Genomic DNA, 48,801 nt, shown 5'->3' on the forward strand with positions numbered 1-48,801 from the left:
AGATTCGCCTACCTGGGCCAGCTATGGACGTATTCAATTGCGATCTGTCGTTCGCGCACACCCAAGTCCGCCAAGATCGACAAGCTGAGTTTTACGCAGCGATTCGCAGCGACAATAGCCGGCTGGCATTCGAACGCTACTGCGCATCGATTGAACTGGGCAATGCAGGGTAATTCTGGTCGCTGCAAATAGACGGCCCTGGGCGGGTCTCATGCATCAAATGTGGAACGTGCCATCATGATGAGCAATTGGATACTCAAGAAGCTCGGTCTGCTCTCTGCGACGAATCCGCTTGAAAGCAATATCCGCTACTGCAACTACGCCCGCGCCCACGGTCGCACCGCTGCCGAGCAATTCACTTACGACAAGAACGCCTTACGTTACCGACCCATGGGCCCATTCATGGATTGGAAGTTCGACCGCTGCGTTGAGTTCCTCAAGGAATACGCGATCAGTGCGGAAGGAATCGAGGACGCAATTGACGGCGGGTCGGTGATGAACATCGAAGCCTATATCCACGGCAACGAACGCTTTGACGCCTGGCTGACGAAATGGGTAGATGAGAGAACTAAATGACGGAGGGCCGACCGGATAGGGCGCCAAACTGGTCCGGCTGCGATTTTCTGATTTCGTCTAAGATATTGTTTTAATTGCATAAATTAGTGGTGGTTGGGGAACCTGGATACGAACTATGACTAGCGAAGTCGGAGTTCGTGTCTGCCTCGATCAGAGGTCAGACACCGAATACCTCCCTCGTAGCACTAGATTCAACCAGACAGATCGTCGGTGTCGCGCACGAAGGAAATCGCTTGGCTTTGCCGCTATTCCAACATTCAAAGTGTCGCCCTGGTTCCATCGCCCATAACCGCCATCCGCCTTCGAGGATGCAGTGAGCAGCACCGGTCGACATGGGATGGCCGCGGCTCCAACCAATGCTCACCGACAAATCCCGCTGAGAGGACATGCCCAGCGGTATATCTATATCTAGTCGATTTGGGTATCGACTTGGCCTGGCCGGCCAAGTTTCTGTTTCCTCACGCAGTCCGACGGGAGAACGCTATAACGCAGAAAAAGGAGAACTCTGCATATGTTGACCCTCAACTGCGAACTAATCCACGCCCTCCCGCCATCCTCCCGTCGCGGCTTCGACCGCAAGGAGGCCGCCAGTTATGTCGGCGTCAGTCCTACCCATTTTGACAAGCTAATTCGCCAGGGCATCATGCCGCCTCCGAACGAATTTTTGGGCCGAAAAGTCTGGGACGTGAGGGCGCTCGATCGCGTTCTTGACGCCAAGTCGGGGGTAAATAGGCTTGCTCCCGGAATACACCCTCCGGCCGACGAGAGCGATGATCTCGACCGAGAGCTTGCCGAATTCGGGGCGAAGCATGGTTACGCTTGAACTTACGGGGCTGCACCGGGTCAAGGCCAATGGCCGGATCTACTGGTATGCCTGGCGAGGTGGCCCGCGGCTGGTCGGCGAGCCGGGCTCCATTGCATTCCTCGCCTCCTATAATGAGGCGATTGCTAATCGCCAAGCGCCGGACACCGGTCGCTTCCGATCGCTGGTCACGCTCTACAAGGCGAGCCCCGACTACAAGAAGCTGGCCGACTCGACGCGCCGCAATTGGGGGTCTTGGCTCGACCGCATCGCCGACCACTTCGGCGAGCTGCGCATCGCCCAGTTCGATCGACCCGAAAAGATCAGGCCGATCATCCGGCAATGGCGCGCCAAGTATGCCGAGACGGCCCGGACGGCCGACTACGGCATGCAGGTGCTGTCGCGCGTGCTCTCATACGCTGTCGACCCGCTGGGCAAAATCACCTCGAACCCCTGCGAGGGCATTAAACACCTCTATAGCAGCGACAGGTCTGAGATCATTTGGACAGACGACGACATCGCGCGCCTGAAGAAGTCCTGCTCGACCGAAGTCTCCTACGTCGTCGATTTGGCCGCTCACACTGGCCTTCGCGTCGGCGATCTGCTGCGGCTGTCATGGTCGCATGTGGGCGAGGACGCCATTGTCCTTACTACCGGCAAAAGTCGGCACCAGCGCGAAGCGATCATTCCTCTTTATGATGAGCTTCGCGCAGTCCTGGAGCTGATACCGCGCCGCTCTCCGGTCGTCCTCACCAACACCAAGAAGCGCCCGTGGACAGTCAACGGGCTGAGCAGCTCGTTCAGTGACATTAAGAAACTTGCATGGCCGAAAGGCCTGGATCTGCACTTCCACGATTTGCGCGGCACGGCCGCGACGAAGTTCTATCTCGCGAAACTTACAACACGTGAGATCGCCGAGATCATGGCGTGGGAGGAGGACACCGTCGAGCGCATCATTCGCCGCTATGTCGGCCGTGGTGCAGCTATCAAGGAGCGCATCCGCCGACTCAATGAGGCCAGACAGAGAACATAACCTGTAAAACAGGCTGTAAAACCGCCCATTTGTAGCAAGCAGAAAATCGGGCTTAAACCCTTGTGGAGCAAGGTGGAGCGGGTAGCGGGAATCGAACCCGCGCGTTCAGCTTGGGAAGCTGACAGGCTGCCATTACATCATACCCGCGCAGCCGCTCGAATATCACGCTCCCGTGCCGATCGGCAATCGCAAAGGTTGCCATTTTCCTTGAACACACGGCCGCGACTGCGTATGTCCCGCTGGCATTCAATCACGGGAGAATGATTTGTCCGGACTTACGCGCTTCCTCGGCGACAGCCCGCTGCGGGTATTCCTGAAACTCCTCGTCGTCTCCTTTCTCGTCGGCATCGTGATGAGCACGTTCGGCTGGTCGCCATTCGACATCCTGGAAAGCATCCGGGATTTCTTCCTGCGCATGTGGTACATGGGCTTCGCGACCATCGACCGGTTCCTGGGCTACCTCCTGCTCGGCGCCGCTATCGTCGTCCCGGCTTTCATCCTGCTCCGGCTGTTCAGCTATCGCCGCTGAATTCGGCGGCGACCTCGAACAATATGGCGTGGCGGGCCGCAAGTGCGGCGATATCGCGTGAATAGCCGCCGCCGATGACGCCGCAGACCGGAATTCCGCGTTCCCTGAAATGGCTGATCGCCATTCTGTCGCGGGCGCGCAGTCCCTCGTCTGATAGCGCAAGCCGCCCTAGACGGTCGTCGGCATGCGGATCGACGCCGGCATTGTAGAAGATGATGTCCCAGGCTGCCCGCCCGGAAAGCACCGGCAGGATATCGCCGAGCTTCTCCAGATAAGCGTCGTCGCTCGTGCCGTCCGGCAGGGCAATGTCCAGGTCGGAGGCGATCTTGAGGGCCGGGTAGTTGCGTTCGCCATGCATGGAAAAGGTGAAGGCGCGCGGTTCGTTTTTCAGGATGTCCGCCGTGCCGTCGCCCTGGTGCACGTCGAGATCGACGATCAGGATCTTCGCAGCCAGCCCCTCGGCGATCAGCACGAGGGCCGCGACCGCCACATCGTTGAAGGTGCAAAAGCCCGCGCCATGCGCATATCTGGCATGATGGCTTCCGCCGGCAGTGTTGCAAGCGATCCCGTTCGCTAGCGCCAAACGCGCCGCCAGTATCGTTCCGCCGGCCGCAAGTTGCGCGCGACGCGAGACACGCTCTCCGATCGGAAAACCGATCTCGCGTTCGATCTTCGGCGGAACGGCGCAGGCGATCACCTGGTCGACATAGACGGGATCATGCGCGAGCTTCAGCCAGCCGGGCTCGGCAGGAGCAGGCTGGTGCAGGTTCGACTGAGTGACAAGGCCGCGCGCTGCGAGTCGCTCCATGAGCGCGCTGTATTTGCCCATCGGAAACCTGTGGTCCGCAGCAAAACCGGCGTCATAGCCGGGGTGATGGACGATCGGGAGCGCGGCCACTTCTACGGTTGAGCCTTCGCCAGTTTCTTCGGCGCTATCGATTTCCAGGCGAATGACATGGCATGGCGAACGGTCTCCGCGTCGGCCCGATCGAGCATGATCTGCGTCCAGCCTTTCAGGCCCCACGAGCCCTTGATCGGCACAAAAATGCCGCGTCCGGTCTCTTTGAGAAGCTGCTGCTCGTCGGGCGAAAGCTTCAGCACGGCCCGGCCGTCGCTTTCGCGCAGCGTGGCAAAGATCTTCTTGCCGACACGGAAATCCCCAGTATCGAAATGGCTGTCTTCGACCGCTTGCGGAAAGCTCAGCGCCAGCGCTCGAAACTCGTCCGCCGTCATGCGGGTCCTCCGAACGTCCGCCAGGCCAGCACGATCCTCGACAGAGCGGTGTAGAACGTCAAGGCCGCGAAAGCGTAGGCCAGCGGCGGGAACCAGTCCGGGAACATGCAGAAGGCTACGAAGACCGCGATGGTTTCGCTGGCTTCGGCCAGGCCGGTGGTGAAGAAGAGCGATTTCGCACCGCGAGCATCGGTCGCCAGCTTCCGCCTCTCAGCCATGATCGCATAGGCGAGAAAACTCGACCCGTTGACGTAGAAGGAGAACACCAGCACCGAGCCCGCAATGGCATTGGCTGCCGGGTCGGCCAGCACGAAGCCGACGGGAATGGCGCCATAGAAGACGAAATCGAGCACGATATCGAGGTAGCCACCGAGATCGGTCCTGCCGTTGACCTTCGCGACCGCGCCGTCGAGCCCGTCGCCGAGGCGGCTGGCGAGCAGCAGGACGAGGCCGAGCCAGAACTGGCCGAACGCGATCGCCAGCGCGCCAGCCAAGCCGACAACGCAGGCCGCGACTGTGATGGCATTAGCCGAAACGCCGGCCCTCGCCATTTGCGCGCCAAGGCCGTCGAGCGGCGGATCGAGGCGCCTGCGCGCCCAACCATCGAGCATTCCCTTGCCTCCCGAGCCTGTCGCAACATCCGCAGTAAACGAAAAATCCAGTCAAGCGGAAATCACAATCCGGTTTGCGACGGCCAAATGAGGTTGACCTGCCGGCCTGGCCGGCAGATTCTTTCTCTTGAAGGAGTGCGTGGAATGTACAGTGCTGTCACGCGCGACATCGAGGTGAATGTTGAGCCGTTCTACCTCGAGGACCAATCCGATCCCTCGCAGAACCGCTATGTCTGGGCTTATCGGGTGACAATCGCCAACCACTCGGACGAGTTCGTGCAGCTCCTCTCGCGCTACTGGCGCATCACGGATGGCGCCGGCCGTGTCGAGGAGGTGCGTGGCCCCGGCGTGGTCGGCGAGCAGCCGGGGCTCAATCCCGGCGACAGCTACCAATACCAGTCCGGCTGCCCGCTTTCGACGCCATCCGGCATCATGGTCGGCCGCTACACGATGCGAAACCGCAGGGACGAAATGTTCGAGGTCGAGATTCCGGCGTTTTCACTGGACCTGCCGGGCAAGCGGCGGGTGAACTGACGGGCTGGTTGGGCGGCTATCCCTCCCCGCGATAAGGAAGGGATTCCCGGAGTTCAGGCTGACCTGGCTTCCGCCGAAAACTCGGCGGGCTTGAACTCGTAGGCCTTCGAGCAGAACTCGCAATTGACCCGAATGACGCCATCCTCGGTGCTTTCCTCGATCTCCTCGGCCGAAAACCCTTCGAGGATGCCGCGGATCTTGGTGCGCGAGCAGGAGCACTCATCCTCGACATGTGTTCCCTCGAAGACGCGCACGCCGTGCTCGTTGAACAGCCGGTAGAGCAGCCTTTCCGAGCCGACCGACGGGTCGAGAAGCTCGTTGTGCTCGACCGTCGCCATGAGCGCCACCAACTCGCGCCAGGAATTGTCGGCGACTTCGTGCGGCGGCTGGCCGGGATCGCCATCGCCGCCATGCAGGTCGGGCATGCGCAGGCGTTCCTGCGCCTTGGGCAGAAACTGCGCAAGCAGGCCGCCGGCACGCCAATGCTCGCGGCTGCCACCAGCGGCGGGCAGCACGAGTTTGCCGACCGAAAGCCGGATGTCGGTCGGGATCTGTTCGGACTGGCGGAAATAGGTCTTGGCCGCCTCCTCGAGTGTCTCACCGTCGAGCGCGACGATGCCCTGGTAGCGCTGCATGTCAGCGCCCTGGTCGATGGTGAGCGCAAGGACGCCGTTGCCAAGCAGCTTTTCAGGCGCGGCTTCGCCCGCCTCGACAGCAGCAGCCAAGCGGTCCGCATCGAAGCGCGCATAGGCGCGCAGCGATTTCGGCGTCGAGAAATCGGCCACCAGCATGTCGACCGGTCCGTCGGTGCGGGTCTGCAGGATGAACTTGCCCTCGAATTTCAGCGACGTGCCGAGCAGCACCGCCACCAGCGCCGCCTCCGCCAGGAGCCGGGCGACCGGCTCGGGATAGTCGTGGCGGGCGAGAATCTGGTCGAGCAGCGGCCCGAGCTGCACCATGCGCCCGCGTACGTCGAGCGCGCCGACCTCGAACGGCACGACATTGTCGTCGCCGGCAAAGCCGAATTCACCAAGCTTGCGTTCCCTGTCGACCAACTGACCAAATCCTTCAATGCTTCTGGCGAGCGAACGGTATCGCGCCGGAAAAGCCGCTTTCAAACGTTAAGTGAGGTGTGATGGCGCGCAAATAGGCGCTCAGCCGGCCCGATTCAAGCGCCCAGGCACCAGGCCAGCACCGCCTTCTGGGCGTGCAGCCGGTTTTCGGCCTCGTCGAACACCACCGAATTCGGCCCGTCGATCACCTCGTCGGTGACCTCCTCGCCGCGATGGGCGGGCAGGCAATGCATGAACAGCGCGTCGGGCTTGGCATGCTTCATCAGCGCCGCATTGACCTGATAAGGCATGAAGACGTTGTGGCCGCGAGCGCGGTGCTCCTGGCCCATCGAGACCCAGCAATCGGTGACGACGCAGTCGGCGCCGTCGACGGCCTCAGGTGCGGACGCGGCGAACGTCGCCGAGCCGCCATTCCGCCTCGCCCAGTCGACATATTTCTGCTCGGGCGCCGAGCCTTCCGGAACCGCGATATTGAGTTTGAAGCTGAAGCGGGCCGAGGCCTCGAGCAGCGAATGAAGCACGTTATTGCCGTCGCCGACCCAGGCGAAGGTCTTGCCCACGACGCTGCCGCGATGCTCCTCGAAGGTCATGATGTCGGCCATGAGCTGGCACGGGTGGGTTTCGTCGGTGAGGCCGTTTATCACCGGCACCTCGGCGTTTTGGGTCAGCTCCAGCAGGCGCTCGTGCGAGGTAGTGCGGATCATGATCGCGTCGACGTACCGCGACAGCACCTTGGCGGTATCGGCGATGGTCTCGGAGCGGCCGAGTTGCATTTCGGCCCCGGTCAGCATGATAGTCTCGCCGCCCAGTTGGCGCATGCCGACATCAAAGGAAACCCGCGTCCTCGTCGACGGTTTGTCGAAGATCATCGCCAGCACTTTGCCTTCCAGCGGGCGCGAGCGCTTGCCGGCCTTCAGCCGCGCCTTGCGGCGGGCTGCGTCGCCCAGCATGCCGCGCAATTCCGCTGCCGGAACGGCGGAAAGATCGGTGAAATGGCGAATAGCGCTGGTCATGTCGAAACTCCAGGCGGTCAGGTCGCGGTGGCTGCAGCAGCCGGCGCAAGGCTTTTCGCACCCGAGCGGATGCGAGCCAACGCCTCGCGGATCTCCGCGTCGGTGACGGTCAGCGGCGGCAGCAGGCGAAGGACATTGTCGCCAGCCGGGACCGAAAGCAGCTTCTGATCGCGCAAAGCGGTCGCGACCTTGGCGTTGGGCGCCTTGCACTTCAGGCCGAGCAACAGGCCCGTGCCCCGCGTGCCCTCGATGACCTCGGGAAATTCGTCCGCAATTGCCGCAAGCCCCTGCTTCATAAGCAGTCCCTTGCGGCTGATCTCTTCAAGAAAACCATCCTCCAGCACGACATCGAGTACGGCATTGCCGACCGCCATCGCCAGAGGATTGCCGCCGAATGTGGTGCCGTGCACGCCGGGCGTCATGCCGGCCGCCGCCTCGTCGGTCGCGAGGCACGCGCCCATCGGGAAGCCGCCGCCTATTCCCTTGGCGATCGCCATCAGGTCGGGCGTGACGCCGGCCCACTCATAGGCGAACAGCTTGCCGGTGCGGCCGACGCCGCACTGCACTTCGTCGAAGATCAGCAGCAGGCCGTGTTCGTCGCAGAGTTCGCGCAGGCGCTTCAGGGACTGCGCAGGGAAGTCGCGGATGCCGCCCTCGCCCTGCACCGGCTCGAGCAGGATGGCGGCGGTTTCGTGCGTGATGGCCCGTTCGGCAGCGTCAATATCGTCGAACGCCACCTGGTCGAAACCTTCGACCTTGGGCCCGTAGCCTTCGAGATATTTCTGCTGGCCGCCGGCAGCGATCGTCGCCAGCGTGCGCCCATGGAAGGCGCCCTCGAACGTGATCGTGCGGAAGCGCTCGGGGCGGCCGTTGACATAGTGATAGCGGCGCGCTGTCTTGATCGCGCATTCCAGCGCCTCGGCACCGGAATTGGTGAAGAACACCTTGTCGGCGAAGCTGTTGGCGACCAGCCTTCCGGCAAGCCGCGTCTGGCCCGGAATCTGGTAGAGATTTGACGTGTGCCACAATTTGCCGGCCTGCTCGGTAAGAGCGGCGACCAACTTCGGATGGCCGTGGCCGAGCGAGTTGACGGCGATACCGCCGGCGAAATCGAGATAGCGCTGGCCGTCCTCGGTGATCAGCCAGCTTCCCTCGCCCCGTTCGAACGCCAGGGGTGCACGGGCGAAAGTCTCGAAAAGCGCCGAACCGCTCATTATATGCGTCTCCGGTACCGGAAAAATCAAAAAAGCCGCCAAAGCGGCGGCCATGCCGGCATATTGGATTTTTCGGCCGTGAAGTCAACGGAAACGTCAGCTTGAGGCGCAAAGGCAAATGATCGGCTTTGCGTGGGCAAGTTGGGGAAAACCGAAAAATCCGATTCGTGTTGCATTCCGGACTCTTGTCACGGAGTCACCGGATAGAGTAGTTTGTAGTGAAGAAATAACTAGATTTCGTGCGGCGGCATAATCAACCGAATAGATGTGGTGTCGAACCCGGCAGTGCCGGGACGGGAATGGATTCTGACTCCCCGCACGCTGATCAGGAGCATGATCTCATGAATTGGACCGACGAGCGCGTTGAAACCCTCCGCAAACTGTGGGCCGAAGGCCTCAGCGCCAGCCAGATCGCGGCGCAGTTGGGCGGGGTGAGCCGCAACGCCGTGATCGGCAAGGTCCACCGCCTGAAACTGTCGAGCCGCGGCCGCGCGACGGCTGCCCCGGCGCGCCAGAAGAAGGCGCAGGGAGCCGGCGGCGGCAAGAGCGTGACCCGGTCCGCGACCGTAACGCGCACCGTCACCACTTCGATCGGCGCAACGGCGTTGCAGCAGCAGTTCGATGCCGAGCCGGTGGCGAGGCAGTATCTGCGCCCGGTGGAGAACGTGGTGGTGCCGATCTCGCGGCGGCTGCAGCTCGTCCAGCTCAACGAGCGAACCTGCAAATGGCCCAACGGCGATCCGCTGTCCGAGGATTTCCATTTCTGCGGAAACGACTCCGCCGAGTCCGGACCTTATTGCACTTATCACGCCAAGATCGCGTTCCAGCCTGCCTCCGAGCGGCGCAGGAGCAGATAGAAGCAGCCTGTCGACATTCGAAGCAGGCGGGCTACTCGCCCGCCGCCTTGGCTATCACCCGGTGGCTCTTGTCTTCTTTCGGCCGATCGGCCGGCATCTGCTCGCCGGTGACGATGTAGTAGATGGCTTCCGCAATGTTGGTGGCGTGGTCGCCGATGCGCTCGATGTTCTTGGCGCAGAAAAGAAGATGCGTGCAGGGTGTGATGTTGCGCGGATCCTCCATCATGTAGGTTAGGAGTTCGCGGAACAGCGACGTGTACATGGCGTCGATCTGGTCATCGCGGTCGCGCATGAAGGTGATGCGCTCGACCGAGCGCGACGCGTAGACGTCGAGCACTTCCTTGAGTTGCGTAAGCGCAAGTTCGGCAAGCGCCTGTAGACCGCGGAAAAGGCTGACCGGATGGCGGCCTTCGGCGACCGCAACGACGCGCTTGGCGACGTTCTTGCCCAAATCGCCGACGCGTTCCAGATCGGCGGAGATGCGGATCGCGCCGATGATCTCGCGCAGATCGCCGGCGACCGGCTGGCGCTTGGCGATGATCAGGATCGCCTTGTCGTCGATCTCGCGCTGGCCCTCGTCGAGTACGGCGTCGTCGCCGATGACCTTCTGCGCCAGAGCGATGTCCGAACTGACCAAGGCCGCGATCGACTGATCGACCATGCGTTCGGCATGGCCGCCCATGGCCGCGATCTTGCGGGTGAGGAATTTGAGCTCCTCGTCATAGGCGCTGACGATGTGATGCGACTGCATGGCCGTTACCCGCTTTCCGCCGGGCGTGAATCGCCGCCCTGAATCCCGATCGATACGCTAACCGGATGACGAAAAAAAGAAACCGCCAACTGCTGGCCAGGGCTGAGGTCCGGAGTGGTCAGCCGCCGTGCGCTTCCACGACCTTTCGGCACCCTTCGGACAGCTTCGCTTTGTTGTCGCGAAGACAGGCGTTCATCTGCGCCGGCTTGCCAACGCTGGCGGAGCACAGCTTCATCGCATCGGGGCGGCAGGCGGCTTTCTCTTCGCTGGTCAGGGCGGTTTGAGCCATTGCGGCCGAGCCGCTCACCGCGAAAAGCGTGAGGGCGAAAAGCACGGACTTGATCATGGATTTTCCTTTCGAACGTCAATCGACTCCTGGACCTTTGCCAAGGGTTGGCGCGAACCATCGGGGAGGAAGCGACCGCGGCCCATCCCATGTTCATGGCATGTCGGCTTATGCGGCGGACGACGTAGATCAAGGCGAGTGTCAATGATTCCCAATGGAATCACGTTCTATTTCTAAAAGGAGAACACGAATGACATTTCGGATTTGCCTGCCGCACATCGCCGTTGCGCTTATCACCCTCTCCGCGCCGGCGACGGTACTGCTCGGCGCAGGCTCGGCCGAAGCCGCGGTATACTGCAAGACCGTCGGCGTGCCGAAAGGCTGCGTGGTTCGCCCCACAGTTCCGGCCGCGCGCGTCGTTGTCACGCCCGCGCCGGTTGTTGTTGCGCCAGCGCCCGTCGTCGTTGCGCCGGTCGTGGTCGCGCCGCGAGTAGGGGTTGGCGTCGGAGCTCCGGGTGTCGGCGTCGCTCCCGGCCGGGTCGGGAACCGCGGCGGGCCCGTCAACCGCGTTGGCAGACGCTGAGCTGTCGGCTATCCGCTCGCCAGTTCGACATTCGGGAAACTGCGGGGCAGATCGAGGCGAACCCTCGTCCCACCAGGCCCCGAAGTTATTTCCAGCTGCGCGCCGCAACGCGCGGCGCGTTTGTGCATGTTGGCCAGGCCGCGCGCCGTATTGGGTGCATCAGTCGCCCGGTGGCCTTGATCGCACAGAACGAAGCCCTGTCCGTCGTCCTCTACGGTGATGCGACCACGCTGGTCCCCGGCTGTCTCGCCGATGGTCTCTATCCTGACCTTGATCCGCGTCGCTCCGGCATGCTTCACGGAATTGGTTACGCCCTCGTCGAGAAGCCGCAGGATTTGGATCACGTGCCAGGGCCTGAGTTCCGGATGAACCGGCATGCCTTCAGGCACAAGCACATGCCAGTCGAGGGCGAGGCCGTGGGGACGCAACTGTGCCGCGGTGCGCTCGCGCCAGGTGCCCAGCGCCAGCATCAGGTCGCCGTCGATATCGTCCATAGCATCGATCACCAGCCGCAAATCCTTAAGCGCCGCACGGGCCGCCTCGCCGATCCGGGCGCCTTCCCAGGCACCGCGTTCGCTGAGCGCGACGATGCTGACGAGTTGCCCCCCGAGGCCGTCATGCAGGTCGCGAGTCAGGCGATTGCGTTCGCTTGCGAGCGCCGCCGCCCGCGCCCGTTCCTCCTCCAGGGCAAGGCTTGCCCGCAACTTGTCCTCAGCCTCGCGAACTAACGTAACCATGCGGCCTGCAAAGCTGTCGACTTCGTTCAATGCAGTGGCGAAGCGCCACGTAAGGCCGATGCCGATCGCCACCAGCAGCGCTGAATAAGAAAGGCGCGAGACGAGGATCGGCCGCTCAATGACGATGCCAAAGACGGACAGCAGGTCATGAAAAAGAAAGGTCATCACGATCGTGACCGCGCATCCGAGAAGCATGGCGACCCCGTCGCCGCGTACCACCGCCGCCCGCGCCACAAGAATGCAGATGATGGACAGCGACAGGAAAACCGTTGGCGGGCCTAAAACCAGATAAGCCTGCCGCACCAGCGCAGCATTGCCCGCCAAACCCGCTGCGGCAATGACGAGTCCGGGAATAAAGGCGATCCAGAAATATCGCGGTCGTTCCAGACGTAGAAACGCAATGATGAAGATCAGTACGCAAGCGGCTTCTAGCGGCGCCGAAGCGATGAGCATAGCATTCAACCCGGCATAGTCCGATTGCCCCACCGGAGCGGAAACGAATGCCTGCAGGACGCCGATCGCCATGGCGGCGGCAAGAACCCCGTAGGTCGGCTCGTGGCGGCGTTTCAACCACATCACGCCGAGAAGAACGGCGAGGATGGCCTGCCATGCCGAAAACACGACCGGCAACGTCAGAAAAAGCAGCGCGCGACGTTCATAGGCAGGGCGAAGAGCTTCATCGGGACCAACGAAGACCCGGTCCAGAAATCCAGTGAGGGGCCCCCAGGCATGGAGCCGGACCGTCAGCATATTCGCGCCGCCTCGCAGCAGCAATTCGGGAATCACCGCAATTTCAGGCGAGTTGCGGTCTGCTCTGTTGGCCGCCGGATGCAGGCGGCTATCGAGGATGACAGTGCCGTTCACCGCCACTTCAACGCCGCTGATGAACCGGGGCAGCAGGATTGACCAAGCATGATCTGTCTCATTCGCCGGCCGATCAAACGACAGCGTGAAAACCGGCGGATTGCCGGAGGTCACGCGGGACGTCAGATGATAGGGCAGGCGAACGGGCCGCTGGGCTCCCTCTTCGCCCAGTATTGCTTCGCTTATCTGATAGCTGGCGGAGGGTTCCGGCAGCGGCTGGCGCAACATCAGGATGCACGCCACCACGATCAACGCCTGGGCCAGGAGATAGAAACCGAGCCGATTGCGCCATCCGAGCGCCGGGGACGAAATCATGCTCGCGGCTGCGCCGGTCACAGCCGGATCAGGCCTTGCTGAAGCGCCTCGAAAACCGCCTCGCCTCGCGTATTGACCTCCAGCTTGCGGTAAATGCTTTTGATGTGGCCCGGCACCGTCTGGCGCGACAGCCCCAGATGGCCAGCGATCTCGGCGTAGCTGAAACCCTTCGCGATGCCCCACAATATGTCGATTTCGCGCGGCGTCAGCTTTGCGGTGTTGAGCGGCGGCAGCGACGGGCGTTCCGCCGTTCCCTGCGTCCGACGGACGATGAAGCGGGCGATGGAAGCCGAGATAGGCGAGTGCCCGGCAACGAGTTCGCGCACCGTGGCAGCGATGTCTGTGGGAAAAGCGTCTTTGAGCAGATAACCGGTCGCGCCAGCCGTGATCGCCGATATGACGCTTTCTTCATCGCCAAGGATCGAGATCACCATGATCTCGGTATTCGGGCAATCACGGCGCGCCTGCCGGATCAGGTCCATCCCATGGCCGTCAGGCAATTGCAGGTCGGTCAGGAGCACCTGCGGGCGAATATCTTCGAGTGCGGCGCGGGCCTCCCTTAAAGTCGCGGCCGTCGTCACTTCGAATTCGCCGATATCGGCCAGCGCATCGCGCAGACGGCCGCGGGTCGGCGCGTCGTCCTCGACGAGCAGCACCGTGATTGTCCTATCAGGCTGTGCCCCGGCCGATTGCAGCGTCATGCAACGTTTTCTGAATTCTCGAATGCAAGCAGAACTATATACGCCGCGGCGAACCGCGACAGCCATAATCATGGGGGACGAATGCCTGTCCGGACTTCGTCAGCCGGCCGGCAGATGCACCGTAAAGGCCGCGCCCTCCCCCACCTTCGACTTGATCGACAGGCGGCCATTGTGGCGGGTTAGGATGTGCTTGACGATGGACAGGCCGAGACCGGTGCCTTTCTGCGCGCGGCTGGTCTCAACGTCGACCCGATAGAAACGTTCGGTGATGCGGGGGATGTGCTCTTCCGGGATGCCCGGCCCGAAGTCGTGAATGGTGACTGCTACTTCGCGCTGTGGTCCCGTCTCCATGTTCTCCATCGACACTGTGACGCGGCCGCCCGACTGGCCGTATTTGCAGGCGTTTTCGAGCAGGTTCTCGAACACCTGGAACAGTTCGTCGCGATCGCCCGGAACTTCGAAGGGGCCGTCGGGAATGTCGGTTTCGATCGCTACGCCCGATTCGCTGGCCAGCGGGCTCAGGGAATCGATCACGCCCTGGACGACGGCGCGGAGATCGACCCTGGTCCCCGGCTTGAGATAGGGCTTCATCTCCAGCCGCGACAGCGACAACAGATCGTCGATCAGCCGCGCCATGCGCGAGGTCTGGTTTTGCATGATCTGGAGAAAGTGGTCGCGCGCCGCGGCGTCCTTCCTCGCGGGGCCGCGCAGGGTTTCGACGAAACCGGCGATCGAGGCGAGCGGCGTGCGCAGCTCGTGGCTGGCGTTGGCGATGAAGTCGGCGCGCATGCGGTCGATGCGGCGGGCCTCGCTCTGGTCCTTGAACACCAGCACGTAAAGGCCTGTACCCCTGCCGATCGCCGACCCGGTGACGCGGTAGACGCGCTCGATCGGAACGCGCTCGACATAGTCGGCGACCTGCGGCGAGCCGTTTCCGGCAAGCGTCGCGGCGATCAGCTCCTGCATTTCGGGCGCGCGGAATTTCAATTGCAGGGAGATGCCCGGGCCGACGGCGGCGAAGGCGTCGAGCGCCGCGTCGTTGGCGTGGACGACGGTGCCCGCGCCGTCGAACAGGATCAGCGGGTCGGCCACCGCAGCCGCGAGGTTTTCGCCCGACAGCCTCTCAAGCGCCGAACGTTCGCCAACCGCCGCCGCTTCGGCGCGGCGCTGGCGGGCGGTGCGCCGCGGCGCGACGGCCGCCGCCACGAACAGCGCCGCGATGCAGACGACCACGAAGAATGTCGATTCCTCGGCGATCGAGTAGACGACAAGGACTGCCAGGACGCCGGCAGCCAGCATCCACCGGTTCTGGTTGAGCCGGCCCGCAACGAGACGGCCCCATCTCCGCCCCTGACGTTCCCTTTTCGCTTCGGCCATCCGCAATTCCCGAGCTGCCATCAGCCGTTTGACCGGCCAATGACCACCCAATAGCATGCGCCGCGCAACGAGGAAGGTGTGGCGATGAAAAATGGCAGTGCCCGCAAGATTGAACAGTCTCCATCCGTCGAACCGGCGGCTGCGCCGCTCCTGAAGCTCAAGGCCGGCGGCGAAGAACGGATGTTCGACATAGACAATCCGGAGCTTCCTGACTGGCTGAAAAAGCGGACCCTGACGTCCGGCGGCTATCCCTATGACGAGAAGATGCCGCGCGAGGACTATGACGAGACGCTGGAGCGCCTGCAGATCGAACTGGTGAAGCTGCAATCCTGGATGCAGGCCACCGGCAAGCGCGTGCTCATCCTGTTCGAAGGACGCGACGCAGCCGGCAAGGGCGGCGTGATCAAGGCGATCCGCGAATACATGAACCCGCGCACCGCCCGCGATGTCGCATTGCCGAAGCCAACCGAGACCGAACGGGGCCAGTGGTACTATCAGCGCTACGTTACGCAGTTTCCGACGGCGGGCGAACTCGTGACCTTCGACCGCTCCTGGTACAATCGCGCAGGCGTCGAACCAGTGATGGGGTTTTGCACGCCCGAGCAGCACGCGCATTTCCTGGAGGAGACGCCGCACTTCGAAGAGATGATCGTCAACGAGGGCATCCATTTCTTCAAGTTCTGGCTCGATCTCGGCCGCGAAATGCAGCTGAAGCGGTTTCATGACCGCCGCCACAGTCCGCTGACCTGCTGGAAATTCTCGCCGATGGATGTCGCCGGCATGACCAAATGGGACGCCTATGGCGAAATGCGCGATTTGATGCTGGAGCGGACCCACACGGCCCATGCGCCCTGGATCGTGGTGCGCTCGAACGACAAGAGACGCGCGCGCATCGCCGCCATCCGCAGGGTGCTGGCCAGCCTGCCCTACTCCGGCCGTGACCTCGAAACCGTCGGCAAGCCCGACCCGAAAATCATCGGCGAGGGACCGGATTTCCTGAAGAGTTAAGTCCCGAGAAAAATCCGCCACTATGTCGGGATCGAATGATCCCGTTCGTCCTAGACAAGACAGGAACAGAAACATGCTCTACGCGATCCTCTGCTACAACTCCGAAGATGTCGTCTGCTCCTGGACCAAGGAGGAGGACGACGCGGTGATGGCCAAGCTCGACGTGGTCCATCAGAAGCTATTGAAGGAGAAACGGCTCGGCCCCTCGCTGCGCCTGCTGCCGACCACTGCTGCGACCACCCTGGTCAAGAACCAGGATCTGGTGATCGACGGCCCCTATGCCGAGACCAAGGAGCAGCTGCTCGGCTTCTATGTTGTCGACGTCGAGGGACTTGAGGCAGGGCTGGAAGTCGCCCGCGACCTGGCGCGCGCCAATCCCGGCGGCGCTTATGAGCTCCGACCAATTTCCCTTTTCCTTCCAGGAAGCGGGGTGACGTGAGCGACATGGTCTGGATAAACGCGGCCCTGACGGCCGCGCGTCCTCAAGCGATCGGCGCGCTGCTGCGTTATTTTCGTGACCTCGACACCGCCGAGGAAGCGTTTCAGGATGCATGTCTGCGGGCACTGAAAACCTGGCCAAAGAATGGCCCGCCGCGCGATCCGACCGCCTGGCTGATCTTCGTCGGGCGCAATGCCGCGATCGATTCCGTCAGGAAGCGTAGCAAGCAGGAGCCGTTGCCCGCCGAGGAACTGGTCTCGGACCTGAACGACGCCGAGAGCGATCTGGCTGAGCGGCTCGACGGCTCGGACTACCGCGACGACGTGCTGCGCCTCTTGTTCATCTGCTGCCATCCCGAACTGCCGCAGACGCAGCAAATCGCGCTGGCGCTGCGCATCGTCTCGGGCCTTTCGGTCAAGCAGATCGCGCGCGCCTTCCTGGTTGGCGAAAGCGCGATGGAGCAACGCATCACCCGGGCCAAGGCCCGCATCGCTCAGGCCGATGTTCCCTTCGAGACACCCGGCGCGCCGGAGCGAGCCGAGCGGCTCGCGGCGGTGGCGGCCATGATCTACCTGGTGTTCAACGAGGGCTATTCGGCCAGCGGCGATTCCGCGCCGATGCGCGCGCCGCTCTGTGACGAAGCGATCCGGCTAGCCAGATTGCTGCTGCGCCTGTTCCAGACCGAGCCGGAGATCATGGGGCTGACAGCGCTCCTCCTGCTGCAGCATTCGCGCACCCCGGCGCGCTTCGACGCCGACGGCGCGGTCGTGCTGCTCGAAGACCAGGATCGCGGGCTGTGGAACCGCAAGCTGATCGCCGAGGGCCTGGCGCTGATCGACAAGGCGATACGCCATCGGCAGCGTGGCCCCTATCAGATTCAGGCGGCGATTGCCGCACTGCACGTGCGGGCCGCCCGCCCCGAGGACACCGACTGGGCGCAGATCGACCTCCTCTATGCCGCGCTCGAGGAATTGCAGCCGTCGCCGGTGGTGACGCTCAACCGGGCTGTCGCGGTCGCCAAGGTGCTCGGACCGGCCGCGGCGCTGGAGATGATCGAGCCGCTCGCGCCGAGGCTATCCGGCTACTTCCACTTCTTCGGCGTCAGGGGCGCGCTGCTCATGCAGCTCGGCCGCGCCGACGAGGCTCGCGAGGCCTTCGGCCAGGCGATCGCGAAGGCCAATACGGCGGCGGAGGCCGCCCATATCAGGATGCACCTCGACCGCCTGATGAAGGACAGCGACGCGGCCAAGACCACGCCCGTCAAATCAGTCGTCTGAATCGCCCAAAAAAATTCCGGCGCGTTGTCGGTTCGTCGCTCTCCTGTCCGTCCTTGGTACAGCCCGCCGCATACGCACGGGTCCACGAGACGAAAAGAGGAGAACGACATGGCGACGACAGCAGCGGCAACCGCAAACTCCGAAGCACAGGAAACCCCCGCCGTCCTGGGCGGCGTGGTGGCTTATCTCACCGTCGGAGGCGCCACCAAGGCCGCCGAGTTCTACGAACGCGCCTTCGGCGCGAAGGAGGTGGCGAGGCATCCGGTCGACGAGCAGGGCCGCACGATGCATCTCCATCTCTATATCAACGGCAGCTCGGTCATGCTCTGCGATGCCTACCCGGAATACGGCCATCCGCTGAAGGAGCCACAAGGCGTCACGATGCACCTGATGGTCGACGACATCGACGCCTGGTTCGACCGCGCGGTGAAGGCCGGCGCGGAAGTCATCCTGCCGGTGCAGGTGATGTTCTGGGGCGACCGCTACGGGCAGCTTCGCGATCCGTTCGGCGTCACCTGGGCGATGGTCGCGCCGGCTTAGGAATTTCTGGCCAGCCCGCTTGCGGGCCGGCCAGGCGCGCCGCAAGCGAATGCGCCTCGCCCCTCACTACGATCCTGGGGCGGGCGCTGCGATGGGGCGTCTTATCCCAATGGTGCGGACGCCGGAAGAGCTGGAAGAGGGCCCACCAGCTGCGAATGACAGCATCGCCCAGTAAACGGGCGTGAACAGATAGACCTTCCACAGCCCTTCTTTCTCCCGGCGGTCCAGTCCCATCGATCCGAGCGCCATGAACGACGCGTATCCGAGAGCGATGTTGACGGATTCGATCCAGAGCAGGCTGGACTGCCAGGTGCTCAGCGTGCCGCCGCCCACAATATGCATCGTCAGCCATGCCAGCGTGACCAGCAGGATGGGATGGGCGAGCGCTGACGCAACCATTCCGGCAAACAATATCTGCCCGGCCCAGAAGGACTTGGGATCGAGTTCGCCGGCCAGCCGCCGCGGATTGCGCATATGAACCAGCCAGGTCTGCATCCAACCCTTGATCTAGCGTTCGCCATCGTTTAAGATCATTCGAATTCCTTCACATAATCTAGCATTTTCCTACACTTAGCGTAAAGTATCGTTCGGGGTGGTTCGCCAGCAGCAACGAAAATTGTTGCTATAGTGTTGCTACGGGATAACCCTAGCTACAAATCGTGGCCAGGAAACTCATCATGAGGAAGCAGCTTACCGCCGTCGCAATCGCGGCCCTGAAACCCAAGGCTGCGCCCTACTACGTCAGTGACGCCAAGACTGATGGGTTGCGCATCCGCGTCGCGCCGTCGGGCGTGATGACCTGGAACGTCGCCTTCCGCATCAAGGGCGAGGGCAGCAAGAGCGTGTCGCTTGGCCGGTGCGATCCAGAAGGCCGCAACGGGATGAATCTTGCTTCCGCCCGCGAGCGCGCCGCCTCGATCGTGAAGGCAGCGCGTGACGGGCGCCATTTGCTGGCCGAGGAACAGGCCGAGCGGCAGGCGCGCAAAGACGCCTTCACGATCGAGGAGCTGATTTCCCTGTATGCCAAGCACACGAAATCCGCGCACCGGAAAGGTGGCCCGCTTCGCACCGCTGATGACATAGATCGCCGCCTGAGGCGGGCGCTGGCAACGAAACTTGACAGCCCAGCCGACAATCTCAGGCGGGCCGACATTTCCCGCATACTGGACGACGTTGCCGACACGTACCCTCGTGAGGCCGAGAAGCGCCGCCAGACCGTTGGCGCAATGTTCGCATGGGGCGTCAGCAAGGGCTATGTGAACGCGAACCCGGTCGCCGGAACATCGAGTTATGGGCTTGGCGACACAAGGAACCGCGTTCTTTCCGCCGACGAAATCCGCACTTTCTGGCAATGGCTCGACAATGGCGCGGACGGCATGCCGCCCGACGCCATTGCCGTACTCAGGCTACAGTTGCTCTTGGGAGCACGAGTTGGCGAGGTTGCCGGCATGGAGGCGAGTGAACTAGCGCACGACGGCGAGCGGTTGATTTGGCGGCTTCCGGCGAGCCGCAGTAAGAACAAGCGCGAGCGCGTCACGCCGCTGGCCGGGGTTGGGAAGGAAATCGCCGAGACGGCCTGGAGGGCGAGGCCGAAAGGTGCACTGTTCCGCACGCTCGATCGTAAGCGGGCGCTCCGCGCCGACGACATAGGCTTGGCGCTCAATCACCGCGACCGACCGATTGCGCACTTCACGACACATGACCTTCGCCGCACGGTAGTTTCCGGCATGGATGAACTGGGCATCGCGCTCGAGACAATCGCAGCCGTAATCGGCCATCAGCGCGGCACAAGGGACACGCGTACGCTGATCCGGCATTACAGCCGTCCGAACCTGGACCACCGCGTTGAAGCCGCCTTGATAGCCTGGCAGGCGCATTTGCAGGGCGCCATCAACGGAAGGTAGCAGGCCGGCTCCGTTGTCCGTCTCGCGGGGTGACTGACACCCTGCCCGACGGCTTCAGTCTGCAAGGCACTGCACCAGATGGTCGAATTCATCGCTAAGTTCCAGAACGAGGGGCGCGCGGCCCCTGGCCCCAAATTTGCTGTTCGACGGGCTTTTTCACTCCAAGTCGCCGCCTGATTCAACTCGGGGTACCGATCGCGTAAAAGAAAAAGATATGCGTCGTCGTACACAAAGGTTGAAAGAGAATCCGGTGTTTTGAGCAATTTTAGGTCTGGAGATTTGAGGATGAGGCTTGCCAGCATCAGAGCCAGGACATGACAGCTGCGCCCAACGAAAGAAGGGGCCCAAAGACGCGCGTTCAACGCGGTGGGTTTTAGCTGGAGAGCTAAAACCCATGCCACGTGCGCAGAGCGTGTTGCCTCCTTCGCTTCCGCCAGTAGGAATCAATCGGGAGCAGGCTGCGGCGTTCATCGGCGTAAGCCCAACGACTTTTGATGAAATGGTCCGGGACGGCCGGATGCCGCAGCCACGAATCCCAAGCAAGGGACGCATCATTTGGGACGTCGAGGAGGTTGTATTGGCGTTTCGAGAGCTCCCTCACCGGCAAGCAGAAAAAGCATCAACGCTTGACGAAGCTTTGCCACCAGACAATCCTTGGGATCGAAGACCTCGAAAATGACGGATGAGCCTGTGAAGGTCGATCTTAAGGGCGTCGTCAAGGACACTGATCGCCACGGCAATGATCGGTACTATTTTCGCGTACCCGGTCGGAGGAAGGTCCGGCTCCGTGAACCTATCGGCAGCGACGAGTTTCTCGAGGAGCTGCGCTGTGCGCGTGCGGGGGTCGCCTATGTTCGGCCCGGCACTCTTCCCAACGTCCGATCCGTCTCCAAGCCTTCGGAGCCAGCAAAAAAAGGAACGTTGCTATGGCTTTGCCAGGAGTACTACCGTCGTGGCGGCGCGGAGATCACTGAAGACACTATGGCGCGCCGACGAGCAATTCTGGAGCGCGTGTGCGAATTGCCTCATCCGCTCGAAGGTGACCGCGATCCACAGTATCCCACCAAAGGATCGCTGCCGTTCGCCGGTATGAAACGGTCTCATGTTAAGGAGATCAGGGACACCAGGCTCGACGCCCTTGGTGCCGCAAACAATATGGTAAAGGCCATCAGCGCAATGTTCGAATGGGCAAAGGAAGCCGAGTTGGTCGATTCCAACCCTGCTCGCGGCATCAAGCGGCTGAAGAGTGGGGACGGCTGGCATACTTGGGAGGTATCGGAAATCGTCCGGTACGAAAAACGTCATGTCCGCGGCACAACGGCCAGGCGTGCGCTGGCGATCTTTATGTTCACGGGCCTGCGGCTTTCTGATGTTGCTATTTTCGGCCGACAGCACATCACGCTGGTTCATAACGATGAAACCGGCGAATGGGAGAAATGGATCAGAATCAAGCCAGGAAAGACAAGTCGTAATAGTGAATCCGTTATGGTCGAGCTCCCGCTGCTTCCTGAGCTTGAGGAGGAACTAAATGCGACACCGGTCGACCAAATGATCTTCTTGGTCAACGAATATGGCAGCCCGTTCTCAGGGAACGGTCTCGGGAACAAAATGCGCCAATGGTGCGATGAGGCTGGATTGCCGCACTGCAGCGCACACGGGCTGAGAAAGGCCGGTGCGACCATTGCAGCTGAGAACGGCGCGACGCATGAACAGCTCAAGGCGATTTATGGCTGGACGACATATCAGCAGCCAGATCTTTACATCCGTAAAGCGCGCCGCCGGAAGGTGGCCAAGGCTGCTCGCCACCTACTCGTCATTGACCGAAACGAGAACAAAATTGTCCCACTTTCCGAGGGGGTTGATTTGAGTGGGACAAATTCGGCCAGAAAATCGTTAAAAATCAAAGAACCGAGGTAGGTGGTGGTGGGCCCGGAGGGACTCGAACCCCCAACCAAGCGGTTATGAGCCGCCGGCTCTGACCATTGAGCTACAGGCCCGCCGAGGGCTGAATTAGTCAGTTTTGCCTGCGCGCACAAGGCTTTCGCGAAAATGCGCTCTCTGCCGCCGCAATCCACCCATAATCCCGGCAATAATCGGCGCCGTCCAGGCAACATATCTCATACGGAGTTTTTGATGACGAAACGATTTTTACCGCTGGCGCTGGCCGCCGCGATCGCGCTTCCGGCTGCTGCGGCCAGGGCCGACACCCAGCCGCCGCCGCGTATAATGGTGACGGGGGAAGGCGAAAGCGCGATCGCGCCCGATCTGGCGCTGCTGTCGCTCAGCGTCATGCGCGAGGCCAAGACAGCGCGCGCGGCGCTCGACGCCAACAACGACGCCATGGCTGCGGTCATCGCCGCGATGAAGGCGGCGGGCGTCGAGGAACGCGATCTCCAGACCGCCGGCATCCAGATCGCGCCGCGCTACAATTACAACAACAAGCCGGACGGCAGCCAGGAGGCAGAACTCGTCGCCTACCAGGTCACCAACACACTATCGGTGCGCGTGCGCGACCTGTCCAAAACCGGCGAAATCCTCGACAAATCGGTGTCGCTCGGCGTCAATCAGGGTGGCGGCATATCGTTCACCAACGACGATCCGGAAAAGGCGCTGACCGAGGCGCGCAAGCTTGCGGTTGCCGACGCCATGCAGAAGGCCAGGACGCTCAGCGAAGCCGCCGGCGTGAAACTTGGGCGCATCATCGAGATCTCAGATCAGGCTGTCATACAGCCGCCGATACCCTATATGGCCAAGGCCGAAATGCGCGACGCAGCCGTTCCTATCCAGGCCGGCGAAAACGCCTACCTGGTCCAGGTCAACGTCATCTTCGAGCTGAAATAAGCGGCGCACAACCGCAAAAGAAAACCCCGGAGGCGGCGCCTCCGGGGTTTTTTAGTCGGCCCGATTACCAGCCGATAACCGGGCAGTTGGGCGCGCGGCCGAAATCCACGGTGACGCGGTCACCCCATTTGCGACCCCTGACCGTGATCGAGCGGCGGTCGATATCCACGATGCGCGCGCGACGGATACCCATCCGCTCGGCCTTGTTCAGCGCGCGGTTGGCCGTGCACTGGCGGCGCATATGGCGGCGCTCCCAGCGGTCGCGGCGATCGTAGCGGTCATAACGGTCGCGGCGATGCCACCGGCGATCGTCGTCGCCGACATAGACGCCGAAGCGAGCATCGCCGCCGCCGAAATTGAGATAGAGGCCTTCGGCCTGCGCGGACGTGGCCGGGATGGCCGCGAGCGTGCCGAGAGCGATCAGAGCCGAAAGGCCCGCTGTCTTGAGCGTCTTGAACATTGTGTTCTCCTTTGCTGACGCGATGATCTGTCTTCGCCGAGGCGATGAGACGAAAATGCGCCAGCCAAGCTGAACCGGCCGCGAACCGGCCATTCATGCACGGTTCATGTTCAATTTCGCCGGAATCAAAAAGGGCTTTCGGCTCGGGTATGCAGCAGAGGCAAGGCCAGGGGTACCGAGGTTCAGGTCAGGACGCTTAGGGTTCGTCCTCGACCATATGCTCAAAAAAATCTTCCGGATCGGTCAGTTCATCCTCGCGGGCGGTAGTGCGCCCGCGCATGGAGATGCCGGCCTCGTGAACCGTCTCGTCGCTTCCCGACACAAGCCGGTGCCACCAGTAGAGATCCCTGCCTTCCGCCACCAGCCGATAGGCGCAGCTCTGCGGCAGCCAGGATATTGTACGCACGTTGGCAGGCGTAAGCCCGACGCAGTCGGGAACGCGCGCGAGCCGGTTGGCATAGTCCGAACACCGGCAGCTCTGCGCGTTGAACAAGCGGCAGCTGACCGTGGTCCAGTAGATCTCGCCGGTATCCTCGTCCTCGAGCTTGGAAAGGCAGCATTTGCCGCAGCCGTCGCAGAGCGATTCCCACTCGGCGGGGCTCATTTCCTCCAGCGTCTTGGTTTTCCAGAACGGCTCGTCCATCGCAGGCATGTGGCCCGCCGCCATGGGCAGGTCAAGCGCCTGCAGCCGCCTTTTCCGGCCCCAATCACGGTATTGCCGCGATCCCGACGCCTTGCCGCCCGGTAATAGCCGCCTGGCTGCCCGGTTCCAGGCCAGCGCGGAACAAACTTGCGTGATTGATGTTGTGCCCGGGACGGGACCCCACAGGAGAATTTGTCGATGAAACGCCAACCACGGATTCTGGCAGGAACCGCACTCGGCCTGCTCATGGCATCCGCGCCGTTGGGCGCCGTGCCGTTACACGACGGCGCGCAAACCGCTTTCCGGGCGCAAAATGCGCTGTCCGCGAACAACATGATCCTTGCCCAGGCCGAAGAGACCGAGGAGCAGCGCCGGCTGCGCCAGCAGCGCGAGCAGCAAGGGGAAGCCCAGGAGGCTCCAGCCGAGGAGCCGCAGCCAGCACCTGAGCCGGAGCCGGAGCCTGAACCAGCGCCTGAGCCGGAGCCTGAACCGGAACCCGCACCCGAGCCAGCTCCGGAACCGGCTCCCGAGCCAGAACCTGCGCCGGAGCCTGAACCGGCGCCTGAACCCGAGCCGGAGCCGGAGCGCGAGCCCGAGCCCGAGCCGACTCCAGAACCGGAACCGGAAGCTGCTCCCGCTGAGCCTGAAGAACCGGCCGAACCTGTGGAGCCTGCCGAACCTGCCCAGCCGGCAGAACCCGCGGAGCCCGCGGAACCTGCTGAACCAACCCAGCCCGCTGAACCGGCTGAGCCTGCGGAACCTTCCGAACCCGCCCAGCCGGCTGAGCCTGCTGAACCGGCCGAGCCGCCTGCTGAGGGCGGGCAGCCCGCTGAACCGGCTGAGCCAGCCGAACCCGCCGCACCGCCTGCTGAGGGCGAGCAGCCGCCTGAAGGCACCGAAGCGCCGGTGCTCGACAGCCAGAAGGAGGTGCCTCCGGTAGAAGGTGCGCCTGAAGGCGAACAGCCGGCCGACGTCGAACCGGTGCCAGAAGGCGAACAGCCTGCAGAAGGTGAGCAGCCGGCGGAGGCGCAACAGCCCGCCGAGGCCGGTCCGCCGCCGGAAAGCGACGCCGAGGCCCTGGTCGAAGAGGCACGTCCAGAACGGATTGAATCGATCACCGTCGAGGAAGGCCAGCGGTTAGAGCGTCCCCGTGATTTCCGTGAGGAACGGCGCGAGGACGTTGAGGTCGTTCGAGAAGTGGGTGACCGCTTCATCATCGAGTTCAACAACAACATCTACGTCGAGAACCCGGACCGCGAACGCATCCAGGTGGACGCCCGCGAGGTCTATTACGAGGAGCTCCCGCGCGGCCGGACGCGCGAAGTGATCGTGCGGCCTGACGGCACGCGGGTTGTCACCATCCGCAACCGCTATGGCGACATCCTCCGCCGCTCGAAATTCACGCCCGACGACCGGGAGATCGTGCTGGTTTATGTCGACGAGCGCGACTACGACCGGGTGCTCGAATGGCGAGATCCGGGCGAGGATCTGCCGCCGCTGAGGCTCTCGATCCCGGTCGAGGAATACATACTCGACGCCGAGGCCGTGGAGGATCCGGACGCTTACTACACTTTCCTCGAACAGCCTCCGGTCGAAAAGGTCGAACGCACCTATTCGATAGCCGAGGTGAAACGCTCGGCCCGCATTCGCGACAAGGTGCGGCGCATCGACCTCGACACGATCAACTTCGAGTTCGGCTCGGCCGAGATCGCCGAGAGCGAGATCGCCGACCTGGAGGGCGTGGCGCAGGCGATGGAGAAGCTGCTCCAGGAAAACCCGGCCGAGACCTTCCTGATCGAGGGCCACACAGATGCGGTCGGCACGGCCGAAGCCAACCTGGCGCTTTCGGACCGCCGGGCCGAAGCAGTCGCGACGGCGCTCAGCGGTTCGTTCGGCATTCCGCCGGAAAACCTGGCGCCGCAGGGTTACGGCGAACAGTACCTCAAGGTGAACACCGAGGGGCCCGAGCGCGAGAACCGTCGCGTCGCGATCCGCCGCATCACCCCACTGGTAGCGCCGGTGGCGAGCGCGCAATAGGGAGATCACAATTTCGCGATTTGGTGGCTCCGGCCATTGAATCGTGGGATTCTCCCTCACAGATGCAAGCTTCCCTGCCCCGTCCCGTCTCCAGCGGGACAATGGCAAAAGAACCCGGCCGGTCCCCACCGGCCGGGTTTTTCATTCAAGCCTGCTGTTACTCCCCGGCAAATGCCACGTTGCGGCGCGCGGCCCGCGGCTCTATTCAGTGAGCCGGGAGGGGTGTGGATGAAACCAGCGACCGGGGCAACGCCGCTTATCGCTCTCGACGCCGTGGCGCTCGACACCGAGACCACCGGTCTCAACACCGCCAGGGCGCGCATTGTCCAGATCGGCGCGATCGCCGTCTCGCGCGGCCGCATACTCGACGGCCGGCAGATCGAGATGCTGGTTGATCCGGAGATCGCCATTCCGTCGGCTTCTACCCGCATTCATGGCGTCACCAATGCCATGGTGCGCAACGCGCCCGCCTTCGCCGCCGCCTGGACCGCCGTGCAGGCTTTCGTCGAAAGCCGTATCATCATCGGCCATGCCATAGGCTTCGACCTGTCCATGCTGAAGCACGAGGCGGCGCGGGCCGGGCTCGAATGGCAAAAGCCGCGCTCGCTCTGCGTCAAGCTTCTGGCCCGGCTGGTCGAGCCCGGCCAGGCCGATCAGTCGCTCGACGCTATCGCCGCCCGGCTCGGCATTACTATTGCCGATCGGCATTCCGCGCTGGGCGACGCCAGGGCGGCGGCGGAGATTTTCGTGGCGCTGCTGCCAAAGCTCCAGGAACGCGGCATACGAACGCTCGCCGAAGCCGAACGCGCCTGCATGGAGCAGAGAGCCGAGCTCGAAACCGGCCACCGCGCCGGTTGGGCCGAACCCGTGTCCAGGCCGGCGCCGCCTTCGTTCCGCTCCGTCGACCCATTCGCCTACCGCCACCGCGTCGGCGAACTTATGAGCTCCCCGCCGGTCGTCGTAGCGCCGTCCGTCAGCGTCAACGACGCTATCGCGCTGATGATATCGCGCAGGATCAGTTCCCTGTTCGTGGCTGATCCCGCCGAACCCGGACTTCCTCTGGACACGTACGGTATCGTCACCGAGCGCGACGTGATGCGGCTTCTCGCTTCCGACGGCGAGAAAGCGCTTGCGATGTCCGTCGGCGACGTTGCCTCGCGCCCGCTGGCTTCGATCCGGGAGCAAGCCTTCGCCTACCGCGCAGTCGGCCGCATGGATCGCCTGAAGATCCGCCATCTCGCCGTACGCCATGAGAACGGCAGGCTGGCGGGCGTGGTTTCGGCGCGCGATCTGCTGAAGCTGCGTGCAAGTGCCGCGATCAATCTCGACGACACGATCGAGCATGCCACCTCCCCCGCCGAAATAGCCGCGGCCTGGGCCATGCTGCCCGGTGTCGCCGACGCGCTGATCGCCGAACGGATCGACGCGCGCGCGATAGCCGAAATCGTCAGTGAGGAGCTTTGCGCCATGACCCGCCGCGCGGCAATCCTCGCCGAGGCTGAGATGGCCGGCGAAGGGCACGGGCCGCCGCCCAGCCCCTTTGCGGTGCTGGTGCTCGGTTCGGGCGGACGCGGCGAAAGCCTGCTCGCCGCCGACCAGGACAACGCCATCGTCTTTGCCGAAGGCGATCCGGACGGACCGGCGGATCGCTGGTTCGCGCGGCTCGGCGAAAAAATCGCCAACCTGCTCGACCAGTCGGGCGTGCCCTATTGCAAGGGCGGGGTTATGGCGAAGAATGCCACGTGGCGCGGCTCGCTCGCCCATTGGAAGAAGCGCGTGGCCGACTGGATCGGCCGCTCGCGGCCGCAGGATCTGCTCAATGTCGACATCTTCTTCGATCTGAGGCCGGTGCATGGCGATCTCGCGCTCGGCGAGGCGCTTTTCGCCCATGCCTACGAGCTTGGCCACACACGCCCCGAATTCGCCAAGCTGCTCGGCGAGCAGGTCGCGCCGGGAAATCCGTTCACGCTGTTCGGCGGCCTGCAGCTCGAAGGCGGCCGCATCGACCTGAAGCTGCACGGCCTGTTCCCGGTAGTGGCCATGGCCCGCACGCTGGCGATCCGCCACGGCATCCGCGCACGCAGCACGCGCGAACGCCTTGAAGGCCTGATCGGGCTCGACATTGGCGGCGACGAGGACATGACTGCGATGCTGTCTGCCCACAGTGTCCTCCTGGCGCTGCTGCTCGCGCAGCAAAGCCGCGACCTTTACGCCGGGCTGCCGGTATCAAACCGCGTGGAGCTGGCGAAACTCGACAAGGCGCAACGGGCCGAACTGAAGGCGGCGCTGAAGGCGCTGCAGCCCGCTCCCGACCTCGTCCGCGACCTGATGTTCGGGTGACGATCGCCTAACCGAACGTCCGCGCCACCTTCGTATCGGTTTGTTCGAACACCTCGTCGGGCACGAAGAAATCCCCCGCCAGCGGCCCCTTGGCTCCCGGCGCGTATTTGGAAAAGTCCGTAACGCCTTGTTCCTTCAGCACAAGCTCGTCGATGAAGAAGTTGCCGGTGGTCTCTCGCGACGGCCGCGTCAGGATAGCGTGCGCGGCATCGGCCATGATTTCGGGCGAGCGGCTCATCGAGGCGACAGCCTCGCCGCCGAGCAGATTGCGCACCGCCGCCGTGTCGATCGCGGTCAGCGGCCACAGCGAATTGACGGCGATTCCGTCCCTTCGGAACTCCTCGGACATCCCCAAAGTGCACATCGACATGCCGAATTTCGCCATGGTGTAGGCGACGTGGTTCTTGAACCATTTCGCGCTCATGTCGAGCGGCGGCGCCAGATTCAGAATATGAGGGTTTTCCGCTAACTTAAGGTAAGGAATGCACATTTTAGACACGAGGAATGTTCCGCGCGTGTTGATCTGGTGCATCAGATCATAGCGCTTCATGTCGGTTTGAAGCGTGCCGGTAAGCTGGATGGCGCTGGCATTGTTGACGCAGATGTCTATGCCGCCGAATTTTTCCACAGTCTTCTCGACGGCCTGCGCTACCTGCTCTTCCTCGCGAATGTCGCAGAGCACCGGCAGCGCCTTGCCGCCTGCCGCCTCGATCTCTTCGGCCGCCGTGTAGATCGTGCCGGGCAGCTTCGGATGCGGCTCCGCCGTCTTGGCGGCGATGGTGACATTGGCGCCGTCGCGCGCCGCGCGAAGCGCGATCGCCAGCCCTATGCCGCGCGAGCCGCCCGAGATGAAAAGCGTCTTGTTCTTCAGCGACATGGTTGGTCCCTCTCCTTACGCCGGCATTCAGTTAGTCGTCACGACCGTGTCTGTCGAGCCTGCCTTGACGCCCGACATTCCCACTCCCACCGAACCGGTCTTCACCCTGGTCGTCGCCGTCCCATCGGCAATGGTCGTGCCAAACACGCCGCCGCCCATGGCGCAGCCGGACAAGGCCATCGCAACCAGGGCTACTCCAAGGCGGGTCGGGACTCGGACAAAGCACATGGACATCACCTCTCTAGCATTCTTCTCCGAAATGCCAGCAGGGACCAACAATTCGTCCTTTTCGCGGATGCCGTTGAGGACCGAAGCGCTTTGCCCGCCATAGTGTCAGCCCGGCGTTCCCTCCAGATACTGCGCCGCGAATTCGGCGCTCGGCGGGATCGGCTTGATGATGTCGATCAGGACGCCGTTGGGGTCGGCGGTGATGAAGTGGCGCTGGCCGAACGCCTCGTCGCGCAACGTGTGCAGGATCGGCAGGCCCGCCGCCTTGGCCCGCTCGTACTCGGCATCCGGGTCTTTAACTTCGAAGTTGAGGATCAGGCCGGACACGCGCCCCCTGCCGGCATCCGGAATGGTCGCGTGATTGCCGTCCATGACGGCGAGGTTCACCCGCTTGTCTTCGCTCGATTGCAGATGGACGTACCAGCCGCTGTCGAACATGCGTTTGAAACGGAAATGCCTGACGTAGAAATCCGCGGTACCGGCGACATCGTCGGTCATCAGAACGGGATAGTAGCTGGTGGCTTTCATGGCTTCCAATCTCCTTAAAACAAACATACAGTCTGCATGTAACTGGAACTAACATACAGACTGCATGTATGCAACAGGATTCAACACGCCGCTCCAATCGCGAGCGCACCGAGGCCACGCGCGGCGACCTGATCGCGGCGGCCAAGAAACTCTTCGTCGAAATGGGCTATGGCGAGACCTCGACACCGGAAATCGTGGCTTCAGCGGGGGTTACGCGCGGCGCGCTCTATCACCATTTCGCCGACAAGCGCGCGCTGTTCCATGCGGTGGTGGAAGATGAGGCAGCTGCCGTCGCCGAGGAGATCGAGAAAGCAACGCCCGACACGCTCGGTCCCCGCGAAGCCCTGCTCACCGGCGGCTTGGCTTTTTTCAACGCCATGGCCGTTTCGGGCCGCACCCGCCTGCTGCTGCTCGACGGGCCGGCCATACTTGGCCGCGAGACGATGGACCGGATCGACAGCCTCCACGGTACGCGCACGCTGCGCGAAGGCATCGCCATGGCGATGCGCTCGGGCGCGATGAAGAAGCTGCCGCTCGACGCGGTGACCGCCCTGCTATCGGCGGCCTTCGACCGCGCCGCACTCGCCATAGAAGCGGGTGCGTCTGCGCGGGATTATCTGAAGTCGCTCGAGGCGCTGATTGACGGGCTGATGACGGAAGAACAAGGCTCCGCCGAAAGCCGGCCTCGGATGCGCGGCCCGCTTGGAGACTGACCCAAGCCACTCTCGGAAAATGCTCAGCTGAAAACCTTGTCGCCCTGCTCGTCGACCAGTTGCAGGCCCTTCTTCAGCGACACCTCGACCGCGTCGTCGAGCGAGGCAAAGCGGTCGGCGCGAATGAATTTGTGCTCCTTCAGCACGCCGCCGATCTCCTTCGAGACGATGCCGCAGGTCTGGTACTGCCCGTCGGCCTTGTAGGGCGTGGCGCTGACAAGGAAACCCTTGTGCTCGACCTGACGGGCGACGGCCGGAGCCGAAGCGTCCGCCGCCTTGTCGACACCGCCGAAAAGCCGCTTCAGGAAGGACATGCTTCGCCTGCTCCATTTTACCGTCGAGCGTAACCCGTTCGGCCGGAGAGGTCGAGACCTGCCCGGCCGGGACGAGGAAGAACGCGCAGTTCAGCCGAGGGAATTGATGATCTCGCGGTACGCGGCTTCCGGGAACGCCTTCAAGGTTCGGGTGCGCACGTTGCCGCCCATGCCGAGTTGCAGCGCGAACCGCGCCGCTACCGCATCGTCCGGCGCCTCGCACACGGCCACCATGTCGTGTTCGCCCATGGTGAGGTAGAACTCCTTGAAAGAACCGCCCATGTCGGCCAGCGACTTCTTCGCGGCGTCGAGACGTTTCGGCGACTCGCGCACGTTTTTCACGCCCTGTTCCGTCCAGTTCACCAGCATGATGTAAGTGGTCATGAAACACCTCCTCCGGCGCACAGGCGCGGGTTTGGCGTGGGGCGCGCGGCGCCGGGATTGTCGCCCCATTCCGCCTGCCGGGACAGTATGAACCCGCTCAGGCCGGCCGGCAAGGAAGCTGGCGCCCCCACGATCAATCATCCGCCGAGATGCAGCACGATCTCGCGCCGGTGCGGGCTTTCGCGATGCTCGAAGAGATAGAGGCCCTGCCATGTACCGAGCGCCAGCCGCCCGGACATGACCGGAACAGACAGCGAAACGGCCGTGAGCGCCGCCTTGATGTGCGCCGGCATGTCGTCCGGCCCCTCCGTCGTGTGAACCACCCAGCGCATTGACGGATCGTCGGACGGCGGAACCAGCCGCCGGAAGAATGTGTCGAGGTCGCGCCGCACGTCGGGATCGGCGTTTTCCTGGATCAGCAGCGAACAGGAGGTATGCCGCACGAAGACGGTGAGCAGCCCGGTCTCGACGTCGGCCTCTTCAATGAAGGCCGCCGCCCGACCGGTGAACTCGTAGAGCCCAGGGCCGGAGGTGGGAATGATGAGCGTCGTCTGGAGCAAGCGCTTGCCGCGAGCCTATGCCGGGCGGAGGCCAAGCCGGCCAAGACAATAACCTACCGCCTCGGCGCGCATCGCGGCGATCTCTTCCGCCGGCCCGATCTCGCGCACCGCGCGGTAGCCCTCCGCTCCCAACTTCCGATAGACGTAGGTGAGGAGGCTGTTGGCGTCGATCACCCAGACTTCCGGAATGCCGAAAGCGGCATAGACGCTGATCTTGCGGCCGCGATCATAGGCAAGGCTGGTGTCGGCAACCTCGATAGCAAGCAGCACGTCCGGCCCGCGCAGGTCGCCAGGGAAGACGGAACGCGGAAAGACGCAGAAATCCGGCTCCAGAAAGCTCTTCGGGTCGAGCCTGAGCGTCGTTTCCTGCGCAACCCAGAGTTCGTCAGGAGCAGTGCGCTGGAAGTGCCAGTTGAGTTCCATTTTCACCATTTCATGGCGACCGCCCTTGGGCAGCATCGGCACAACCTCCCCACCGATCAGTTCGAAGCGCTCGTCCTCTTCGATGATACCAGCCGCCACCATCGCCTCGATTTCGGCGACCGTCCACGGCCGGCGCGGCAAACCTTCCGCGGCCTGCGTCGTAAGCGGCATGGACTGGAGGGGGGCGGTGTGCTCGTTCATGAAATCCAGCCTAGCACAAATATCTTGGCAGGGCATCGTATCGCCTCACCAGCGGCCTTTTCGGCGGTTCCAGGCGTAGAGAAGATCGGCGAAGCGGTCATAGGCAAAACGCGTTGCCGGCAAAAGCAGCGGATTGCCGAACAGCGCGGCGAGCCACCCCTCTCCCGGCGTAAGGCGCCATATGGCTACGGCGACATCCGCCCCGACCAACAAGTTTCCGTCGGCATCGACGGCATGCAGCCGGCGGCGGATGTCCTCCAGCGAAGCGCCATGTGTGGCGAGCGCAGCGGGTTCGAGATTGATGTCGCGAAATGCGATCCGTCCGGCCTCAACCGCCTCGATCAGCCGCCGCTTCTGCCAGTTGATGCCGGCGTCGCAAACCGGACAGCGTGTGTTGTACCAGACTGTGAGCGCCGGCGTGATTTCGATCATTTCACGATTGCTGCACACCCGCGCCGCCGGCGCAACCAGGCAACGGAGCAGCGTGAAGATCGGAACCGAGCGGCGCACTCCCATAGTGGCGCTTGAAAACCCGCGAAAGGCCGTTGCGCTATCGTAGCCGGATTAGATTAAATCTGGCGGGCAACGGCATGAAAAAGAGAGGGCTGTTCGGCCCTCGCTTGGTTGTGATGCAGATCGCCGCCAATGAGCGGTTGCGTTCTATCGGAGTTTCCACGTCCCAGACAACTTGATCGCATCGTACATGGCATCGGGAGCAAGATCGAGTTCGCCCGGCCAGGTGACGGCGCCCAGCACGACCTCCGCCTGCGCAAAGACCCCTGCGTCGCGCAAGGTATGGAACACGCCGGCCTCCGGCGAAAACACCAATTCCTTCATGTCGACCAAGCCTTCAATGCCATCCATGAAGCGCACCTTCAGGCAATAATTCGGTAATACCTCGACTGAACGGACCCGCCAAGGGGACTTGGGCCTGACCGAACCGGCTAGCGAAGTGGATCGATCTTCCGGGGTGTCAAACGCGATCGACATAGCTCCCAGTCCTCCATGAGTTCCGATCTGTGTTCCTGCGCCCATTCCAATACGAGTGTCATCGCACGGCGCGGCAAATCTCCCCGAAGCACCGCCAATGTCTCGATAGCTACAACCGCTTCATGTTCACCATAGAGAGCATGAAAATGGGGCGGAGAATGGTCGTTCCAGAACATCTGGATAGCGATGCCGTAGAAATATGAAATCGTCGGCATCGCTGATCTTCGCTTAGCTGTCCAGGAAGCTCCTCAGCTTCCGCGACCGGCTCGGGTGCTTCAGCTTGCGCAGCGCCTTGGCCTCGATCTGGCGGATGCGCTCGCGCGTCACCGAGAACTGCTGGCCGACTTCCTCCAGCGTGTGGTCGGTGTTCATGCCGATGCCGAAGCGCATGCGCAGCACACGCTCTTCGCGCGGCGTCAGCGAGGCCAGGACCCGCGTCGTCGTCTCGCGCAGATTGGCCTGGATCGCCGCGTCGATCGGCAGGATCGCCATCTTGTCCTCGATGAAATCGCCGAGATGCGAATCCTCCTCGTCGCCGACCGGCGTTTCGAGCGAGATCGGCTCCTTGGCGATCTTCAGCACCTTGCGCACTTTTTCGAGCGGCATCGCCAGCTTTTCGGCCAGTTCCTCCGGCGTCGGCTCGCGTCCGATCTCGTGCAGCATCTGGCGCGAGGTCCGCACGATCTTGTTGATCGTCTCGATCATGTGAACAGGAATGCGGATCGTGCGGGCCTGGTCGGCGATCGAGCGGGTGATCGCCTGCCGGATCCACCAGGTCGCATAGGTCGAGAACTTGTAACCGCGACGGTACTCGAATTTGTCGACCGCCTTCATCAGGCCGATATTGCCTTCCTGAATGAGATCCAGGAATTGCAGGCCGCGGTTGGTGTACTTCTTGGCGATAGAGATCACGAGGCGCAGATTGGCCTCGACCATCTCCTTCTTGGCGATCGCCGCTTCGCGCTCGCCTTTCTGCACCTGGTTGACGATTTTGCGGAATTCCGCGATCGAGATCGCCGTCTCGGTGGCGAGGTTCTGGATTTCCGAGCGCAGGTCGCGGATCGCGTCCTTCTCGTTCCTGGTGAATTCCTTCCAGCCGCGCGCGGAGAGGTTGGAGATCGACTTGATCCAGTTGGGATCAAGCTCCGAGCCCTGGTACTCCTGCAGAAAGCTCTCGCGGCGCACGCCATAGCTTTCGGCGAGGCGCAGAAGCTTGCCCTCGTTCTGCACCAGGCGCTTGTTGATGTCGTAGAGCTGCTCGACCAGCGATTCGATACGCGCATTGTTGAGCGACAGCGACTTCACCGCCTTGATCAGCTGGTCCTTCAGCTCCTTCAGGCGGCGGTCCTGGCTGGGCGACAGCGTGCCGGCGGCGGCCAGACGGTTCTCTACCTGCTGGTCCTGCAGCTTGCGCAGCTTCTTGTAGGTGTCGGCGATGACGTCGAGCGTTTCCATGACCTGCGGCCGCAATTCCGCCTCCATGGCGGCCAGCGACAGCGAGGCCTCGTCTTCGTCTTCCTCTTCCTCCTCGCCCAGCCCGCGCATGTCGCCGCCGACGTTGGTGATGTCGTCGTCTTCGCGCACGGAAGGCCGGCGCTGGCTGTGTTCCGGCGTCTTCGGACGCTCAAGCTCTTCCTGGCGCTCGGGCGTCGGGGCCTGCTTGGCCTCCGGCCCGGCATAGGTGGCCTCGAGATCGATGATCTCGCGCAGCAGGATTTTCGCCTCGTTGAGCTCGTCGCGCCAGATGATGATGGCCTGGAAGGTCAGCGGGCTTTCGCACAGGCCCGCAATCATCGTCTCGCGGCCGGCCTCGATACGCTTGGCGATGGCGATTTCGCCCTCGCGCGACAGAAGCTCGACCGAGCCCATCTCGCGCAGATACATGCGCACTGGGTCATCGGTGCGGTCGGTCGGCTCTTTCTTGGTCGTGGTGGTCGCGACCGCCGTGCCGGTCTGCTCGGCGAGTTCGTTGGCGTCTTCCTCGGCGTCGGAACCGTCGGCTTCTCCGTCCTCACCCGCCTCATCGTCCTCGACGACGTTGATGCCCATATCGGAGAGCATCGCCATCGTGTCTTCGATCTTGTCGGGGTCGGTCTGTTCCGACGGCAGCACCGAGTTCAATTCGTCCATGGTGACGAAGCCGCGCTTCTTGGCGGCCTTGATCATCTTCTTGACAGCGTCATCGGAAAGGTCGAGCAAAGGGCCATCGGTGGCCGTTTCGCGTTCGGTCTCGACCTCTTCCTTCTCTGGTTTCGCCATGCTTCTTATTATCTCCAAGCGGCCGGATCGTGCGGAGCGCTGAAATTCTTGAACCGGCAAACCGACCGCAACTGTTCGACCGCTATGAAAAGCCGTCGCCCTTGCGTCTGGTCCCCGATTACTGGTGATATCTGTGGCGGGATTTCTTCCCGTCCAGCCTATCAGCTCCGTTCCGTCGATGTTGGGTGCGGATTGTGCCCGCAGGTTAACTTTTCGAATCGTCCTGATTCCGCCATTCCGGCGGAAGGTCAAGCGGCTGTCGCATGATTCGCGTTAAAAAAGCGAATCAATTGCCATATTTTAGGCCCGGTCCACACGCCCCGACGAAATGCCGAAACCTTCGATCAGCGCTTCGGTCGCCTGAACGTCGCGGAACTGGGCCTGGATTTCGACAAGGTGGCGATAGTTTTCGTCTGTCGGATCTGTCGCCAGTGCCGTCTCCGCCACTTTCAGTTCCTTATGTAAGGTGCTCGCGCTGCGCTGCAAGTGCAGCGCCTGCGCGAAGGCGTCGCGGGCATCCTCGATCGCCGCGTCCTCCATCACTGGCCACAGCCGCGCCCGCCGAACCAGCGCCATCGCCCGCTGCCAGGCATCCGCCAGCCCCGCCTCGCCCATCCTTGCGATGATCGCAGAGCTATCGTCGGTCACGCCGTGCGCCACCGCATCGATCAGCGCGCTGTGCAGCAGCCGCAGGTCCGGATGCGACAGGTCGAGCGTTTCGACATGGTCGAAATTCTCGTCGATCAGCGCCGGATGATTGACCAGCGCGGCGACGATCGCCGTTTCGCGCAGCGGCATGACGCCGCCGGCGCGCTTGACCATGGCCGATCGCGCCAGGCTGTCGGACACCGCCAGCCGTCCCGCCGTGGGGCCGGCGCCGCCCTTCCCCCATTGGCCGCCCTGGCCCTTGCCGAAATTCCTGTCCCGCTCGCCGTGCCTCGGCTGCTGCCGGCTTCGTTGCGCGCCGAAAAAGGCCAGCACACGTTCGCGCATCTCTTGCGAGTAGTGATAACGGACGCTCTCGTCCTTAATGCGCGAAGTGAGTTCGCGCAGCGTCTTTTCGAGTTCGGCGCGGCGCTCCGGAGTATCGAACACGCCGCCGGAAGTTTCGCGCATCCACAGAAGGTCCGATAGCGGCCGCGCCTCCGAAAGCACAGTCCTGAACGCCTCCGGCCCGTCGGCCTTGACCAGATCGTCTGGGTCCTTGCCTTCCGGCAGTAGCGCGAACCGCGCCGTCCGACCCGCCTGAACCGCCGGCAGCACCATATCCGCCGCGCGCCACGCCGCCCGCAAGCCGGCCTGGTCGCCGTCGAAGCACAGCACCGGCTCGCCGGTCATGCGCCACAGAAGCTCGAGCTGGTTTTCGGTGAGCGCGGTGCCGAGGGGCGCGACGGCATTGTCGAAGCCGGCCTGCGCCAGCGCGATCACGTCCATATAGCCTTCGACGGCGATGACCGTACTGTCCTTGCCCATGCCCTTGCGGGCGCGGGCGAAATTGTAGAGCACATTGCCCTTGTGGAAGAGCTCGGTGTCGGGCGAATTCAGATATTTGGCCGAGATTTCCGGCGACAGCGCCCGCCCGCCGAAGGCGATGACCTTGCCGCGGGAATCCTCGATCGGAAACATGATGCGGTCGCGGAAGCGATCATAGGAGACCGGAACGTCCTCGAAAACGGTCAGGCCGCAGGCTTCCATCTGCGCCTTCTCGACACCCTTGCCGGCCAGGAATTCCTTGAGCGCGTTGCGACTGTCGGGTGCATAGCCGAGGCGGAACGCCTGCTGGGTGGCCGAAGTCAGCCCGCGCTCGCGGAGATACGCGCGCGCCTTCGCGCCATCGGCGCTCTGCAGCCGCTCCTGGAAGAAGACCGTCGCCATCTCCATGACATCGGTCAGGCTGGCGCGCTGCTTCTCGCGCCGTTCCGCCGCCTCGTCGCGCGCCGGCATCGGCACACCGGCGAGGTCGGCGATCTTCTCGACGGCTTCGGGAAAACCCATCCCGTCGAGTTCGGTCAGGAATTTGAAGTGATCGCCCGAAACGCCGCATCCGAAGCAGTGATAGCGGCCCTTCTTGTCCTCGCAGTGGAAACTCGGCGACTTCTCGCCGTGGAACGGACAGCAGGCCCAATAATCGCCGCGCGCAACGTTCGTCTTCCTGCGGTCCCACGAGACGCGCGCGCCGATGACCGATGAAATCGGCACGCGGTCGCGTATCTCGTCGAGGAAGGAGGGCGGAAAGCGCATGGGATGTGGATCTCTCTCTCCGATATATAGGCTGAGCAGGCGTGCAAAGCGAACAGCCATTTACGGCATTCCCGCGATTCACAGGTGCTCTTCGACCCGGGTATCAAGAAAAGCTGAAACCAGCCTCACAAAATCTGGCTTGCATGGAGCCATCCACGCGTGGTTTGAGGCCTAACCTCTAAGTTGCGTGCCCGCTATGTCCCTGCCCCTGGTTGCCCTGTTCATCGCCGCCTTCGCCTTCGGCACCACCGAGTTCGTCATTGCCGGCGTGCTGCCGCAGGTGGCGGAGGGCCTCGACGTCTCCATTCCGACGGCCGGCTACCTTGTCTCCGGCTACGCACTCGGCATTGCGCTCGGCGGTCCGCTTCTCACCATCGCTACGGCGCGCCTTCCCCGCAAGACGCTGCTGATAGGCCTCGCCGTCGCCTTCACCGCCGGCCAACTCGCTTGCGCATTGGCGCCGGGATTCGCAGAAATGCTTCTCATCCGCATTGCGGTAGCGATTGCGCACGGCGCCTATTTTGGTGTCGCGATGGTGGTCGCCGTCGGCCTCGTGAAGGAGGAACGGCGCGGTATGGCCGTCGCGCTCATCCTGGCGGGCCTGACTGTCTCCAACATCGTCGGCGTGCCGGCCGGTACGGCTATCGGCAATCTCTTTGGTTGGCGCGCGACCTTCTGGGCAATGTTCGCGCTCGGACTGCTCGCCACGGCCGCAATGATTGCGCTGCTTCCGCGGGCGAATGGACGCGCGGCCCGGCCGGCTGGCTTTCTGCGCGAAGTGCAGGTGCTCGGCCGCCAGCAGGTCTGGACCTCGCTGATCCTCATGCTGATGCTGATGATCGGCCAGTTCGTGCCCTTCACCTATATCGCGCCTATGCTGCGCGAGGTTACCGGCATCGAGGCCGACATGATCCCTTGGGTGCTGCTGCTCAACGGCGTCGGCGCCACGGCGGGCGTGTTCATCGGCGGCAGGCTCGCCGGCTGGAAGCTGATGCCATCGCTCATTACCATGTTCGCGCTGCAGGGCGTCGTGCTCGCGGCGATGTATCTGGTCAGCCCCTACCCGCTCCCCATGGTCGCAGTCATCACCCTGTGGGGAGGCATCAACTTCGCCATCGGCACGCCGATCCAGACCCGCATCCTGGGCTGGACGGCGGACGCGCCCAACCTCGCCTCATCGCTGATCCCCGCAGGTTTCAACATCGGCATCGCGCTCGCTGCCTCCGTCGGGTCCGTGCTGCTCGCGAGCGGCATGAGCTATCGCAGCTTGCCCCTCCTGGGCGTGCTCGCCATGGTCGTGGCAACCGCCGTGGCCTTCGCCTCCTATACATCCGAGCGGCGCAGCGGAGCCAGGCCGCCACTGACTGCGCCGGCTGCTTGATCTGCGGCTCCTAGGCAGTATCTCCGGTGTCTACAACGACCCGCAACGTGGCGCGTCCATCCTGAATGTGCTAGATTACAGCCATGAATGCGACTCTGAAGAACCTACTGCATGCGGCTGAGACTTGGACTCCTGAGGAACAGGCGGAACTCGCGGATTTTGCGCGCGTCATTGAAGCACGCCGCACCGGGATTTATGAACTTGACGAAGACGAGTTGGCTGCTGTCGAAGAAGGTTTGGGTCAAGCAGACCGCGGCGAATTCGTCACCGATAGTGATCTCAGGGAAATGTCCCGGCGCTTTGGCGCATGAAACTGCGCTACACTTCGCGAGCGTATACCGATCTCGAATCAATTCTCTTATACTTAGCGAAGCAGTCGCCTGAGGGCGCGCGTAACGTTCTGTCGCGGATAAACCGCGCGACCGATCAATTGGTGTTGCAGCCGTATTCCGGCAAAGCGACAAGCCGCCCTGACATTCGCGTATGCATGATAGGACGTTATCCGTACAAAGTCTTCTATCGCATCGTCCAGGGTGAAATCCAGATAATCCACATCCGACACACGGCACGTAGGCCGTTTGAGCTGAAGTGAACCATGTCCCAGTCCCGTCTCCGACACGCCGCGTCGGCAGGGAACAGCTTCGCGCAATGGACGCGGATTACATTAACCGGCTAAGCTTCACGGCCGGCGGAACAACGTCGCGATTCGCCGATTGGGTGAGATGATCTTGCACTTCGATTTCCACGCAAAGCGCGCCGGCGGCCACCCGGCATGAGCGGGTCGGTCGTTCTCCTGCACCTTGCGGGCGCGGTGGCGCTGCTGCTGTTCGCCACGCGCATGGTGCGCACCGGCGTCGAGCGCGCCTATGGCGACGTGCTGCGCCACCGCCTGCGCTCGATCCTGCGCAACCCGTTGCTGGCCGTCGGCGCTGGCGCGGCTCTCGCCATCTGCCTGCAGAGTGCGACGGCGGTCGCGCTGATCGTCGGCTCCTTCGCCGGCTCTGGCATCGTCAGTGGCACGTCGGGCCTGCTTGCGGTGCTCGGCGCCGATGTTGGTTCGTCGCTGGTGGTCAAGCTGCTCAGCTTCAACCTGGAGCTTCTGGTTCCACTATGCATGGTCGCCGGCACGATCCTGTTCATGACGACATCGCGCCGCGATCTTTTGCAACTCGGCCGCATCCTGATCGGCGTCGGCCTCCTGATCCTGTCGCTGCGCCTGATCGGTGAAGCGTCCGAACCGCTGCGCGAAAGCCAGATCCTGCCGGTCGTGGTCAATTATCTGTCGGGCGACCCGGTCACGGCATTCCTGCTCGCGGCGGTCATGACCTGGCTGTTTCATTCCAGCGTCGCCGCTATCCTGCTGGTCGTGGCGCTTGCCACGCGCGGCCTGGTCCCGGTGGAACTCGGCTTGGTGCTGGTTCTGGGCGCCAATCTCGGCGGCGGCGTTATCGCCGTCATGTTGTCGCGCGCGGCGATTCCCAAGGCCAGGATCGTGCCGCTCGGCAACCTCATTATGCGCGGCACTGGCGCACTTGCTGCACTCCTTGTCCTTATCTTCTTCGCGCCGCCGCTCGACTGGCTGGGCGCTTCCGCGCCCGACCAGCTGATCCATGGCCATATCGCCTTCAACCTTATGCTGGCGCTGCTCGGCATCCCGCTTGCCGGGCTCGTCCATCGCCTGGCGGAGCGCATCGTCGCGCTCGGCGCCTCCGCACAGCCCGTCTCGCTCGATGCCGCCGAACTGAGCGCGCTCGACGAGGCAGCGCTTGACACGCCGTCGCAGGCGCTCGCCAACGCCACCCGCGAAGTGGTGCGGGTCTGCGAGACTGTGGAGATCATGCTCCAGCGCATCATCGAACTGTACGTCCAGACCGATCAGGACAAGATCGACGCCCTGTCGGCGCTCGACGACCGCGTCGACCGCAAGCATGCGGCGATCAAGCTCTACCTTGCCAAAGTGACCAGCCGCACGCTTTCCGAAGCCGACGCGCTGCGCTGCCAGGAACTGATCGGCGCCTGCGTCAAGCTCGAGCAGGTCGGCGACATCATCGTGCGCAACATGCTGATCCATGTGCAGAAGAAGTTCGACCGTGGACTCGAATTCACCGAACAGGGCTGGCGCGAACTCAGGGCGTTTCACACATCGGTGGTGACCAACGCCAGGCTGGCTTTCAACGTGCTGGTGTCGCGCGACCCCGAGACCGCGCGGCAGTTGGTTCAGGAGAAGGACCGGCTGCGCGATCTCGAAAAGCGCTCCAGTCAGAGCCATTTCGAGCGGCTGCGCGAAGGCACGGCCAAAAGCGTCGAGACCAGTTCGATCCATCTCGACACGATTCGCGACCTGAAGCAGATCAACTCGCTGCTGGCTTCGATGGCCTATCCCGTGCTTGAGGAACAGGGGCTGCTCAGCGGCTCGCGCCTGAAGGCGGGTTGAACCCGCGTAGTTTCCGTTTTTTGTCCCTTGCCGTGAACCTCCCGCGTTCAGCCGCATTCTAGCATGACGAGATCGGCGGCTGGCGATCGGGGTTAGCCCCCGCCTTTTCGACATTGCCCTCGAACCAGGAGGCAGCCATGCTTGACCTGTCGAAGGCGCGCGACCGCATGGTCGACGTCCACTTAGCGCGTCGCGGCGTACGCGACCGCAACGTGCTCGACGCCATGCGCGAGGTTCCGCGCGAAAAATTCGTCGAACCCGGTTTCGAGGAATTCGCTTATGAGGATGGCGCGCTGCCGATCGGGCAGAGCCAGACCATCTCCCAGCCCTACATCGTCGCGCTGATGATCGAGGCGGCCGAAGTGAAGCCCGGCGACAGGGTGCTCGAAGTGGGCGCCGGCTCCGGCTACGCCGCTGCCGTGATGAGCCGCATTGCGAAAAGCGTCCACGCCATCGAGCGGCATGCCGCACTTGCCGAAGCCGCGAGGCAGCGGTTCGACAGACTGGGCTATGCCAATATCGACTTGCGGGTCGGCGACGGCACCAAAGGCTGGTCCGAGGCCGCGCCATTCGACGCCATACTGGTCGCGGCCGCCGGCCCCTCGACGCCGCAGGCGCTCAAGGACCAGCTTGATGTCGGCGGCAGGCTGGTGATCCCGGTCGGCGAGGAACCGCGCAACCAGCGCCTGCTCAAGATCACCCGCACCGGCGGCACGACTTTCGAGGAGGAGGATCTCGGCGCGGTCATGTTCGTGCCGCTGGTCGGCGAGCAAGGCTGGGCGGAAAAACGGCAGCCGCTCCGCCACCAATCATCTGCCCGGCCATATTGCCGGTCGTAGCCTGCCGGAGATGATCGCGGCGGCCGCCGAACGCCTGCCCGGCTTCGACGACCCGGCCTTCGGCCGGCTTTTCGACCGCTTCGCCGACCGCCGCGTCGTCCTTCTGGGCGAGGCTAGCCACGGCACCTCCGAATTCTACCGCGCCCGCGCCGCCATCACCCGCCATCTGATCGAGAAGCACGGCTTCACCATCGTCGCCGTTGAAGCGGACTGGCCGGACGCCGCCGCTGTGGACGGCTACGTGCGCCACCGGCCGGCCAGGGAGCGCGCCGAACTCCCCTTCCAGCGCTTCCCCACCTGGATGTGGCGCAACACCGATGTCGCAGCCTTCATCGACTGGATGCGCCAGCACAATGAGGGCGTGGCCGACCCCGAGCGCCAGGCCGGCTTCTATGGCCTCGACATCTATAATATGCGCGGCTCGATCGCAGCGGTGCTGGCCTATCTCGACAAGGTCGATCCGGAAGCCGCCGCGGTCGCCCGCGAGCGCTACGGCTGCCTCACGCCATGGCAGAGGGAGCCGTCCACCTACGGGCGCGCGGTGCTCACCGCAGGCTACCGCAAATGCGAGCAGGCGGTCATCGATCAGTGCCGTGAGCTTTTGAAAAACCGGCTCGAATATACATTGCAGGACGGCGAGAGCTTCCTCGACGCTGCTCAGAACGCGCGTCTCGTCGCCTCGGCCGAGCGCTACTACCGCATCATGTATTATGGCGGCGCGGAATCCTGGAACCTGCGCGACACCCATATGTTCGAGACGCTGGAGCATCTGCTCGAAGCGCGCGGACCGCAGTCCAAGGCGGTGGTCTGGGCGCATAATTCCCATATCGGCGACGCCCGCTACACCGACATGGGCGCGATGCGGGACGAACTGAACATCGGCCAGCTCTGCCGCGAACGCTTTGGCGACCAGGCGGCGCTGATCGGCTTCGGCACCCACACCGGCACTGTCGCCGCCGGGACGGACTGGGACGGTGACATGGAGATCAAGCGGGTCCGGCCATCGCACCGCGACAGCTACGAGCGGCTCTGCCACGATGCCGGCGTGGCGCGCTTCCTGCTCGATCTCGGCCGCGACGAGGCGCTGCGCCGACGCCTGCTGGAGCCCCGGCTGGAGCGCTTCATCGGCGTTATCTACAGGCCAGATTCCGAACTCATGAGCCATTATGCCGACGCCTCGCTACCGCAGCAGTCCGACGCCTTCGTCTGGTTCGACGAGACCCAGGCGGTGACGCCGCTCGGGCCGGAGCACGCCAAGCCCGGCGTTCCCGACACCTACCCGTTCGGGCTGTAGCTCGGCGTTAGATAGTAGGAATAGCTCTCCCCTCGCGGACGTTTGTTGCAGACAATCCTTACTCAGGGAGGAAGTCATGAAAAGCTATCCAAGTGTACTCGCCGTGCTGGGCGGACTGCTGCTGCTTGCAGCCGCACCGGCGCTTGCCCAGGACGCCGCCACCGTCAAGGTCGCAGAGAGCGCGGAACACGGGAAATACCTTGCTGATGCCGATGGCCGATCGCTCTATCTGTTCGAATCCGACACGAGGGCCGAAGGCGACGCCAAGGCCCAAATTTCCTGCAAGGACAAGTGCCTGGAGCGCTGGCCGCCTTTCTATTCCGAGGGCGAACCGCAGGCAGGCGACATGGCCGACGCCGCCAAGCTCGGCACTGTCGAGCACGACGGCAAGATGATGGTCACCTACAATGGCTGGCCGCTCTATTACTTCGTCGACGACAAGGCTCCCGGCGACACCAAGGGCCACGACATCGAGGAGTTCGGCGCCGAATGGTACCTCGTCACGCCGGAAGGCGAAAAGGCCGAGGGTTGATCGGCGTTACCGCCGAACGGTCGGAAGGATTTCGATGCTCGCGCTCCCAGGCAAGTCTGGAAGCTGCTGGACGGCGCCCGCGACCGCGACCGACTATGCCATGCTCGACGCGAAGGCGGAGAGCTTCACGCCGTTTCGGCGGCCTGCACCCACAAGGGCTGCACCGTGACCTGGCACAATGCCGAGCGGAACTGGGACTGCCCCTGCCACGGCTCGATCTTCGCCGCCGATGGCTCCGTCATCCACGGTCCCGCCCGCAAGCCGCTGCCGCCGGCGGAACTGTGATCCGCCGCTGCGCGTCAGTGCACGTTCTCGCGCGGTTCCGCGACGCGCCTGATTTCCGCGGGCAGCGCCTCGAATATCTTGGTGGCCTGCCCTTCCCCGACATGCTTGGCCAGCACCCGGCAGACGACCCGCAGCGCATCCCCCGAATCCACCGGCCGGGTGAACTGCATGTCCTCCTTGATCTTGCCGAGGAACTCGTCGAGCGTGCGTATCTTGTCGGGCGTCGTCGACGGTTTGTAGCGGTCGAAATAGGCGCCGCGCACGAGCAGCGGCAATTGCGAGCCCAGATGCGCTGCGAGGTCGGGCTGGACCCTGTCCCGCACGGCCCGCAGGACCGAGCCGAGCATATGCCATGCAAGCTGGCGGTCGGGACCCATCTCCGCCATGATCTCGTCGAGCCAGATATTCGTGGTCTGCAGCGTCTTGTCGAATACGTCCAATCCGGTGGCGCTCATCGCTACCTCCTGTTTCCTTGCGCTTGGCGGTGTGCCTGAAAAACAGGGCCGAACGGCCATGGTTCCCAAAAATCGATCACGATTCGGGCGTCTCCACCGGGCGCACCTTGGCGGCCATCGGGCCGGTGTCGCCCATATCCTCGACGTAGTGGACTTCGTCGCCGCGCTTGAGGCTGTCGAAATCGCCGCTGAGCAGGCTGTTGCGGTGGAAATAGAGCAGCCCGCCTTCCTTGGTCATCAGGAAGCCGTGGTCCTCTTCGGGGCGCATCTCGGCAACCTGGCCGAGGAACTGGTTCGTCCCGTCATGATAATCCGCGGTCGCGCCGCCCTCGCGCTGCCGCTTGAAGTCGATGATCTGCCGCTCGGCGGCGTCGAACGCGTCGGAAATGGCGTTGCGCAGATCCGGGTTCTGGAACTTCTGCATCAGGCGCTGGGGTTCGTAGGCGACTACCAGATCCTTGGCGCCGGGAACGCTCATCTCGATGTGGACAACGGGCGGCGTCCGGTTCTTGTCGGCGCGCTGGTCGACGCGCACGCGGCAGCCAACCAGCCCGCCATAGAGCTTTTCCAGTTTGTCCACGCGGGCGCGTATCTCGCTTTCGGCGGCGTCGGATTTGTCTATTTTGTGGAAGGCGATTTCGAGAGGGATTTGCATCGGTTTGCTCGCTGTTGTCTTGGCCCCGCGGGCGGCAACCTGCCAACGTCTCTACCTGCATGATCGTTCCGGGTAATTTCGAGGCGAGCAGCTGCCGTCAGCAGGCAATTCCGGACTAGCGCATGGCCTTTCGGTTAGTCAGGCCCCACCTTCGCTAAGCCTTTCTGCACCATTGCGAACGTTGGGGCGCAACGGCATCATTTCCGCACAACTTTGTATTGCGGCTTCAGTATTCACACGCAGCATGGATGTTCCAGGCGTTTCGACTAGCGGTCGAAGGAATGCGCTGATGGGAGGACACGCAAGAGGCGACTATGTCGTGCACGACAAGAATTTGCGGCGCATCTTTCGGGACGGCAAAGAGGAACCGATAGCAGACTTCAATTCCGCGCCGGAAACCTTTGCCTACGACTACATCTTCGGCAAGCAGAAGGGACAACGCCGTCCTTCCCCGCAGCCCTTCGGCGCGGTGATGGCCGATTCCCGTCCGAGCCCGGACAGCATCATCCCGGCCAGCCACCGGGGAGAGTCCGGATGAAAGCCGGCTCGGAGGGGCACGGGCAGTCGATCTATGCGGTTGCCGATTCCGAAGGGTCAGCCCTTCAAGGGCAGGTGAGGTTCTTCGACGACGACGGAGAACTGGCGCCCGAACTCATCCACCTTGATCTGGAATCACTGACTGTCGGAATCTGCAGCCGTGCAGACCGCCAGCTTCGGGTCACGCAACTCTCGCCTTATAAGCGCTACTTCGGTCAGGCCGGGCAAGCTGACACCCAGCGCCTCGCACTGCTTCAACGGCTCGGGGCGGCGATGCAATTCAATGACTTCGCGGATGTGGTTGGCGACATACCCGCGGGTTACACCTACCTGGGACAGTTCATTTTCCACGATCTGAGCTCGATGATCGAGGGACCGGTAGCGACCAGGCCGAAAAACCTGCGCAGCGCGGCGTTGGACCTCGACAGTGTATTCGGCTCCCCAAACCAGGAGCTTGAGAACGGGCAAAGCCTCCACTGCCCGGCGCCGATGGCGACGGGTGAGACGACCTACGGAGAACTACGCGACATCCCACGCTCTGCCGAGGGAATTCCGGTCATTGCTGATCAGCGCAACGACAGCAACTTGCCGCTCGCCCAGGTCCACATGGCGCTGATACGGTTCTTCAATGCTGTTAGCCGCGTCTGCGAAAGCAATGCCGAAGCCAAGCGGATGACCCAGCTACACCTCCAGTCGGTAGCGCTTCACGACTACGCTAGCCGAATTGTCGATGATGAAGTTTATCACGACGTGATGACCGAAGGCCGGGCCATCATCCATATCGACAGAGAGGCATTCTTGCTGCCCCTCGAGTTCGCGGCGGCCTGCGCGCGCTTCGGGCACAGCATGGTCCGCAATCGCTATGATTGGAATGCGTCGAATCCCGGCGGGCATTTGTATGCCTTTTGGGGCAATACTTACATCAGCGCCGCCGATCCGATTGCCCGCCTGCCGGGCGACTGGATTGCAGACTGGCGGAGGCTCTTTGGCGTCGGCATGGGACCAGGAGAAACGCCGATACTGGCGGCCAGGATCGGCACTCGGCTTGCGTTTCCGCTCAAGAACATCAAGCAACACGCTTTGCCCAGGGACACAGGATCGAAACCGTTTTCCAGCAATCTCGCCGTCCGCACTCTTCAGCGCGGTTGCATTCTGGAGTTGGGCAGCGCCCAGGATGTTTACCGGGGCTTGCACTCCATGCTCAGCCGTCAGAACCGACCGACATTCACCCTTCTGACTGAGGACGAACTGCTGGAGGGCGAATCCCCCGAGGTGCGCGCCATCCTGACCGAGAGACCGGATGACGGCGGCCCCAAGCTCGTCGACTGCACGCCGCTTTGGTTTTACGTGTTGAAGGAAGCTCAGGTAAGGAACCGCGGGCTGAAGCTCGGGCCGCTGGGTGGAAGGATCGTCATGGAGACGCTTCACGCGGCCGTCGCCGAAGCCAGGCCGTCGATCCTCCGGCCTCCAGGCGGAGGGCAATGGCAGCCGGATCCCAGGTTAAATCCATCCTCGCCAACAAGATACACGTTCGGCGATCTGATTGCCTTCTCCGGACTGGAGAGCAGGTAGATCGAGCAGATTATGCGTAGTCAAGCAGAGAGGAACCAACAATGTCGGTATTCAAGGTATTCCACGGAGGCACGGCCAACTATGATCAGCAGTTCGAAGGTACCAAGATAGCTGCGCGTGAATTCCACAACTATTGGACTTCGTCTGGCGGAGGTCAAAAGATTTTCCATGACTTCATAATCGGCCTTATAGAAGATCATAGTTGCATCGTAACTTACAAAGACGACTCCAAAATAGTTTTTGTGAAAACGACAGGCGGAGCCAAGCACCTATTCTACACACAGGGAGGACAAGACCGCCAAATTCATCCCAGGGCCGAGAAAGACAACCCCAATAATGACGTGGTGAGCATGGCCGTGCCCAGCCTCGCAGTTGAGCCTGAGGAATCCAACACTGCAGCCTATCTAAACGCTGCAATTGGCAAGCTCTCCGATCCCAACGTTGCAGATAGCGAGAAGCGGGCGTTCCTGTTGGGACTGCTGCTGCTCAAGCGATGCCGGTAACGCCTTGTCGCATCTCTA

Annotated in this window: 54 protein-coding genes, 2 tRNA genes and 2 pseudogenes; 27 read left to right on the plus strand and 31 right to left on the minus strand. The window is 63.0% G+C overall.

Translation table 11 applies throughout. From position 1 onward, the window contains the following. Positions 1 to 237: 237 nt before the first annotated feature. From G6N73_RS23090 to G6N73_RS23100, 3 genes are all read left to right on the plus strand, one after another. Positions 238 to 576, plus strand: coding sequence for a hypothetical protein (locus G6N73_RS23090; protein ID WP_165031919.1), 339 nt, complete (start codon positions 238 to 240; stop codon positions 574 to 576). Positions 577 to 1,087: 511 nt separating this feature from the next. Further along, positions 1,088 to 1,399: a helix-turn-helix transcriptional regulator gene (locus tag G6N73_RS36390; protein ID WP_206079040.1), complete on the plus strand. Its 312-nt coding sequence runs from the start codon at positions 1,088 to 1,090 to the stop codon at positions 1,397 to 1,399. After that, positions 1,386 to 2,411 carry a tyrosine-type recombinase/integrase gene (locus G6N73_RS23100; RefSeq protein ID WP_165031921.1) on the plus strand — a complete coding sequence of 342 codons (1,026 nt, stop codon included), beginning with the start codon at positions 1,386 to 1,388 and terminating at the stop codon, positions 2,409 to 2,411. Before G6N73_RS36390 ends, G6N73_RS23100 begins: the two co-directional genes overlap by 14 nt. A 73-nt stretch (positions 2,412 to 2,484) precedes the next feature. Here the strand turns inward: G6N73_RS23100 and G6N73_RS23105 are convergent. Then, a tRNA-Gly gene (locus tag G6N73_RS23105) sits at positions 2,485 to 2,558 on the minus strand. Between the two features lie 118 nt (positions 2,559 to 2,676). On the opposite strand from G6N73_RS23105, the gene G6N73_RS23110 reads away from it, so the two are divergent. Continuing rightward, positions 2,677 to 2,940 carry a DUF6460 domain-containing protein gene (locus tag G6N73_RS23110; protein WP_008835770.1) on the plus strand — a complete coding sequence of 88 codons (264 nt, stop codon included), beginning with the start codon at positions 2,677 to 2,679 and terminating at the stop codon, positions 2,938 to 2,940. Here G6N73_RS23110 and G6N73_RS23115 read toward each other — a convergent pair. The 3 genes from G6N73_RS23115 to G6N73_RS23125 form a co-directional block, all read right to left on the minus strand. After that, a complete protein-coding gene (locus tag G6N73_RS23115; RefSeq protein ID WP_165032010.1) occupies positions 2,924 to 3,769 on the minus strand; it encodes a histone deacetylase family protein in 846 nt (281 codons plus the stop codon). The genes G6N73_RS23110 and G6N73_RS23115 overlap by 17 nt on opposite strands. 71 nt (positions 3,770 to 3,840) lie before the next feature. Then, positions 3,841 to 4,173 carry an MmcQ/YjbR family DNA-binding protein gene (locus tag G6N73_RS23120; protein WP_165031924.1) on the minus strand — a complete coding sequence of 111 codons (333 nt, stop codon included), beginning with the start codon at positions 4,171 to 4,173 and terminating at the stop codon, positions 3,841 to 3,843. Then, on the minus strand, positions 4,170 to 4,784 hold the full coding sequence (locus G6N73_RS23125; protein ID WP_165031926.1) for a CDP-alcohol phosphatidyltransferase family protein: 615 nt from the start codon (positions 4,782 to 4,784) through the stop codon (positions 4,170 to 4,172). The genes G6N73_RS23120 and G6N73_RS23125 overlap by 4 nt, the downstream gene beginning before the upstream one ends. Before the next feature lie 144 nt (positions 4,785 to 4,928). Here G6N73_RS23125 and apaG point away from each other — a divergent pair, with 144 nt between their 5' ends. Continuing rightward, positions 4,929 to 5,318, plus strand: coding sequence for a Co2+/Mg2+ efflux protein ApaG (gene apaG / locus G6N73_RS23130; protein ID WP_165031928.1), 390 nt, complete (start codon positions 4,929 to 4,931; stop codon positions 5,316 to 5,318). A 53-nt stretch (positions 5,319 to 5,371) separates the two neighbouring features. Here apaG and G6N73_RS23135 read toward each other — a convergent pair whose 3' ends face one another. From G6N73_RS23135 to G6N73_RS23145, 3 genes are all read right to left on the minus strand, one after another. Then, on the minus strand, positions 5,372 to 6,373 hold the full coding sequence (locus G6N73_RS23135; RefSeq protein ID WP_206079041.1) for an Hsp33 family molecular chaperone: 1,002 nt from the start codon (positions 6,371 to 6,373) through the stop codon (positions 5,372 to 5,374). A gap of 113 nt (positions 6,374 to 6,486) precedes the next feature. After that, the gene (gene argF / locus G6N73_RS23140; protein ID WP_165031930.1) at positions 6,487 to 7,404 is read right to left on the minus strand and encodes an ornithine carbamoyltransferase; all 918 of its coding nucleotides are present in this window, start codon (positions 7,402 to 7,404) and stop codon (positions 6,487 to 6,489) included. Between the two features lie 17 nt (positions 7,405 to 7,421). Further along, positions 7,422 to 8,618: an aspartate aminotransferase family protein gene (locus G6N73_RS23145; RefSeq protein ID WP_165031932.1), complete on the minus strand. Its 1,197-nt coding sequence runs from the start codon at positions 8,616 to 8,618 to the stop codon at positions 7,422 to 7,424. A gap of 341 nt (positions 8,619 to 8,959) precedes the next feature. Here G6N73_RS23145 and G6N73_RS23150 point away from each other — a divergent pair, with 341 nt between their 5' ends. After that, positions 8,960 to 9,475 carry a GcrA family cell cycle regulator gene (locus tag G6N73_RS23150; RefSeq protein ID WP_165031934.1) on the plus strand — a complete coding sequence of 172 codons (516 nt, stop codon included), beginning with the start codon at positions 8,960 to 8,962 and terminating at the stop codon, positions 9,473 to 9,475. A gap of 31 nt (positions 9,476 to 9,506) precedes the next feature. Here the strand turns inward: G6N73_RS23150 and phoU are convergent, their stop codons facing one another. Then, entirely contained in the window at positions 9,507 to 10,226 is a 720-nt protein-coding gene (gene phoU / locus G6N73_RS23155; protein ID WP_165031936.1) for a phosphate signaling complex protein PhoU, read from the minus strand. 118 nt (positions 10,227 to 10,344) lie between these two features. Then, entirely contained in the window at positions 10,345 to 10,572 is a 228-nt protein-coding gene (locus G6N73_RS23160; protein WP_165031938.1) for a hypothetical protein, read from the minus strand. Between the two features lie 190 nt (positions 10,573 to 10,762). Between G6N73_RS23160 and G6N73_RS23165 the strand changes: the two genes are divergently transcribed. Then, entirely contained in the window at positions 10,763 to 11,095 is a 333-nt protein-coding gene (locus G6N73_RS23165) for a hypothetical protein (RefSeq protein WP_165031940.1), read from the plus strand. 8 nt (positions 11,096 to 11,103) lie between these two features. On the opposite strand, the gene G6N73_RS23170 is transcribed toward G6N73_RS23165, so the two are convergent. The 3 genes from G6N73_RS23170 to G6N73_RS23180 form a co-directional block, all read right to left on the minus strand. Further along, positions 11,104 to 13,011: a sensor histidine kinase gene (locus G6N73_RS23170; protein WP_165031942.1), complete on the minus strand. Its 1,908-nt coding sequence runs from the start codon at positions 13,009 to 13,011 to the stop codon at positions 11,104 to 11,106. A 17-nt stretch (positions 13,012 to 13,028) separates the two neighbouring features. Further along, positions 13,029 to 13,712, minus strand: a complete 684-nt coding sequence (locus G6N73_RS23175; protein WP_165031944.1) for a response regulator — start codon at positions 13,710 to 13,712, stop codon at positions 13,029 to 13,031. Between the two features lie 99 nt (positions 13,713 to 13,811). Beyond that, the gene (locus tag G6N73_RS23180) at positions 13,812 to 15,089 is read right to left on the minus strand and encodes an ATP-binding protein (RefSeq protein WP_165031946.1); all 1,278 of its coding nucleotides are present in this window, start codon (positions 15,087 to 15,089) and stop codon (positions 13,812 to 13,814) included. 84 nt (positions 15,090 to 15,173) lie between these two features. Here G6N73_RS23180 and ppk2 point away from each other — a divergent pair, with 84 nt between their 5' ends. The 4 genes from ppk2 to G6N73_RS23200 all read left to right on the plus strand — a co-directional run bounded on the left by ppk2 (position 15,174) and on the right by G6N73_RS23200 (position 18,353). Continuing rightward, entirely contained in the window at positions 15,174 to 16,097 is a 924-nt protein-coding gene (gene ppk2 / locus G6N73_RS23185; protein WP_165031948.1) for a polyphosphate kinase 2, read from the plus strand. A 73-nt stretch (positions 16,098 to 16,170) separates the two neighbouring features. After that, positions 16,171 to 16,536 carry a YciI family protein gene (locus tag G6N73_RS23190; protein WP_165031950.1) on the plus strand — a complete coding sequence of 122 codons (366 nt, stop codon included), beginning with the start codon at positions 16,171 to 16,173 and terminating at the stop codon, positions 16,534 to 16,536. Between the two features lie 5 nt (positions 16,537 to 16,541). Next, the gene (locus G6N73_RS23195) at positions 16,542 to 17,813 is read left to right on the plus strand and encodes an RNA polymerase sigma factor (protein WP_206079042.1); all 1,272 of its coding nucleotides are present in this window, start codon (positions 16,542 to 16,544) and stop codon (positions 17,811 to 17,813) included. A 108-nt stretch (positions 17,814 to 17,921) separates the two neighbouring features. Beyond that, on the plus strand, positions 17,922 to 18,353 hold the full coding sequence (locus G6N73_RS23200; protein ID WP_246252465.1) for a VOC family protein: 432 nt from the start codon (positions 17,922 to 17,924) through the stop codon (positions 18,351 to 18,353). Between the two features lie 66 nt (positions 18,354 to 18,419). Here G6N73_RS23200 and G6N73_RS23205 read toward each other — a convergent pair whose 3' ends face one another. Further along, positions 18,420 to 18,827, minus strand: a complete 408-nt coding sequence (locus tag G6N73_RS23205) for a hypothetical protein (protein ID WP_165031954.1) — start codon at positions 18,825 to 18,827, stop codon at positions 18,420 to 18,422. Positions 18,828 to 19,030: 203 nt separating this feature from the next. On the opposite strand from G6N73_RS23205, the gene G6N73_RS23210 reads away from it, so the two are divergent. After that, positions 19,031 to 20,257, plus strand: coding sequence for a tyrosine-type recombinase/integrase (locus G6N73_RS23210; protein WP_165031956.1), 1,227 nt, complete (start codon positions 19,031 to 19,033; stop codon positions 20,255 to 20,257). A 675-nt stretch (positions 20,258 to 20,932) separates the two neighbouring features. Further along, entirely contained in the window at positions 20,933 to 22,174 is a 1,242-nt protein-coding gene (locus G6N73_RS23215; protein ID WP_246252467.1) for a tyrosine-type recombinase/integrase, read from the plus strand. Between the two features lie 4 nt (positions 22,175 to 22,178). Here the strand turns inward: G6N73_RS23215 and G6N73_RS23220 are convergent. Beyond that, a tRNA-Ile gene (locus G6N73_RS23220) sits at positions 22,179 to 22,254 on the minus strand. A gap of 136 nt (positions 22,255 to 22,390) precedes the next feature. Here G6N73_RS23220 and G6N73_RS23225 point away from each other — a divergent pair. Further along, the gene (locus tag G6N73_RS23225) at positions 22,391 to 23,098 is read left to right on the plus strand and encodes an SIMPL domain-containing protein (protein ID WP_165031958.1); all 708 of its coding nucleotides are present in this window, start codon (positions 22,391 to 22,393) and stop codon (positions 23,096 to 23,098) included. A 64-nt stretch (positions 23,099 to 23,162) separates the two neighbouring features. On the opposite strand, the gene G6N73_RS23230 is transcribed toward G6N73_RS23225, so the two are convergent. From G6N73_RS23230 to G6N73_RS38365, 3 genes are all read right to left on the minus strand, one after another. Next, a complete protein-coding gene (locus G6N73_RS23230; RefSeq protein ID WP_165031960.1) occupies positions 23,163 to 23,558 on the minus strand; it encodes a hypothetical protein in 396 nt (131 codons plus the stop codon). Positions 23,559 to 23,754: 196 nt separating this feature from the next. Continuing rightward, positions 23,755 to 24,201: a YcgN family cysteine cluster protein gene (locus G6N73_RS23235; RefSeq protein ID WP_165032018.1), complete on the minus strand. Its 447-nt coding sequence runs from the start codon at positions 24,199 to 24,201 to the stop codon at positions 23,755 to 23,757. 276 nt (positions 24,202 to 24,477) lie between these two features. Then, on the minus strand, positions 24,478 to 25,233 hold the full coding sequence (locus G6N73_RS38365; RefSeq protein ID WP_343044713.1) for a hypothetical protein: 756 nt from the start codon (positions 25,231 to 25,233) through the stop codon (positions 24,478 to 24,480). Here G6N73_RS38365 and G6N73_RS38370 point away from each other — a divergent pair. Together G6N73_RS38370 and G6N73_RS23245 are read left to right on the plus strand one after the other, a co-directional pair. Next, complete coding sequence (locus G6N73_RS38370) at positions 25,183 to 26,238, plus strand: OmpA family protein (protein ID WP_343044714.1); 1,056 nt, start codon at positions 25,183 to 25,185, stop codon at positions 26,236 to 26,238. The genes G6N73_RS38365 and G6N73_RS38370 overlap by 51 nt on opposite strands. A 228-nt stretch (positions 26,239 to 26,466) precedes the next feature. After that, on the plus strand, positions 26,467 to 28,578 hold the full coding sequence (locus G6N73_RS23245; RefSeq protein WP_165031964.1) for a DUF294 nucleotidyltransferase-like domain-containing protein: 2,112 nt from the start codon (positions 26,467 to 26,469) through the stop codon (positions 28,576 to 28,578). 7 nt (positions 28,579 to 28,585) lie between these two features. Here the strand turns inward: G6N73_RS23245 and G6N73_RS23250 are convergent, their stop codons facing one another. The 3 genes from G6N73_RS23250 to G6N73_RS23260 all read right to left on the minus strand — a co-directional run bounded on the left by G6N73_RS23250 (position 28,586) and on the right by G6N73_RS23260 (position 30,211). Next, positions 28,586 to 29,455, minus strand: a complete 870-nt coding sequence (locus tag G6N73_RS23250; RefSeq protein ID WP_165031966.1) for an SDR family oxidoreductase — start codon at positions 29,453 to 29,455, stop codon at positions 28,586 to 28,588. 27 nt (positions 29,456 to 29,482) lie between these two features. Continuing rightward, positions 29,483 to 29,683 (minus strand): hypothetical protein, encoded by a 201-nt coding sequence (locus G6N73_RS23255; RefSeq protein WP_165031968.1) that lies wholly within the window; start codon positions 29,681 to 29,683, stop codon positions 29,483 to 29,485. A gap of 105 nt (positions 29,684 to 29,788) precedes the next feature. Then, positions 29,789 to 30,211, minus strand: coding sequence for a VOC family protein (locus G6N73_RS23260; protein ID WP_165031970.1), 423 nt, complete (start codon positions 30,209 to 30,211; stop codon positions 29,789 to 29,791). A 68-nt stretch (positions 30,212 to 30,279) separates the two neighbouring features. On the opposite strand from G6N73_RS23260, the gene G6N73_RS23265 reads away from it, so the two are divergent. Further along, on the plus strand, positions 30,280 to 30,924 hold the full coding sequence (locus G6N73_RS23265) for a TetR/AcrR family transcriptional regulator (protein ID WP_165031972.1): 645 nt from the start codon (positions 30,280 to 30,282) through the stop codon (positions 30,922 to 30,924). Positions 30,925 to 30,947: 23 nt separating this feature from the next. Here the strand turns inward: G6N73_RS23265 and G6N73_RS23270 are convergent, their stop codons facing one another. The 9 genes from G6N73_RS23270 to dnaG all read right to left on the minus strand — a co-directional run bounded on the left by G6N73_RS23270 (position 30,948) and on the right by dnaG (position 38,296). Beyond that, positions 30,948 to 31,238: an HlyU family transcriptional regulator gene (locus G6N73_RS23270; protein ID WP_165031974.1), complete on the minus strand. Its 291-nt coding sequence runs from the start codon at positions 31,236 to 31,238 to the stop codon at positions 30,948 to 30,950. Between the two features lie 90 nt (positions 31,239 to 31,328). Beyond that, positions 31,329 to 31,622 (minus strand): GYD domain-containing protein, encoded by a 294-nt coding sequence (locus G6N73_RS23275; RefSeq protein ID WP_165031976.1) that lies wholly within the window; start codon positions 31,620 to 31,622, stop codon positions 31,329 to 31,331. 137 nt (positions 31,623 to 31,759) lie between these two features. After that, entirely contained in the window at positions 31,760 to 32,182 is a 423-nt protein-coding gene (locus G6N73_RS23280; protein ID WP_165031978.1) for a secondary thiamine-phosphate synthase enzyme YjbQ, read from the minus strand. Positions 32,183 to 32,197: 15 nt separating this feature from the next. Next, the gene (locus G6N73_RS23285) at positions 32,198 to 32,806 is read right to left on the minus strand and encodes a Uma2 family endonuclease (protein WP_165031979.1); all 609 of its coding nucleotides are present in this window, start codon (positions 32,804 to 32,806) and stop codon (positions 32,198 to 32,200) included. 45 nt (positions 32,807 to 32,851) lie between these two features. Further along, positions 32,852 to 33,238 (minus strand): thiol-disulfide oxidoreductase DCC family protein, encoded by a 387-nt coding sequence (locus G6N73_RS23290; protein WP_165031981.1) that lies wholly within the window; start codon positions 33,236 to 33,238, stop codon positions 32,852 to 32,854. A 228-nt stretch (positions 33,239 to 33,466) separates the two neighbouring features. Next, positions 33,467 to 33,796 (minus strand): DUF2442 domain-containing protein, encoded by a 330-nt coding sequence (locus G6N73_RS23295; RefSeq protein WP_165031983.1) that lies wholly within the window; start codon positions 33,794 to 33,796, stop codon positions 33,467 to 33,469. Then, complete coding sequence (locus tag G6N73_RS23300; protein ID WP_165031985.1) at positions 33,751 to 34,011, minus strand: DUF4160 domain-containing protein; 261 nt, start codon at positions 34,009 to 34,011, stop codon at positions 33,751 to 33,753. Before G6N73_RS23300 ends, G6N73_RS23295 begins: the two co-directional genes overlap by 46 nt. Positions 34,012 to 34,024: 13 nt before the next feature. Beyond that, on the minus strand, positions 34,025 to 36,055 hold the full coding sequence (gene rpoD / locus G6N73_RS23305; protein WP_165031987.1) for an RNA polymerase sigma factor RpoD: 2,031 nt from the start codon (positions 36,053 to 36,055) through the stop codon (positions 34,025 to 34,027). A 300-nt stretch (positions 36,056 to 36,355) separates the two neighbouring features. Continuing rightward, positions 36,356 to 38,296, minus strand: a complete 1,941-nt coding sequence (gene dnaG / locus G6N73_RS23310; RefSeq protein WP_165031989.1) for a DNA primase — start codon at positions 38,294 to 38,296, stop codon at positions 36,356 to 36,358. A gap of 196 nt (positions 38,297 to 38,492) precedes the next feature. Here dnaG and G6N73_RS23315 point away from each other — a divergent pair, with 196 nt between their 5' ends. The 7 genes and pseudogenes from G6N73_RS23315 to G6N73_RS23345 form a co-directional block, all read left to right on the plus strand. Continuing rightward, entirely contained in the window at positions 38,493 to 39,677 is a 1,185-nt protein-coding gene (locus G6N73_RS23315) for an MFS transporter (RefSeq protein WP_165031991.1), read from the plus strand. Between the two features lie 83 nt (positions 39,678 to 39,760). Next, entirely contained in the window at positions 39,761 to 39,988 is a 228-nt protein-coding gene (locus G6N73_RS23320) for a hypothetical protein (RefSeq protein WP_165031993.1), read from the plus strand. Next, complete coding sequence (locus G6N73_RS38665) at positions 39,985 to 40,269, plus strand: type II toxin-antitoxin system RelE/ParE family toxin (RefSeq protein WP_165031995.1); 285 nt, start codon at positions 39,985 to 39,987, stop codon at positions 40,267 to 40,269. The genes G6N73_RS23320 and G6N73_RS38665 overlap by 4 nt, the downstream gene beginning before the upstream one ends. 180 nt (positions 40,270 to 40,449) lie before the next feature. Then, a complete protein-coding gene (locus G6N73_RS23330) occupies positions 40,450 to 42,111 on the plus strand; it encodes a Na/Pi cotransporter family protein (RefSeq protein WP_165031997.1) in 1,662 nt (553 codons plus the stop codon). Between the two features lie 137 nt (positions 42,112 to 42,248). Then, positions 42,249 to 44,244, plus strand: a pseudogene (locus G6N73_RS23335) (protein-L-isoaspartate(D-aspartate) O-methyltransferase). A gap of 76 nt (positions 44,245 to 44,320) precedes the next feature. Then, complete coding sequence (locus G6N73_RS23340; protein ID WP_165031999.1) at positions 44,321 to 44,776, plus strand: COG4315 family predicted lipoprotein; 456 nt, start codon at positions 44,321 to 44,323, stop codon at positions 44,774 to 44,776. A gap of 114 nt (positions 44,777 to 44,890) precedes the next feature. After that, a pseudogene (locus tag G6N73_RS23345) lies at positions 44,891 to 45,061 on the plus strand (Rieske 2Fe-2S domain-containing protein); the annotation flags it as partial. A gap of 14 nt (positions 45,062 to 45,075) precedes the next feature. Here G6N73_RS23345 and G6N73_RS23350 read toward each other — a convergent pair. Together G6N73_RS23350 and G6N73_RS23355 are read right to left on the minus strand one after the other, a co-directional pair. Further along, positions 45,076 to 45,516 (minus strand): DUF2267 domain-containing protein, encoded by a 441-nt coding sequence (locus G6N73_RS23350; RefSeq protein WP_165032001.1) that lies wholly within the window; start codon positions 45,514 to 45,516, stop codon positions 45,076 to 45,078. Between the two features lie 76 nt (positions 45,517 to 45,592). Beyond that, a complete protein-coding gene (locus tag G6N73_RS23355) occupies positions 45,593 to 46,171 on the minus strand; it encodes an HPF/RaiA family ribosome-associated protein (RefSeq protein ID WP_165032003.1) in 579 nt (192 codons plus the stop codon). Positions 46,172 to 46,490: 319 nt separating this feature from the next. Here G6N73_RS23355 and G6N73_RS23360 point away from each other — a divergent pair, with 319 nt between their 5' ends. Genes G6N73_RS23360 through G6N73_RS23370 form a run of 3 tightly spaced genes read left to right on the plus strand, consistent with a single transcriptional unit; the run spans position 46,491 to position 48,783 of the window. Then, positions 46,491 to 46,709, plus strand: coding sequence for a hypothetical protein (locus G6N73_RS23360; protein ID WP_165032004.1), 219 nt, complete (start codon positions 46,491 to 46,493; stop codon positions 46,707 to 46,709). Further along, a complete protein-coding gene (locus G6N73_RS23365) occupies positions 46,706 to 48,280 on the plus strand; it encodes a peroxidase family protein (RefSeq protein ID WP_165032006.1) in 1,575 nt (524 codons plus the stop codon). The genes G6N73_RS23360 and G6N73_RS23365 overlap by 4 nt, the downstream gene beginning before the upstream one ends. A gap of 41 nt (positions 48,281 to 48,321) precedes the next feature. Further along, positions 48,322 to 48,783: a hypothetical protein gene (locus tag G6N73_RS23370; protein WP_165032008.1), complete on the plus strand. Its 462-nt coding sequence runs from the start codon at positions 48,322 to 48,324 to the stop codon at positions 48,781 to 48,783. The last annotated feature ends 18 nt before the right edge of the window (positions 48,784 to 48,801 follow it).

The organism is Allomesorhizobium camelthorni (assembly GCF_011045125.1).
Lineage (GTDB): Bacteria > Pseudomonadota > Alphaproteobacteria > Rhizobiales > Rhizobiaceae > Allomesorhizobium > Allomesorhizobium camelthorni.

Bases quoted from the DNA above. Each gene is read 5' to 3' on its own strand.
- G6N73_RS23090 (WP_165031919.1), top strand. From the start codon at position 238: ATGATGAGCAATTGGATACTCAAGAAGCTCGGTCTGCTCTCTGCGACG.
- G6N73_RS36390 (WP_206079040.1), top strand. From the start codon at position 1,088: ATGTTGACCCTCAACTGCGAACTAATCCACGCCCTCCCGCCATCCTCC.
- G6N73_RS23100 (WP_165031921.1), top strand. From the start codon at position 1,386: ATGGTTACGCTTGAACTTACGGGGCTGCACCGGGTCAAGGCCAATGGC.
- G6N73_RS23115 (WP_165032010.1), bottom strand. From the start codon at position 3,769: ATGGGCAAATACAGCGCGCTCATGGAGCGACTCGCAGCGCGCGGCCTT.
- G6N73_RS23120 (WP_165031924.1), bottom strand. From the start codon at position 4,173: ATGACGGCGGACGAGTTTCGAGCGCTGGCGCTGAGCTTTCCGCAAGCG.
- G6N73_RS23125 (WP_165031926.1), bottom strand. From the start codon at position 4,784: ATGCTCGATGGTTGGGCGCGCAGGCGCCTCGATCCGCCGCTCGACGGC.
- apaG (WP_165031928.1), top strand. From the start codon at position 4,929: ATGTACAGTGCTGTCACGCGCGACATCGAGGTGAATGTTGAGCCGTTC.
- argF (WP_165031930.1), bottom strand. From the start codon at position 7,404: ATGACCAGCGCTATTCGCCATTTCACCGATCTTTCCGCCGTTCCGGCA.
- G6N73_RS23145 (WP_165031932.1), bottom strand. From the start codon at position 8,618: ATGAGCGGTTCGGCGCTTTTCGAGACTTTCGCCCGTGCACCCCTGGCG.
- G6N73_RS23150 (WP_165031934.1), top strand. From the start codon at position 8,960: ATGAATTGGACCGACGAGCGCGTTGAAACCCTCCGCAAACTGTGGGCC.
- phoU (WP_165031936.1), bottom strand. From the start codon at position 10,226: ATGCAGTCGCATCACATCGTCAGCGCCTATGACGAGGAGCTCAAATTC.
- G6N73_RS23160 (WP_165031938.1), bottom strand. From the start codon at position 10,572: ATGATCAAGTCCGTGCTTTTCGCCCTCACGCTTTTCGCGGTGAGCGGC.
- G6N73_RS23165 (WP_165031940.1), top strand. From the start codon at position 10,763: ATGACATTTCGGATTTGCCTGCCGCACATCGCCGTTGCGCTTATCACC.
- G6N73_RS23170 (WP_165031942.1), bottom strand. From the start codon at position 13,011: ATGATTTCGTCCCCGGCGCTCGGATGGCGCAATCGGCTCGGTTTCTAT.
- G6N73_RS23175 (WP_165031944.1), bottom strand. From the start codon at position 13,712: ATGACGCTGCAATCGGCCGGGGCACAGCCTGATAGGACAATCACGGTG.
- G6N73_RS23180 (WP_165031946.1), bottom strand. From the start codon at position 15,089: ATGGCCGAAGCGAAAAGGGAACGTCAGGGGCGGAGATGGGGCCGTCTC.
- ppk2 (WP_165031948.1), top strand. From the start codon at position 15,174: ATGAAAAATGGCAGTGCCCGCAAGATTGAACAGTCTCCATCCGTCGAA.
- G6N73_RS23190 (WP_165031950.1), top strand. From the start codon at position 16,171: ATGCTCTACGCGATCCTCTGCTACAACTCCGAAGATGTCGTCTGCTCC.
- G6N73_RS23195 (WP_206079042.1), top strand. From the start codon at position 16,542: ATGGTCTGGATAAACGCGGCCCTGACGGCCGCGCGTCCTCAAGCGATC.
- G6N73_RS23200 (WP_246252465.1), top strand. From the start codon at position 17,922: ATGGCGACGACAGCAGCGGCAACCGCAAACTCCGAAGCACAGGAAACC.
- G6N73_RS23205 (WP_165031954.1), bottom strand. From the start codon at position 18,827: ATGCGCAATCCGCGGCGGCTGGCCGGCGAACTCGATCCCAAGTCCTTC.
- G6N73_RS23210 (WP_165031956.1), top strand. From the start codon at position 19,031: ATGAGGAAGCAGCTTACCGCCGTCGCAATCGCGGCCCTGAAACCCAAG.
- G6N73_RS23215 (WP_246252467.1), top strand. From the start codon at position 20,933: ATGACGGATGAGCCTGTGAAGGTCGATCTTAAGGGCGTCGTCAAGGAC.
- G6N73_RS23225 (WP_165031958.1), top strand. From the start codon at position 22,391: ATGACGAAACGATTTTTACCGCTGGCGCTGGCCGCCGCGATCGCGCTT.
- G6N73_RS23230 (WP_165031960.1), bottom strand. From the start codon at position 23,558: ATGTTCAAGACGCTCAAGACAGCGGGCCTTTCGGCTCTGATCGCTCTC.
- G6N73_RS23235 (WP_165032018.1), bottom strand. From the start codon at position 24,201: ATGGACGAGCCGTTCTGGAAAACCAAGACGCTGGAGGAAATGAGCCCC.
- G6N73_RS23245 (WP_165031964.1), top strand. From the start codon at position 26,467: ATGAAACCAGCGACCGGGGCAACGCCGCTTATCGCTCTCGACGCCGTG.
- G6N73_RS23250 (WP_165031966.1), bottom strand. From the start codon at position 29,455: ATGTCGCTGAAGAACAAGACGCTTTTCATCTCGGGCGGCTCGCGCGGC.
- G6N73_RS23255 (WP_165031968.1), bottom strand. From the start codon at position 29,683: ATGTGCTTTGTCCGAGTCCCGACCCGCCTTGGAGTAGCCCTGGTTGCG.
- G6N73_RS23260 (WP_165031970.1), bottom strand. From the start codon at position 30,211: ATGAAAGCCACCAGCTACTATCCCGTTCTGATGACCGACGATGTCGCC.
- G6N73_RS23265 (WP_165031972.1), top strand. From the start codon at position 30,280: ATGCAACAGGATTCAACACGCCGCTCCAATCGCGAGCGCACCGAGGCC.
- G6N73_RS23270 (WP_165031974.1), bottom strand. From the start codon at position 31,238: ATGTCCTTCCTGAAGCGGCTTTTCGGCGGTGTCGACAAGGCGGCGGAC.
- G6N73_RS23275 (WP_165031976.1), bottom strand. From the start codon at position 31,622: ATGACCACTTACATCATGCTGGTGAACTGGACGGAACAGGGCGTGAAA.
- G6N73_RS23285 (WP_165031979.1), bottom strand. From the start codon at position 32,806: ATGAACGAGCACACCGCCCCCCTCCAGTCCATGCCGCTTACGACGCAG.
- G6N73_RS23290 (WP_165031981.1), bottom strand. From the start codon at position 33,238: ATGATCGAAATCACGCCGGCGCTCACAGTCTGGTACAACACACGCTGT.
- G6N73_RS23295 (WP_165031983.1), bottom strand. From the start codon at position 33,796: ATGTCGATCGCGTTTGACACCCCGGAAGATCGATCCACTTCGCTAGCC.
- G6N73_RS23300 (WP_165031985.1), bottom strand. From the start codon at position 34,011: ATGCCGACGATTTCATATTTCTACGGCATCGCTATCCAGATGTTCTGG.
- rpoD (WP_165031987.1), bottom strand. From the start codon at position 36,055: ATGGCGAAACCAGAGAAGGAAGAGGTCGAGACCGAACGCGAAACGGCC.
- dnaG (WP_165031989.1), bottom strand. From the start codon at position 38,296: ATGCGCTTTCCGCCCTCCTTCCTCGACGAGATACGCGACCGCGTGCCG.
- G6N73_RS23315 (WP_165031991.1), top strand. From the start codon at position 38,493: ATGTCCCTGCCCCTGGTTGCCCTGTTCATCGCCGCCTTCGCCTTCGGC.
- G6N73_RS23320 (WP_165031993.1), top strand. From the start codon at position 39,761: ATGAATGCGACTCTGAAGAACCTACTGCATGCGGCTGAGACTTGGACT.
- G6N73_RS38665 (WP_165031995.1), top strand. From the start codon at position 39,985: ATGAAACTGCGCTACACTTCGCGAGCGTATACCGATCTCGAATCAATT.
- G6N73_RS23330 (WP_165031997.1), top strand. From the start codon at position 40,450: ATGAGCGGGTCGGTCGTTCTCCTGCACCTTGCGGGCGCGGTGGCGCTG.
- G6N73_RS23340 (WP_165031999.1), top strand. From the start codon at position 44,321: ATGAAAAGCTATCCAAGTGTACTCGCCGTGCTGGGCGGACTGCTGCTG.
- G6N73_RS23350 (WP_165032001.1), bottom strand. From the start codon at position 45,516: ATGAGCGCCACCGGATTGGACGTATTCGACAAGACGCTGCAGACCACG.
- G6N73_RS23355 (WP_165032003.1), bottom strand. From the start codon at position 46,171: ATGCAAATCCCTCTCGAAATCGCCTTCCACAAAATAGACAAATCCGAC.
- G6N73_RS23365 (WP_165032006.1), top strand. From the start codon at position 46,706: ATGAAAGCCGGCTCGGAGGGGCACGGGCAGTCGATCTATGCGGTTGCC.
- G6N73_RS23370 (WP_165032008.1), top strand. From the start codon at position 48,322: ATGTCGGTATTCAAGGTATTCCACGGAGGCACGGCCAACTATGATCAG.